53 protein-coding genes and 1 pseudogene (1 of these 54 only partly in view) are annotated in these 57,671 nt (G+C 65.3%); 23 read left to right on the top strand and 31 right to left on the bottom strand.

The window, feature by feature from the left end; all coding sequences use genetic code 11:
• Window positions 1–83: 83 nt before the first annotated feature.
• Both G6N08_RS12005 and G6N08_RS12000 read right to left on the bottom strand, forming a co-directional pair.
• Window positions 84–2,147: an MFS transporter gene (locus G6N08_RS12005; RefSeq protein ID WP_163757569.1), complete on the bottom strand. Its 2,064-nt coding sequence runs from the start codon at window positions 2,145–2,147 to the stop codon at window positions 84–86.
• Window positions 2,144–2,746, bottom strand: a complete 603-nt coding sequence (locus G6N08_RS12000; protein WP_163757567.1) for a PadR family transcriptional regulator — start codon at window positions 2,744–2,746, stop codon at window positions 2,144–2,146. The genes G6N08_RS12005 and G6N08_RS12000 overlap by 4 nt, the downstream gene beginning before the upstream one ends.
• Before the next feature lie 107 nt (window positions 2,747–2,853).
• Here G6N08_RS12000 and G6N08_RS11995 point away from each other — a divergent pair, with 107 nt between their 5' ends.
• The 3 genes from G6N08_RS11995 to G6N08_RS11985 all read left to right on the top strand — a co-directional run bounded on the left by G6N08_RS11995 (window position 2,854) and on the right by G6N08_RS11985 (window position 8,089).
• The gene (locus G6N08_RS11995; protein WP_163757565.1) at window positions 2,854–3,105 is read left to right on the top strand and encodes a hypothetical protein; all 252 of its coding nucleotides are present in this window, start codon (window positions 2,854–2,856) and stop codon (window positions 3,103–3,105) included.
• 196 nt (window positions 3,106–3,301) lie between these two features.
• Complete coding sequence (locus tag G6N08_RS11990) at window positions 3,302–7,003, top strand: multifunctional oxoglutarate decarboxylase/oxoglutarate dehydrogenase thiamine pyrophosphate-binding subunit/dihydrolipoyllysine-residue succinyltransferase subunit (protein ID WP_163757562.1); 3,702 nt, start codon at window positions 3,302–3,304, stop codon at window positions 7,001–7,003.
• A gap of 261 nt (window positions 7,004–7,264) precedes the next feature.
• On the top strand, window positions 7,265–8,089 hold the full coding sequence (locus tag G6N08_RS11985) for an SDR family NAD(P)-dependent oxidoreductase (protein WP_163757560.1): 825 nt from the start codon (window positions 7,265–7,267) through the stop codon (window positions 8,087–8,089).
• 257 nt (window positions 8,090–8,346) lie between these two features.
• On the opposite strand, the gene G6N08_RS11980 is transcribed toward G6N08_RS11985, so the two are convergent.
• The 3 genes from G6N08_RS11980 to G6N08_RS11970 form a co-directional block, all read right to left on the bottom strand.
• Window positions 8,347–9,198, bottom strand: a complete 852-nt coding sequence (locus tag G6N08_RS11980; RefSeq protein WP_163757558.1) for a glycine betaine ABC transporter substrate-binding protein — start codon at window positions 9,196–9,198, stop codon at window positions 8,347–8,349.
• Entirely contained in the window at window positions 9,195–10,289 is a 1,095-nt protein-coding gene (locus G6N08_RS11975; protein ID WP_163760518.1) for an NAD(P)-dependent malic enzyme, read from the bottom strand. Before G6N08_RS11975 ends, G6N08_RS11980 begins: the two co-directional genes overlap by 4 nt.
• Before the next feature lie 165 nt (window positions 10,290–10,454).
• A complete protein-coding gene (locus G6N08_RS11970) occupies window positions 10,455–11,444 on the bottom strand; it encodes a malate dehydrogenase (RefSeq protein ID WP_163757556.1) in 990 nt (329 codons plus the stop codon).
• 259 nt (window positions 11,445–11,703) lie between these two features.
• Here G6N08_RS11970 and corA point away from each other — a divergent pair, with 259 nt between their 5' ends.
• On the top strand, window positions 11,704–12,810 hold the full coding sequence (corA, locus tag G6N08_RS11965; protein ID WP_163757554.1) for a magnesium/cobalt transporter CorA: 1,107 nt from the start codon (window positions 11,704–11,706) through the stop codon (window positions 12,808–12,810).
• A 98-nt stretch (window positions 12,811–12,908) separates the two neighbouring features.
• Here the strand turns inward: corA and G6N08_RS11960 are convergent, their stop codons facing one another.
• From G6N08_RS11960 to G6N08_RS11940, 5 genes are all read right to left on the bottom strand, one after another.
• Complete coding sequence (locus G6N08_RS11960) at window positions 12,909–14,090, bottom strand: ABC transporter ATP-binding protein (protein WP_163757552.1); 1,182 nt, start codon at window positions 14,088–14,090, stop codon at window positions 12,909–12,911.
• Window positions 14,091–14,094: 4 nt separating this feature from the next.
• Complete coding sequence (locus tag G6N08_RS11955) at window positions 14,095–14,931, bottom strand: carbohydrate ABC transporter permease (RefSeq protein ID WP_163757550.1); 837 nt, start codon at window positions 14,929–14,931, stop codon at window positions 14,095–14,097.
• A 119-nt stretch (window positions 14,932–15,050) separates the two neighbouring features.
• A complete protein-coding gene (locus G6N08_RS11950; RefSeq protein ID WP_163757548.1) occupies window positions 15,051–15,974 on the bottom strand; it encodes a carbohydrate ABC transporter permease in 924 nt (307 codons plus the stop codon).
• Window positions 15,971–17,377, bottom strand: coding sequence for an extracellular solute-binding protein (locus G6N08_RS11945; protein ID WP_163757546.1), 1,407 nt, complete (start codon window positions 17,375–17,377; stop codon window positions 15,971–15,973). Before G6N08_RS11945 ends, G6N08_RS11950 begins: the two co-directional genes overlap by 4 nt.
• A 163-nt stretch (window positions 17,378–17,540) precedes the next feature.
• Window positions 17,541–18,068 (bottom strand): general stress protein, encoded by a 528-nt coding sequence (locus tag G6N08_RS11940; protein WP_163757544.1) that lies wholly within the window; start codon window positions 18,066–18,068, stop codon window positions 17,541–17,543.
• Window positions 18,069–18,265: 197 nt separating this feature from the next.
• Between G6N08_RS11940 and G6N08_RS11935 the strand changes: the two genes are divergently transcribed.
• A complete protein-coding gene (locus tag G6N08_RS11935; protein ID WP_163757542.1) occupies window positions 18,266–18,919 on the top strand; it encodes a DUF4190 domain-containing protein in 654 nt (217 codons plus the stop codon).
• 21 nt (window positions 18,920–18,940) lie between these two features.
• On the opposite strand, the gene G6N08_RS11930 is transcribed toward G6N08_RS11935, so the two are convergent.
• Entirely contained in the window at window positions 18,941–19,912 is a 972-nt protein-coding gene (locus G6N08_RS11930) for an HpcH/HpaI aldolase/citrate lyase family protein (RefSeq protein ID WP_163757540.1), read from the bottom strand.
• 24 nt (window positions 19,913–19,936) lie between these two features.
• Here G6N08_RS11930 and G6N08_RS11925 point away from each other — a divergent pair, with 24 nt between their 5' ends.
• From G6N08_RS11925 to G6N08_RS11910, 4 genes are all read left to right on the top strand, one after another.
• Complete coding sequence (locus G6N08_RS11925) at window positions 19,937–21,229, top strand: magnesium transporter MgtE N-terminal domain-containing protein (protein ID WP_163757538.1); 1,293 nt, start codon at window positions 19,937–19,939, stop codon at window positions 21,227–21,229.
• The gene (locus G6N08_RS11920) at window positions 21,226–21,771 is read left to right on the top strand and encodes a DUF1003 domain-containing protein (protein ID WP_163757536.1); all 546 of its coding nucleotides are present in this window, start codon (window positions 21,226–21,228) and stop codon (window positions 21,769–21,771) included. Before G6N08_RS11925 ends, G6N08_RS11920 begins: the two co-directional genes overlap by 4 nt.
• Window positions 21,772–21,945: 174 nt before the next feature.
• A complete protein-coding gene (locus G6N08_RS11915; protein WP_371869019.1) occupies window positions 21,946–23,256 on the top strand; it encodes a lytic transglycosylase domain-containing protein in 1,311 nt (436 codons plus the stop codon).
• A 9-nt stretch (window positions 23,257–23,265) separates the two neighbouring features.
• Window positions 23,266–24,444, top strand: a complete 1,179-nt coding sequence (locus G6N08_RS11910; RefSeq protein ID WP_163760513.1) for an Mrp/NBP35 family ATP-binding protein — start codon at window positions 23,266–23,268, stop codon at window positions 24,442–24,444.
• Window positions 24,445–24,535: 91 nt separating this feature from the next.
• On the opposite strand, the gene tatB is transcribed toward G6N08_RS11910, so the two are convergent.
• The 4 genes from tatB to sigE form a co-directional block, all read right to left on the bottom strand.
• A complete protein-coding gene (gene tatB, locus G6N08_RS11905; protein ID WP_163757534.1) occupies window positions 24,536–24,943 on the bottom strand; it encodes a Sec-independent protein translocase protein TatB in 408 nt (135 codons plus the stop codon).
• Entirely contained in the window at window positions 24,944–26,443 is a 1,500-nt protein-coding gene (gene htrA / locus G6N08_RS11900; RefSeq protein WP_163757532.1) for a serine protease HtrA, read from the bottom strand.
• Window positions 26,444–26,505: 62 nt separating this feature from the next.
• The gene (gene rseA / locus G6N08_RS11895; protein ID WP_163757530.1) at window positions 26,506–26,898 is read right to left on the bottom strand and encodes an anti-sigma E factor RseA; all 393 of its coding nucleotides are present in this window, start codon (window positions 26,896–26,898) and stop codon (window positions 26,506–26,508) included.
• A gap of 141 nt (window positions 26,899–27,039) precedes the next feature.
• Entirely contained in the window at window positions 27,040–27,816 is a 777-nt protein-coding gene (gene sigE / locus G6N08_RS11890) for an RNA polymerase sigma factor SigE (protein WP_163757528.1), read from the bottom strand.
• Between the two features lie 209 nt (window positions 27,817–28,025).
• Here sigE and G6N08_RS11885 point away from each other — a divergent pair, with 209 nt between their 5' ends.
• The 5 genes from G6N08_RS11885 to G6N08_RS11865 all read left to right on the top strand — a co-directional run bounded on the left by G6N08_RS11885 (window position 28,026) and on the right by G6N08_RS11865 (window position 32,656).
• On the top strand, window positions 28,026–28,691 hold the full coding sequence (locus tag G6N08_RS11885) for an O-methyltransferase (RefSeq protein WP_163757527.1): 666 nt from the start codon (window positions 28,026–28,028) through the stop codon (window positions 28,689–28,691).
• Between the two features lie 70 nt (window positions 28,692–28,761).
• On the top strand, window positions 28,762–29,400 hold the full coding sequence (locus tag G6N08_RS11880) for a TetR/AcrR family transcriptional regulator (RefSeq protein WP_163757525.1): 639 nt from the start codon (window positions 28,762–28,764) through the stop codon (window positions 29,398–29,400).
• Window positions 29,390–30,328 carry an ABC transporter ATP-binding protein gene (locus tag G6N08_RS11875; protein WP_163757523.1) on the top strand — a complete coding sequence of 313 codons (939 nt, stop codon included), beginning with the start codon at window positions 29,390–29,392 and terminating at the stop codon, window positions 30,326–30,328. Before G6N08_RS11880 ends, G6N08_RS11875 begins: the two co-directional genes overlap by 11 nt.
• A gap of 2 nt (window positions 30,329–30,330) precedes the next feature.
• On the top strand, window positions 30,331–31,971 hold the full coding sequence (locus G6N08_RS11870) for an ABC transporter permease (protein ID WP_371869057.1): 1,641 nt from the start codon (window positions 30,331–30,333) through the stop codon (window positions 31,969–31,971).
• Window positions 31,972–31,981: 10 nt separating this feature from the next.
• Entirely contained in the window at window positions 31,982–32,656 is a 675-nt protein-coding gene (locus G6N08_RS11865; RefSeq protein ID WP_163757520.1) for a methyltransferase family protein, read from the top strand.
• Between the two features lie 237 nt (window positions 32,657–32,893).
• Here the strand turns inward: G6N08_RS11865 and glgC are convergent, their stop codons facing one another.
• The 8 genes from glgC to log form a co-directional block, all read right to left on the bottom strand.
• On the bottom strand, window positions 32,894–34,108 hold the full coding sequence (gene glgC, locus G6N08_RS11860) for a glucose-1-phosphate adenylyltransferase (protein ID WP_163757518.1): 1,215 nt from the start codon (window positions 34,106–34,108) through the stop codon (window positions 32,894–32,896).
• A gap of 256 nt (window positions 34,109–34,364) precedes the next feature.
• Window positions 34,365–34,532 (bottom strand): DUF3117 domain-containing protein, encoded by a 168-nt coding sequence (locus tag G6N08_RS11855; RefSeq protein WP_003406247.1) that lies wholly within the window; start codon window positions 34,530–34,532, stop codon window positions 34,365–34,367.
• Window positions 34,533–34,681: 149 nt separating this feature from the next.
• The gene (locus tag G6N08_RS11850; protein ID WP_163757516.1) at window positions 34,682–35,257 is read right to left on the bottom strand and encodes a DNA-3-methyladenine glycosylase I; all 576 of its coding nucleotides are present in this window, start codon (window positions 35,255–35,257) and stop codon (window positions 34,682–34,684) included.
• Window positions 35,254–35,607, bottom strand: a complete 354-nt coding sequence (locus G6N08_RS11845; RefSeq protein WP_163757514.1) for a DivIVA domain-containing protein — start codon at window positions 35,605–35,607, stop codon at window positions 35,254–35,256. The genes G6N08_RS11850 and G6N08_RS11845 overlap by 4 nt, the downstream gene beginning before the upstream one ends.
• Window positions 35,608–35,645: 38 nt before the next feature.
• Complete coding sequence (locus G6N08_RS11840; protein ID WP_163757512.1) at window positions 35,646–36,596, bottom strand: glucosyl-3-phosphoglycerate synthase; 951 nt, start codon at window positions 36,594–36,596, stop codon at window positions 35,646–35,648.
• Window positions 36,593–37,417 carry a dihydropteroate synthase gene (gene folP, locus G6N08_RS11835; RefSeq protein ID WP_163760508.1) on the bottom strand — a complete coding sequence of 275 codons (825 nt, stop codon included), beginning with the start codon at window positions 37,415–37,417 and terminating at the stop codon, window positions 36,593–36,595. Before folP ends, G6N08_RS11840 begins: the two co-directional genes overlap by 4 nt.
• 357 nt (window positions 37,418–37,774) lie before the next feature.
• A complete protein-coding gene (fadD6, locus tag G6N08_RS11830) occupies window positions 37,775–39,541 on the bottom strand; it encodes a long-chain-acyl-CoA synthetase FadD6 (RefSeq protein WP_163757510.1) in 1,767 nt (588 codons plus the stop codon).
• Between the two features lie 52 nt (window positions 39,542–39,593).
• Entirely contained in the window at window positions 39,594–40,145 is a 552-nt protein-coding gene (gene log / locus G6N08_RS11825; RefSeq protein ID WP_246216742.1) for a cytokinin riboside 5'-monophosphate phosphoribohydrolase, read from the bottom strand.
• Between the two features lie 116 nt (window positions 40,146–40,261).
• Here log and G6N08_RS11820 point away from each other — a divergent pair, with 116 nt between their 5' ends.
• Entirely contained in the window at window positions 40,262–42,484 is a 2,223-nt protein-coding gene (locus tag G6N08_RS11820; protein ID WP_163760506.1) for an ATP-binding protein, read from the top strand.
• Here G6N08_RS11820 and dapE read toward each other — a convergent pair.
• Complete coding sequence (gene dapE / locus G6N08_RS11815; RefSeq protein WP_163757505.1) at window positions 42,469–43,533, bottom strand: succinyl-diaminopimelate desuccinylase; 1,065 nt, start codon at window positions 43,531–43,533, stop codon at window positions 42,469–42,471. The genes G6N08_RS11820 and dapE overlap by 16 nt on opposite strands.
• Window positions 43,534–43,638: 105 nt before the next feature.
• On the opposite strand from dapE, the gene dapD reads away from it, so the two are divergent.
• Window positions 43,639–44,586, top strand: a complete 948-nt coding sequence (gene dapD / locus G6N08_RS11810) for a 2,3,4,5-tetrahydropyridine-2,6-dicarboxylate N-succinyltransferase (RefSeq protein WP_163757503.1) — start codon at window positions 43,639–43,641, stop codon at window positions 44,584–44,586.
• Window positions 44,587–44,684: 98 nt separating this feature from the next.
• Here dapD and G6N08_RS11805 read toward each other — a convergent pair whose 3' ends face one another.
• The gene (locus G6N08_RS11805; protein ID WP_163757500.1) at window positions 44,685–46,091 is read right to left on the bottom strand and encodes an acyl-CoA synthetase; all 1,407 of its coding nucleotides are present in this window, start codon (window positions 46,089–46,091) and stop codon (window positions 44,685–44,687) included.
• On the opposite strand from G6N08_RS11805, the gene G6N08_RS11800 reads away from it, so the two are divergent.
• Window positions 46,090–46,692: an NUDIX domain-containing protein gene (locus G6N08_RS11800; protein WP_371869017.1), complete on the top strand. Its 603-nt coding sequence runs from the start codon at window positions 46,090–46,092 to the stop codon at window positions 46,690–46,692. The genes G6N08_RS11805 and G6N08_RS11800 overlap by 2 nt on opposite strands.
• Here G6N08_RS11800 and G6N08_RS11795 read toward each other — a convergent pair.
• Together G6N08_RS11795 and G6N08_RS11790 are read right to left on the bottom strand one after the other, a co-directional pair.
• Window positions 46,689–48,137, bottom strand: a complete 1,449-nt coding sequence (locus G6N08_RS11795; RefSeq protein WP_163757497.1) for an aldehyde dehydrogenase family protein — start codon at window positions 48,135–48,137, stop codon at window positions 46,689–46,691. The genes G6N08_RS11800 and G6N08_RS11795 overlap by 4 nt on opposite strands.
• A gap of 126 nt (window positions 48,138–48,263) precedes the next feature.
• Complete coding sequence (locus G6N08_RS11790) at window positions 48,264–49,784, bottom strand: long-chain-fatty-acid--CoA ligase (protein WP_163757495.1); 1,521 nt, start codon at window positions 49,782–49,784, stop codon at window positions 48,264–48,266.
• 434 nt (window positions 49,785–50,218) lie between these two features.
• On the opposite strand from G6N08_RS11790, the gene G6N08_RS11785 reads away from it, so the two are divergent.
• The 4 genes from G6N08_RS11785 to G6N08_RS20250 all read left to right on the top strand — a co-directional run bounded on the left by G6N08_RS11785 (window position 50,219) and on the right by G6N08_RS20250 (window position 53,956).
• Window positions 50,219–51,040, top strand: a complete 822-nt coding sequence (locus G6N08_RS11785) for a type IV toxin-antitoxin system AbiEi family antitoxin (RefSeq protein WP_163757493.1) — start codon at window positions 50,219–50,221, stop codon at window positions 51,038–51,040.
• On the top strand, window positions 51,037–51,924 hold the full coding sequence (locus G6N08_RS11780; protein ID WP_163757491.1) for a nucleotidyl transferase AbiEii/AbiGii toxin family protein: 888 nt from the start codon (window positions 51,037–51,039) through the stop codon (window positions 51,922–51,924). Before G6N08_RS11785 ends, G6N08_RS11780 begins: the two co-directional genes overlap by 4 nt.
• 251 nt (window positions 51,925–52,175) lie before the next feature.
• The gene (locus tag G6N08_RS11775) at window positions 52,176–52,409 is read left to right on the top strand and encodes a hypothetical protein (RefSeq protein ID WP_163757489.1); all 234 of its coding nucleotides are present in this window, start codon (window positions 52,176–52,178) and stop codon (window positions 52,407–52,409) included.
• Window positions 52,406–53,956: a hypothetical protein gene (locus G6N08_RS20250; RefSeq protein WP_174813292.1), complete on the top strand. Its 1,551-nt coding sequence runs from the start codon at window positions 52,406–52,408 to the stop codon at window positions 53,954–53,956. Before G6N08_RS11775 ends, G6N08_RS20250 begins: the two co-directional genes overlap by 4 nt.
• 236 nt (window positions 53,957–54,192) lie before the next feature.
• Here the strand turns inward: G6N08_RS20250 and G6N08_RS20350 are convergent, their stop codons facing one another.
• Complete coding sequence (locus G6N08_RS20350) at window positions 54,193–54,408, bottom strand: hypothetical protein (protein ID WP_218033374.1); 216 nt, start codon at window positions 54,406–54,408, stop codon at window positions 54,193–54,195.
• A gap of 264 nt (window positions 54,409–54,672) precedes the next feature.
• Between G6N08_RS20350 and G6N08_RS11760 the strand changes: the two genes are divergently transcribed.
• Together G6N08_RS11760 and G6N08_RS11755 are read left to right on the top strand one after the other, a co-directional pair.
• The gene (locus G6N08_RS11760) at window positions 54,673–54,858 is read left to right on the top strand and encodes a hypothetical protein (protein ID WP_163756967.1); all 186 of its coding nucleotides are present in this window, start codon (window positions 54,673–54,675) and stop codon (window positions 54,856–54,858) included.
• On the top strand, window positions 54,812–55,423 hold the full coding sequence (locus tag G6N08_RS11755; RefSeq protein ID WP_281352788.1) for a transposase: 612 nt from the start codon (window positions 54,812–54,814) through the stop codon (window positions 55,421–55,423). The genes G6N08_RS11760 and G6N08_RS11755 overlap by 47 nt, the downstream gene beginning before the upstream one ends.
• Before the next feature lie 116 nt (window positions 55,424–55,539).
• On the opposite strand, the pseudogene G6N08_RS11750 reads toward G6N08_RS11755, so the two are convergent.
• The 3 genes and pseudogenes from G6N08_RS11750 to pruA all read right to left on the bottom strand — a co-directional run.
• Window positions 55,540–55,757: pseudogene (locus tag G6N08_RS11750) on the bottom strand (transposase family protein); the annotation flags it as partial.
• Window positions 55,758–56,735, bottom strand: coding sequence for a proline dehydrogenase family protein (locus tag G6N08_RS11745; RefSeq protein WP_163757485.1), 978 nt, complete (start codon window positions 56,733–56,735; stop codon window positions 55,758–55,760).
• On the bottom strand, window positions 56,735–57,671 hold the 3' portion of the coding sequence (pruA, locus tag G6N08_RS11740; protein WP_163757483.1) for an L-glutamate gamma-semialdehyde dehydrogenase. 695 nt of this gene lie beyond the right edge of the window; the window shows 937 of its 1,632 coding nt (coding positions 696–1,632); the start codon falls outside the window, past its right edge; the stop codon is at window positions 56,735–56,737. The genes G6N08_RS11745 and pruA overlap by 1 nt, the downstream gene beginning before the upstream one ends.

Below are 57,671 nucleotides of genomic sequence, written 5' to 3'. Positions count from 1 at the left end.
AATGTCGTTCTTGCTCAATGGTAATCGATCAAGACCGGTGAGGGCGCTCTGGGGCTGGCCGGCAGTCGAACGGCGTGGTTTGGTCAGCGACCATCAGGAAACGAGTGCCGACCGCGGGCGGCTGGGCCGTCAGGACCGGGCCGGTGATGTTTGTTACGCGGCGGCGCCTCTGTGGTGAACGGTTGGTGCCACGCGCCGCTGTTCCAGAGGGATTCGTCACGGTCTTGCGCTGTGCTGGAATGCGCTGCCGCAGAACGCGGGTGATCACCGATCGCCGGCGGTGCTGAGAAGTTCGTAATCGAACGGAAACGCTGCTCGTCGTCGACGTGGAATCCGTTGCGGTTGAGTCTGCTTATGCCATCAGTCTGATGATCGGGCAGGCGGTGCCGTGCTTGGACGGAATCGGCGTGCCGCCGCGTCACCGAATGGTTCAGCCGGGCGCGCAGCGGCTCAGTGTCGTCCTCGCCACAGGACGATTCGGCGTCCGCGTGCGGCGGGCCAGGTTCATGCACAAGCGTGTACTCGACGTAGTCGTCGTCATCACAAAACGCGTCGAACCCGCACACGTCGTTAGCGGGGGTTACGGCGGACCGAGCGGTTCCTCCTGGCGAGCCCAGGCTTTGGCGGCCGTCCGGCGATGGCGGGTCACCGACCATGAAGAGCGCGGTGACCACGCCGAACAAAGCGACAAACGCAGGCAGAAGCGTCGACTGTGCCATCGCCGCCGCGAACGGTGCACGCAGGATCTCAGGCAGCTGAAGGCTGGTGCCGCCAGCAGGCTGCGGTCGCGCACCGGAAGGTGTCGCCGGCATTTCGGCGCCGATCCGCGCGACCATGAACGCGGCCATGCTCGCGCTGCCCAGCACGGCGCCCAGCTGCCGGGTGGTGTTGTACACCCCCGATCCGGTGCCGGCCAGATGGGACGGCAGGTTCCGCGTCGCAGTGGCGGTCAACGGCGACCAGATGAAGGCCATGCCCACGCCCATCGCGGTAAACGGCAGCACCAGCCGCCAGATCGGGGCGGCAGGACCCATCTCGATGGAAAGCCACGTCAATGCGATAGCCAGCAGCGAAAAACCAAAACCGACAACAGGCCGCGGATGCGACCGGTCGATGATCTTGCCGACAGCTGGAGCGAGCAAACCGCTGGCGAGCGCCATCGGGGCGATCAGTAGCGCCGAACGAGTCGGCGAGAGCCCGCAGACCCCTTGCGCGTAGAACATCACCGGCAGCACCATCGCGGTCACCGCGAACCCGATAATCGCCACCGCGAGGTTGGCCAGGCTGAAGTTGCGGTCGCGGAATACATCCAGCGGGATCAGCGGTTCGCCGGTGTTCACCGACTGCCAGTAGACGAACACCGCGATAAAGCCCGCACCCCCGACGAGCACCGCCCAGATCCACGGCGCCCATCCCGCAGACTGGCCCTGCTGCAGCGCAAACACGATGAGGAAAACACCAGCCCCGGATAACCCCACCCCGGGCACGTCGAACCGGTGCGTATGGGTGGGCAACCGCGGGATCAACCACAGTGCCAGCACCACACCCGCCACCCCGATGGGCACATTGACGAAGAAAATCCACTTCCAGCCCAGCGTGTCGACCAGCACCCCACCGGCCAGTGGCCCCGCCAGGGAAGCTACCCCGGCGGTGGCTCCCCACACGCTCAGCGCCACACCGCGGCGCTCTGGCCGGAAGGTCTGTGTGATTGTCGAGAGTGTCTGCGGCGTCAGCAACCCGGCACCGATGCCCTGCACCACCCGGGCGGCGATCAACACGCCGATACTGCCCGACAGGCCGCACCACAGCGACGCACCGGTAAACCCGGCCAAACCGATCAGGTAGAGGTTCTTCGGGCCAAACCGGTCTCCGAGCCGGCCCGCGACCAGTAACGGCACCGCATTGGCCAGCAGGTAGGCACTGGTCACCCAGATCACTGTGTCGTATCCGGTATGCAACGCGGCCATGATGCTGGGGTTGGCCACGGCGACGATGGTGCCGTCCAGCACGATCATGAAAAACCCGACCATCATCGCCGACAGCGCCGCCCACGAGTTGCCATCATTGGCGGCGTGCCTGCGCAGCCCGGGTCTGGCGGCAGCGACCCGTCGCGAACCCCGGCGCGGCTGGATGATCGCCGTCGTCATGTCTGCACCTCGCTTCCGCTATCCGTGACGGTCTCGGGCCGGGCCGTAGCCGGCCAGCTCCAGCGACCTGACCGCAGCGATGTCGCACACTGTCGCAACCACGTGACTTCCGCCTGAGTTATTGCCAGCAAGTACTCCAAGACGATCGGGCTGAGGCCGGGCGCGATACCGGCGTTCCGCTGCGCTGTCATCTCGGCGACGCCGGCTTCCAGTGCCACGACACGACTGTCCAGGGCATGCACTGCCGAGTCGGGGTCGAGGTTGTCGATTTCGGCCAGCGCCACGGTGAACTGCGGGTATTCGTTGACGGGTGTGGCGACCAGTTCGCGCACTCGCTCGGCGAGCGCCTCGACACCGGCGTCGGTGATCTCGTAGACGACGCGTTCGGGCCGGTTGCCGTCTCGACCCCTCGCCGCGCGCCGGATCAGCCTCTGCCCGGTCAGCCGCTCGACAGTGTGATACAACGACCCCGGGCGCACCCTGACGATACGGTCAGCCTGCCGGTCGCTGAGTGTCTGCAACATCTCGTAGCCGTGCATGGGCCGCTCCCGCAACAGTGCGAGCACCGAGATACCCAGCGACGTCAGTTGATGGGCCATCGACGATGAGGATCCCTTTCACTCGGCCGGCTCGGTCTCGGCGCCTTAACGGCATACTTGTCGCCCCCGGGGTCCGCCGCGGATTATTCCTTGTGGAGTAGCACGCTGTGACACAGGGCCGCCCGCCGGCACCGATGAAGCCGGACCGCGCCGGGCCCCGGCGCGGCGCCCTGGTGTTGGGCACGTTGCTGCCGGCCGGTCTCGGCGCCGCCGTCGGCGGCGCCGGCAACCGGATAGCGGGCAAGAGGATCGTCGGCAAGGCCCGCACCGCGTTCGGCAGTCCCCCGGCGTGCCGGCCGGCGCCAGTGCGCGTGGCACCGGCCACGCCACGGACCCCACTGAGCCACCACGCGGTCTGAAACCGAACCGTATCGTCGCGGCTCACCCGATGCGGCTGGCCTGAGGCGGTGCGCCTGTCGGATTGCTCACGACGCGTTAGCCTTTACTGGGGCGGGAATTGGCGGAACCGCCAGGAAGGGCGCCGACCACGGCGTATCGGGTCGCAAGCGGCATGCCGCGCGCTTGCCGGGCAGAGGAATCGAGGCGTTAGCTGCTGTGGGCAGTACAAGTTCACCATTCGGGCAGAACGAGTGGCTGGTCGAGGAGATGTACCGCAAGTTCCGCGAAGACCCCTCCTCGGTCGATCCGAGCTGGCATGAGTTCCTGGTCGACTACAGCCCCGAACCGACGGCCGGTGCCCGCGCCACGGCTGACGGAGAACCGTCGAACTCCCCTGCGGCCACACCGCCCACAGTCCAGCCGGCCCCGGCGGCCGCGCCGCCGGAGCCGCACGCGAGCACCACTGCCGGCACCACAGCGGGGTCTGCTGCGCCGATAGCGCCGGCCAAACCCGCTGCCCCACCACCGGCCGAAAACGACGAGGTGCAAGTGCTGCGCGGCGCCGCCGCGACCGTCGTCCGGAACATGTCGGCGTCACTGGAAGTGCCGACCGCCACCAGTGTGCGGGCCATCCCGGCCAAGCTGATGATCGACAACAGGATCGTCATCAACAACCACCTCAACCGCACCCGCGGCGGCAAGATCTCGTTCACCCACCTGATCGGCTACGCCATGGTGCAGGCGGTCAAGAAGTTCCCGAACATGAACCGCCATTACAGCGAGATCGACGGCAAACCCGTCGCCGTCACACCCGCGCACACCAACCTCGGGCTGGCGATCGACCTGCAGGGCAAAGACGGCAGGCGCTCACTGGTGGTGGCCGGGATCAAGCAGTGTGAAACAATGCGCTTCGCGCAATTCGTCACCGCCTACGAGGACATCGTGCGCCGGGCACGCGACGGGAAGCTCACCGCTGAAGACTTCGCTGGCGTGACGATTTCGCTGACCAACCCGGGCACGATCGGCACCGTTCACTCGGTGCCCCGGCTGATGGCCGGCCAGGGCGCCATCATCGGAGTAGGCGCGATGGAATACCCCGCCGAGTTCCAGGGCGCCAGCGAACAGCGGATCGCCGAACTGGGCATCGGCAAGCTCATCACACTGACCTCGACCTATGACCACCGCATCATCCAGGGCGCGGAATCCGGCGATTTCCTGCGCACCATCCACGAACTGATGCTCTCCGACAGGTTCTGGGATGAGATCTTCCGTGAGCTGGGCATCCCCTATGAGCCGGTCCGCTGGCGACCCGACAACCCCGACTCGATCGCCGACAAAAACCCCCGGGTGATCGAGTTGATCGCGGCCTACCGCAACCGCGGGCATCTGATGGCCGATATCGATCCGCTGCGGCTGGACAACACCCGATTCCGCAGCCACCCTGACCTCGACGTGCTGACGCACGGCCTGACACTGTGGGATCTGGATCGCGAGTTCAAAGTCGACGGTTTCGCGGGTGCAAAGTACAAAAAGCTGCGCGACGTGCTGTCGGTGTTGCGCGACGCTTACTGCCGCCACGTCGGCGTGGAATACACCCACATCCTCGAGCCCGAGCAGCAGAAATGGCTGCAGGAGCGGATCGAAACCAAGCACACCAAACCGACGGTCGCCCAACAGAAATACATCCTCTCGAAGCTGAACGCCGCGGAAGCTTTCGAGACGTTCCTGCAGACCAAATACGTCGGTCAGAAACGATTCTCGCTAGAAGGGGCCGAGAGCGTCATCCCGATGATGGACGCTGTCATCGATCAATGCGCCGAGCACGGCCTCGACGAGGTCGTCATCGGCATGCCGCACCGCGGCCGGCTCAACGTGCTGGCCAATATCGTCGGCAAGCCGTACTCGCAGATCTTCACCGAGTTCGAGGGCAACTTGAACCCCTCGCAAGCGCACGGGTCCGGTGACGTCAAGTACCACCTGGGCGCCAGCGGCGTCTACATCCAGATGTTCGGCGACAACGATATTCAGGTGTCACTGACCGCTAACCCGTCGCATCTGGAGGCTGTCGACCCGGTGCTGGAGGGACTGGTCCGGGCCAAACAGGACCTCCTGGATAAGGGCGACACCGAGGAGGGCTACTCGGTGGTGCCGCTGATGCTGCACGGTGATGCCGCCTTCGCCGGCCAGGGTGTGGTCGCCGAGACGTTGAACCTGGCGCTGCTGCCCGGCTACCGCGTCGGCGGCACCATCCACATCATCGTCAACAACCAGATCGGCTTTACCACCTCGCCCGAGCATTCCAAATCCAGTGAATACTGCACCGATGTCGCGAAAATGATCGGGGCGCCCATTTTCCACGTCAACGGTGATGACCCCGAGGCCTGCGTGTGGGTGGCGCGCCTGGCGGTGGACTTCCGGCAGAAGTTCAAAAAAGACGTCGTCATCGACATGCTGTGCTACCGCCGCCGCGGGCATAACGAGGGTGACGACCCCTCGATGACCAATCCGGCCATGTATGACGCCATCGAGACCAAGCGCGGGGTGCGCAAGAGCTACACCGAAGCGCTGATCGGGCGCGGCGACATCTCGATGAAGGAAGCCGAGGATGCGCTGCGTGACTACCAGGGACAGCTGGAGCGGGTCTTCAACGAGGTCCGCGAACTGGAGAAACGCGCAGCGCAGCCGAGCGAATCGGTGGAGTCCGACCAGATGATCCCCGCAGGGCTGTTCACCGGTATCGACAAGTCGCTGATGGCCCGCATCGGAGACGCGCACCTGGCCCTGCCGGAAGGCTTCACCGTGCACCCGCGGGTCAAGCCCGTATTGGAAAAGCGCCGGGAGATGGCCTACGAAGGCAAAATCGACTGGGCCTTCGCGGAGCTGCTGGCGCTGGGCTCGCTGGTGGCCGAGGGTAAACTGGTGCGGCTGTCTGGGCAAGACACCCGCCGCGGCACCTTCTCCCAACGGCATTCGGTGCTTATCGACCGCCACACCGGTGCGGAGTTCACCCCGCTGCAGCTGCTGGCCACCAACAGTGACGGCACTCCGACCGGCGGTAAGTTTCTGGTCTACGACTCGCCGCTGTCCGAATTCGCGGCTGTCGGCTTCGAATACGGCTACACGGTCGGCAATCCGGACGCATTTGTCATGTGGGAGGCCCAGTTCGGCGATTTCGCCAACGGCGCCCAGCCGATCATCGACGAGTTCATCAGCTCCGGTGAGGCCAAATGGGGGCAACTATCCAACCTGGTGCTTCTCCTGCCGCACGGCCACGAAGGTCAAGGTCCCGATCACACGTCGGCGCGAGTCGAGCGGTTTTTACAACTGTGGGCCGAGGGGTCGATGACGATCGCGATGCCCTCGACACCGTCGAACTACTTCCACCTGTTGCGCCGGCACGCGCTCGACGGTATCCAGCGCCCGCTGATCGTGTTCACGCCGAAATCGATGTTGCGCAACAAGGCTGCGGTAAGTGAGATCAGAGACTTCACGGAGGTCAAGTTCCGTTCGGTGCTGGAGGAACCCGCCTATGAAGACGGGATCGGGGACCGGACCAAAGTTCGCCGCATCCTATTGACTTCCGGCAAGCTGTATTACGAGCTGGCGGCCCGCAAAGCAAAGGACAAGCGCGACGACGTCGCGATCGTACGCATCGAACAACTGGCGCCGCTGCCCAAGCGCCGACTCGGTGAGACACTGGACCGCTACCCGAACGTCAAAGAGTACTTCTGGGTCCAGGAAGAGCCCGCCAACCAGGGTGCCTGGCCGCGGTTTGGATTGGAGCTGCCCGAACTGCTGCCGGATAAACTCACTGGGCTCAAACGTGTTTCCCGCCGTGCCATGTCAGCGCCGTCGTCAGGCTCATCGCGGGTGCACGCTGTCGAGCAGCAGGAGGTCATCGACGAAGCGTTCCGCTGAGCGGCTCGGCCGCCGCCGTGCGTGTTTGTACACGACACCCCGGGGCCGATCGGCATTGTGCGCACACTCGCGGCGAACACCGCTGGTGATCGACCTCTCCCGAGATCGTCGCAGCGTGTCTGATAACAGCGGTGCGCAGCGCCCACGTTACGGCGTTGTTCCGCGGAACCGCTTGTTGCCCGTGTTCACACGGGCCCGTGTGCCCCCGACCGGCAGCACCGATTAGCCTCGACGGGAACCAACGAAACAAGGAGCGTGTCCATGGAGGGGTTCGCTGGCAAGATCGCCGTGGTCACCGGCGCCGGTTCGGGTATCGGTCAAGCGCTGGCCATCGAGCTGGCCCGCTCCGGTGCACAGCTGGCGATCAGCGACGTCGACACCGAAGGACTGGCCCGAACCGAGGAGCGGCTGAAGGCCATCGGCGCACCGGTCAAGGCCGACCGGCTCGATGTGACCGAGCGCGAGTCGTTCCTCGCCTACGCCGACGCGGTAAACGAGCATTTCGGCGCGGTGAACCAGATTTACAACAACGCCGGTATCGCATTCACCGGCGATATCGAGGTCACCCCGTTCAAGGACATCGAACGGGTCATGGATGTCGACTTCTGGGGAGTCGTGAACGGCACCAAGGCGTTTCTGCCACACCTGATCGCCTCCGGCGACGGTCACGTCATCAACATCTCCAGTATCTTCGGATTGTTCTCGGTGCCGGGCCAGGCCGCCTACAACTCGGCCAAATTCGCAGTGCGGGGCTTCACCGAAGCGCTGCGCCAAGAGATGGCGTTGGCCGGCCACCCGGTGAAAGTCACCACAGTGCATCCCGGGGGCATCAAGACCGCGATTGCCCGCAATGCCACCGCCGCCGAAGGGCTCGACAAGGACGAACTCGCGGAGCTTTTCGACAAGCGGATGGCCATTACCAGCCCGCAGCGAGCGGCCCGGATCATCCTGGACGCGGTGCGCAAGAACAAGGCTCGGGTGCTGGTTGGACCGGACGCCAAAGCGCTGGACCTGCTCGTGCGGTTGACCGGCTCGGGATACCAGCGGCTGTTCGCGCCGGTGCTCAGCCGCATGCTGCCCCGCTGACTCAGCTCGCGGGCGCTTCCGGTCCGCATCGTCGCCGAGCTCAGCCCAATTGCCCGGCTCCTCAGCGGGCCCTCCCCCGCATCGTCGCCGAGCCCAGCCCAATTGCCCGGCTCCTCAGCGGGCCCTCCCCCGCATCGTCGCCGAGCCCAGCCCAATTGCCCGGCTCCTCAGCGGGCCCTCCCGGCCCGCATCGTCGCCGAGCCCAGCCCAATTGCCCGGCTCCTCAGCGGGCCCTCCCGGCCCGCATCGTCGCCGAGCTAAGAACGCCCGAGCGGGTGTTCGGCCAGCCACGTTTCGGCCACTGCCCGGGGATCGGCACCCCTGTCCACCTGCCGGCGCATCTCGACCAATGCGGCGGTGTCGAGTACGCCCGCCACCTCGTTGATCGCCAGCAGCTGTCGCTCGGTCAGCTCGTTTCGACGATACAGCGGCACTATGTTCTCGGCCTGCACCAGCGGTGGTTTCCCGTCGACCAGCACCACCAAGTCGTCGGGTATGTCCGGGGACGCGGAGGTGGTCCAACCCGCAGTGATCTGGCCGGCGCGTAACGCAGCGAACATTGTTGCGCTATCCGGGAATTGACGGGCAGTCGGCAGTCGGCACCGACTGACCGCTGAAGGCGTGGAGGCGCCGCTGACCGACCCGATGACCAGCCCCTCGCAATGCCGCACCAGCACTCTCAGCTCGTTACCACCCCAGGCCGTGGCGGTGGCCTTGGTGACCACCAGCTCCGGTTTGTCCTCCGCAGCGGTAGCGTAATCACCAGCCGCAACGCCTTCGGGCAGCGCCGCGACCATCGCCCGATAAACCTGCTTATCAGAGCGCACTGCGGCACCTGGCTGGAAAGTCTGTAACACCTCGCCGGTGAGAGTGGGGACCACGGTCAACGCCCCGGAGTCCAGCGTAGCCAGCGGATCAGGTGTCGTTTCAACGCGCGCCGCGAAACCGTACGAGCGCAGTGCTGCGGCGTACAGATTCGCCAACAGCACCGATTCGGAGTCGAAGCGTGATCCCACCACCAGCTCGTGGCCGGCGCGGTAAACATGACTGCAGCCCGCGACCGCCAGCGCCGCCGCAAGCGTCAGAGCAGTCAGCCGGAAACCGGTCACCCTGCCGAGTCTGAGGCAGCTGCAACCGCGGCGGCCACCGCCTTTCCGACGCGGGGATCCAGCGCACTGGGCACGATCCGGTCCGGCGCTAGTTCGTCGCTCACGACGGAGAAAATCGCTTCGGCCGCCGCCACCATCATCTTCGGGGTGATTCTGCGCGCGCCGGCATCCAGCGCACCGCGAAACACCCCGGGAAATGCCAGCACGTTGTTGATCTGGTTGGGAAAGTCACTACGCCCGGTAGCCACCACGGCGGCGTGTTTGGCGGCGAGAGCGGGATGGATCTCCGGGTCCGGGTTCGACAGCGCGAACACGATCCCATCCGGGGCCATCGTGGCGATTAACTCCTCGGGAACCACACCGGCAGATACTCCGAGGAACACATCAGCTCCCTCGAGTGCCTCCACCATCCCACCAGTGCGCCCCGCGGGATTGGTGCGCTGCGCCAGTTCGGCCTTGACGCTGTTCAAATCGTCGCGCCCGGAATCGAGGATGCCCCGCGAGTCGAGCAGGGTGATGTCTGAAATCCCCACTGAGAGAAGAAGGTTCGCGCATGCAACACCGGCTGCCCCGGCACCTGAGATGACGATGCGCAGCGTCTTCATGTCGCGGCCCAGCAAGCTGGTGGCGCCCAGCAGCGCCGCGAGCACCACGATCGCGGTGCCGTGCTGGTCATCGTGCATGACCGGACAGTCCAGCGCTTCGATCGCGCGGCGCTCGATTTCGAAGCAGCGCGGCGCGGCGATGTCCTCCAGACTGACCGCACCGAACGTCGGGCGCAGCCGTATGAGGGTTTCGACGATCTGGTCGGGATCCTTGGTATCCAGCACGATCGGGATGGAATCCAATTCCCCGAAAGCCTTGAACAGCGCGCTTTTGCCCTCCATCACCGGCAGCGCCGCCGCCGGGCCGATGTCGCCGAGACCCAGCACGGCGCTGCCGTCGCTGACGACGGCCACCAGCCGGTTCGCCCAGGTGTAGCGGGCCGCCAGCGTGTGGTCGGCGGCGATCGCGCGGCTGACCTGCGCCACACCCGGGGTGTAGGCGATCGACAGCGCGCGCTGGGTGTCCAGCGGGGCCTTCAGCTGCATGGAAAGCTTTCCGCCGGTATGCGCCTCGAAGATCTCCTCGTCTCCGAGGATGATCTGCGAACCTGTCACCGCTCGCGGGGCGATATCGCACACGGCCTCGAGGGTACTGCGTCCGGTTGACCAATCCCGCGGTGGGCCGGGTCGGACCGCGCGCCGGGACCGTGCTCAGATCAGGCCGAGCTGGCTCACCGCGTTGCGTTCGTCGGCCAACTCCGCAGCCGACGCGTCGATGCGGCGGCGGGAGAATTCGTCGATCTCCAAGCCGCTAACGATGGTCCAGTCGCCGTCCCGGGTGGTCACCGGGAACGAGGAGACCAGACCCTCGGGCACGCCGTAAGAACCGTCGGAGATGACCGACATCGACACCCAGTCACCCTGTGGTGTGCCCAGCAGCCAGTCCCGGGCGGCGTCGACGGTGGCTGAAGCGGCTGAGGCAGCCGATGAGGAGCCGCGCGCGGCGATCACCGCCGCACCTCGTTTGGCGACGGTGGGGATGAAGTAATTCTCGATCCAGGCCTGATCACCCACCACTTCGGCGGCGTTCTTGCCCGCGATTTCGGCGTGGAAGATATCAGGGTACTGGGTGTTCGAGTGGTTGCCCCAGATCGTCATCTTTGTGATGTCAGTAACTGCGGCGCCGGTCTTTTTGGCCAACTGCGAAATCGCCCGGTTGTGGTCGAGGCGGCTCAGTGCGGAAAACCGCTCCCGGGGGATGTCGGGCGCGTTGCTGATCGCGATCAGCGCGTTGGTGTTGGCCGGGTTGCCGGTGACCAAGATGCGGACATTATCGGCGGCAACCTCGTTGAGGGCCTTCCCCTGGGCTGTGAAGATCGCGCCATTAGCCTCAAGCAGGTCGCTGCGCTCCATCCCCGGGCCACGCGGGCGCGCGCCGACGAGCAGCGCCAGATTTGCGCCGTCGAAGATCTTGGCCGGGTCCGTGCCGATCTCCACACCGGCCAGCAGCGGAAACGCGCAGTCATCAAGCTCCATCACGACACCTTCGAGCGTCTTAAGTGCCGGTTCGATCTCCAGCAGACGTAGCTCGATCGGGCGGTCGGGCCCTAACAGCGAGCCGCTCGCCAGACGGAACAGCAGGCTGTAGCCGATCTGACCGGCAGCGCCGGTGACAGCGACCTTAAGAGGGGTTGTGCTCACGTCAGATGCTCCTTGGAAAAGTGGTTTGGATCGAAATTAGCGCACCACGACCAGCGGCGAATCTCTGGTCCGCAGCCGGCCTACGGTTGAGTCACCGCCCAAGGCTGCACCACCCATACCCGCCGGGCACAACTGACCCGTGCCTGGCGTCTCGCGCGTGTGTTCCGCGTTGAACGGCTCGTCGCGCGGCGCACGTGCGGACACGCGTAGCATTGACCGCGGCTCGAACAGACCTGCCACGCTACGGGAGATTGACCCGATGCCCTCGTTTCGCGCGTTATCCCCAGCGCTCCGGCCGACCGCCCGGACAACCACGTTCACCGAGCCGAACACGCAATCCGGTGTGGCCCCGGTCACCCAGGTGATGGTCGACTGCGGCGTGTATGTGGACGGGATGCGGCTGCCCGGCACCTACACCCACGCCGACGCATTGGCCAAGGCACGAGAAATCCAGCAGGCCGGCCAGATGGCATTCGTCTGGATTGGCCTGCACGAGCCCAACGAGCGCCAGATGCACGATGTGGCTGAAGTTTTCGGTCTGCACCCGCTCGCAGCCGAGGATGCTGTGCAAGCCCATCAACGGCCCAAACTGGAGCGTTATGACGAGACCCTGTTCCTGGTCCTGAAAACGGTCAACTATGTCCCACACGATTCGGTGGTGCTAACCCGGGAGATCGTCGAAACCGGGGAAATCATGATCTTCGTGGGTAAAGACTTCGTCGTCACCGTTCGCCACGGGGAACACGGTGGACTATCCGAGGTGCGCAAGCGGATGGACGCCGACCCGGAGCATATGAGGCTCGGACCTCACGCAGTAATGCACGCCATCGCCGATCATGTGGTAGATCACTACCTTGAGGTGACCAACCTGATGGCCGCGGATATCGACGCCATCGAGGAGGTGGCATTCGCGCCGGGGCACCGTACCGACGTCGAACCGATTTACCAGATCAAACGTGAAGTCGTTGAGCTGCGTCGCTGCGTGAACCCCCTGTCGGTTCCGTTCCAGCGCATCCAGTCAGAACACAAGGATCTGATCTCCAAAGAAGTGCGTCGCTATCTGCGTGACGTTGCCGACCACCATTCTCAGGTCGCCGAGCAGATCGCCAGCTATGACGAAATGCTCAGTTCGCTGGTGCACGCCGCGCTGGCTCGAGTCGAGTTGCAGCAAAACATCGACATGCGCAAGATATCGGCCTGGGCCGGGATCCTGGCGGTACCCACAATGATCGCGGGGATCTACGGCATGAACTTCGACTGGATGCCCATACTGGGCTGGAAGTGGGGCTACCCCGTTGTGATGGCCGTGATGACCGGTCTTTGTCTGATTTTGTACCGCAACTTTCGGCGCAGACACTGGCTGTGACGTTGTCGGCACATCCCAAAGTTTCGATCATTTCGCGTCGGCTCCGGGTGTCTCTGAGCGCAGGAGCGCGGCTCTGCGCCAGTCGCGGTCGGGGTCTGTCACCCCCTATCGGAGGGCGGGGGAATGGTCAGGTTGACCCCCGAATCGGCGTCGAAAACAGCAAGTTTCAAAGTGTCCAAAGCTAATTCGATCGACTGCCCTTTGACCGCCTTCGACTCGGGGGGAACCCTTGCCACGAACTGGTGCTCGTCGCTGCCTGATTCGGCGGCCAGCTCGTCCAGCTGCGCTGCGTGCACATCACAGTCGGCGGTGGTGAAGTGCACGTACTTGTCGGCGCCCAGGGATTCGACCATGTCGACTTTCACCTCAAAAATCAGCGCCCTGATGCGCTGATAGGCGTCGATCAACGCGGCATCGGCAAGATGCTCAGGGCGCACACCGACGATGACGTTGTCTGGTCTAGGGTGCTGGGCGATCACATCGTGGACCGGCTGAGTCAAGGTCACCTCGCCAAACGGCAACATCAGTCCGGTCGACGTCAGAGTGGCGGGAAAGAAATTCATCGCCGGCGAACCGATGAAGCCCGCGACGAACAGGTTGGCGGGCCGCTCGTACAACTCATCGGGGGTACCGATCTGCTGCGCGACACCACCACGCATGACCACCACGCGGTCACCGAGTGTCAGGGCCTCGGTCTGGTCATGGGTCACATAGACGGTTGTCGTGCCCAATCTTCGCTGCAGCCGTGCGATTTCACCGCGCATCTGCACCCGCAGTTTGGCGTCCAGGTTAGACAGCGGCTCATCCATCAAAAACGCCTTGGGATGGCGCACGATCGCGCGACCCATCGCCACCCGTTGTCGCTGGCCGCCCGACAACTGCGACGGCTTGCGATCCAGCAAATCGATCAGGTCAAGAATTCTCGCGGTCTCTTCGACCTTTTGCGCGATCTCTGCTTTTTTCAGCTTGGCAAGGGTCAGCGGGAACGCGATATTTTGTCGAACGGTCATATGAGGATACAGCGCGTACGACTGGAATACCATTGCGATATCGCGGTCTCTGGGAGCCTTCTCATTGACTCGCTCACCACCTATGCGAAGCTCCCCCGATGAGATATCCTCCAAGCCCGCAATCATATTCAACGTTGTGGTCTTACCACAGCCGGACGGCCCGACCAGGATGACAAACTCCCCGTCGGCGATCGTAATGCTTAGGTCCTTCACGGCCGTCGTGCCGTCCGGGTAACTCTTGGTCACGTGATCCAGCACAATCTCGGCCATTGAGCTATCCCTTCACCGCACCAGAGGTCAACCCGGCGACGATCCGTCGTTGGAAGATTAAAACAAAAATGATAATAGGGACGGTGATCACCATTGCGCCGGCAGCGATTGACCCGGTTGGCTCCTCGAATTGCGAACTGCCGGTGAAGTTGACGATCGCCACTGGGGCTGTGATCGAGGCTTTGGTTGCCGTCAGCGACAGCGCAAGCAGTAGATCGTTCCAGGCGAAGATGAACACCAGAATCGCCGCGGTCACGATTCCTGGCGCGGCGAGCGGCACAATCACCTTACGGAAAGCCTGCCCCGGCGTGGCACCATCCATTTTGGCAGCCTTTTCCAAATCCCAAGGAATCTCGCGGAAGAAGGCCGACAGCGTGTAGAGGGCAAGGGGCAAGGCGAAGGTGATGTAGGGGATGACCAGCCCGGCCCAGGTGTTGAACAGGCCGACGGTGCGTTCGATGTTGAACAGCGGTGTGACAAGTGATATTTGAGGGAACATTGCGATCAGAAGGGCGGCGCCGACCAGCAGTCCCTTGCCGCGAAACGACAATCGGGCCACGGCATAAGCTGCCATCGCGCCGATCACCACAGCGATCACGGTGGTGATCACACCAATCCCGATCGAGTTGATCAGCGCCGAGTTGAAGAAGTCGCCACGGAAAATCGCTCGGTAGTTGTCAAAAGTCACCGACGAAGGAATCAATTTGCCGTCTTTGACCGTTGAGGTCGGCTTGAGCGAGAGCGACAGAATCCACAACACCGGAAACAGGGCGTAGAACACCACCAGGACGTCGAGGATGAGCCAACCGGCCGCCCGCTGAACAGCGATTCGCTCAGCCATGGCAACCCCCGCCTGTTGCCGGGATGGTGCAGCAACCCCGCCCGCGCGGTTGCGGGGCGCGCCCTGAGGACCTGCCTCTGCGCCGACCCGCCCAGTAGCCCGGATCGGTGCTGCGGTACTCAAGCTCCATTGCCGCCCCTGCCCGGTGCAGCCGCACCGAAGCCTTTGATAAACACGAACGCGATGACGGCGGCACACAGGAAAATCAACACCGAGATTGCTGAACCAAGGCCCACATTGAAGCCTTTGAACAGATTGTCGTAGCCCAGCATCGAAACCGATTCCGTGTTGTTGGAGCCACCGGTGAGCACATAGATATTGTCGAAGATCCGGAACGCGTCCAAGGTGCGGAAAAGCAGCGCGACCAACACTGCCGGTTTGATCAGCGGCAAAATGACCTTGGTCAGCCGTCGCCACGCCCCGGCGCCGTCGACTTGTGCGGCCTTCAGGAGATCCTCAGGCACCAACGCCAGCCCGGCCAGCAACAGCAACGCCATAAATGGGGTGGTCTTCCATACCTCAGCGAGGATGACGATCGCCAGCGACGGGATCTGCTGCGTCAGCGGCGCGCTGCCGTGCGGCAACAGGTTAGCCAAATATCCGGTGCCCGGCGTCCAGGCGTAATACCAGGAGTATGACGCGGCGACCGTGACGATGCCGTACGGGATGAGCACCGCGGTGCGCACCACACCCTTGCCGACCACAGTCCGATGCATCACCAGCGCCAGCGCCAGCCCCAGCACAAATTCAATCGCGACAGAAACCACCGTAATCGCAAGCGTCACCACAAAAGCTGTCCACCAATACCGATCTGTCAACACGGTCCGGTAGTTGGCCAGACCAACGAAGGCGGTGTTCCCCGGCGTGGCGAAGTTGTACCGCTGCAAGCTCAGCCATATCGCGTAGCCGATCGGATACGCTGCGACCGCCAACATCAAAATCACCGCCGGGCTGATCAGCAGCAACGCCAGTCGCCGTTCGGAGCTGCGGTTCTCCGTCGGCGGAACGCCGGCGACGGTGCCCGGTGCGGGGAACCCGCTCATGGGATGAGACCCCTACCGTCGATAGCTTTTTGCACTTGCTCGGTGAGCTCGCCGGCCGTCCTTTCCGGATCGATTTTGGTGATCGGTGCCAGCGTCGCCGAGATCCGGGTGGACACCGCTTGATACAGCGGCGTCACCGGCCGCACAGCAGCAGTAGTGAGCTGCTGGCGAATAATGGCGTATTGCGGATACTGCTCCTGGAACTGCGGATCCGAGTACAGCGAGGTCCGGACCGGCGACAGGCCACCCTCGATCGAGATGTGTTTCTGGTTGTGGATGTTGCGAAGGCAACGAATCGCCTCGAATGCCTCCGCTTTGTGGCGGGTTGTCTTGGCCACGGCCAGGTTCAACCCGCCGATTGTCACCCGGGCCGGACGACCAGACACCACAGCCGGGTAGGGTGCGAACCCGAGCACCTTCTTGCTGGCGTCATAGGCGACGCGAAACTGGTCGCCGGTAGGTGCGAACATCCCGACACTGTTGATGCTGCTCGCCAAGTCGGGACGCGTATTCAGTGGCAAGAAAGGCACACCGCCCTTCACCGCGTTTTCCAGAATGGAGCGCAAAACGTAGGGGTAGTTGACTTCCAGTGCGGCTTTGCCCTGTTCCAGCGCCAGTCGCGCGGTGCTCTCGTCGGTCTGTGTGATCGATGGGTCGGCTCCGGGGGCGGTCGCTACCGATTTGAGGATCTGCAGCGCCGTAACAGTTGCGGCTCGATGCGCAGGCGTATCGGTCAATGTGACGGTCCGGCCGTCGCCAGAAAGCACCTCACCACCCGCGCTCACCAGCAAGGTGTTGAACCACACCACCAGCCCTTCGTACTGCTTGGCCTGCACGGCAATCCAACTCGGGCCGCCCGCGGCATGCAACCGGGTGGCCTCGGCGACCATGTCGGTCCAGGTCGCCGGTGGCTTATCCATCAAATCTGCTCGGTACCAGAGCAATTGAGTGTTCGAGGTGAGGGGCGCAGCGTAGAGCTTGTGCTTCCAGGTCGCCGTCGCAAGCGGGCCCGGTAGCGTGTCGGTGGTGGCGTCAGCCTCGGCTCGACCGGCCGGATCATCGGATAAGGGAAGAACCCAGCCGGCGTCGGCGAACTCGGCGGTCCACATCACGTCCAGACCCATCACGTCCAAAGTTCGATCGTTGCCGGTAAGTCGGCGCGCCAGCTGCAGGCGCTGGTCGTCGGCCGATTTCGGCAAGCTGACCTGCTGGATGCGGAACCGCCCCCCCAGTTGGTCGGTGCAATTTCTGGCGATGGCGGCAAATGTCGCGCTGTCGGCGGCCGGCGTATAAAAGCTGATCACCCGCCCGCCACCAGCCGCGCAGGCCACCGCCCACGATGCGGTGATTGCCGTCGTCGCGACCGCAGCCAGCCACCGTGCGCGCCCGCGACGACTCGCCACCACACCCGCCTTATCTGTGTCTGTGTTGAGTAATGTCCCGCGCCAGAACCGTAGAGCCACGTGCGCGTGATTCGCAACACTGTGAATGGCCGTGACTTCAGGGGGCCAGCTGCCCAGCAGCACACGCCGCAGCCCGCTGAGCGGTCCACACCCCATGGGCGGTTCAGATCGCCAAGCGTGCCAACAGATCCCGGGCTTTCTCCGCATTTTGCGGATCACAGAGCACGTCGTAGCGGCCCGCCACCAACTGCATAGTCGAGCTGAAGTCCCTTGTACCGCGGGCCATCGCGTAGGGCACAGCAGAGGTGATTAACCCGAAGAACACCCCGGCGATCAGACCGGTTGCGAGTGCAGCCCACGGATTGGGACTAAAGAAACCCAGGACCAACCCGATGAACAGGCCCAGCCAGGCGCCGCTCAGCACACCCCCGCCGAGAACTTTCGGCCAGGTCAGCCGGCCGGTGACCCGTTCGACCTGCATGAGGTCGACGCCGACGATAGTCACCTGGTGCACCGGAAACTGCTGTTCAGACAAATAGTCGACGGCGCGCTGCGCCTCGGCATACGTCGGATACGACCCGACCGGCCAGCCCTTCGGCGGGGTCGGCAACTGAGGTGCACCGCGCCGACCCGCACCTGGGGCGCTCGGGGTCGCGCCGGGAACCTGTCCGGGCTGAAAGGGGCTGGTCATAGATCTCATTCTCCTCTGCCGGGCTCAACGATTCATCTGCCGGTTGACTGCCGCTAAGCAAGCTTGCCCGATTGTCTCGGCGAGGTGGGCTACTTCGGCCGGCCCGTGCGGCCCTCGTCGTCACGAGGCGCGCGACCTGCCCGGTTTCTGCTCGGCCCGCTGTGCGGCCCGCATCCTCCCCAGGCTAGGTTGAACGCATGACAGTTCCCGGCGGCGACTCGGGCGATAAGGCGCGCGACAACGTTAACCAGCCCCCAGCTGAGCAGACCCCGGCACAAGCCGGGCCGGAAGCCCCGCCCGCTGAGCCTCCCCCCGCTCCGGGCGTTGAGCCACCCCCGGGGTTTGCGCCTCCGTCGGCTGCCTCGACACCCGACTTTGCGCACCCCACCTATCCGGCAGCGGGCTACCCGCCCGCGTACCCGCCGCCCGCCGGGTACCCACCGCCGGGATACCCGGAACAGCCCGGATACGGCTCCATGTTCCCGCCCGGACCGCCGGAGTACGGCCAGCCCCGGCCGCCGGAGTACGGGCCGGGGTATCCACCCGGCTACGGCGAACCCTATCCGGGCGGCTATCCGGCACCGCCCTATCCGGGTGGCTACGGTCAGCCCCAGCCGTCCGGGACCAATACGCTGGCGATCGCCGCACTGGTCAGCTCGTGCATTGGCCTGCTCACCTGTATCGGCTCGATTGTCGGAATTGTGCTGGGCGCGGTCGCACTCAACCAGATCAAGCAGGTCCGCCAGGAGGGTTACGGGTTAGCCGTCGCGGGCATCGTGGTCGGAGTTGCGACGCTGCTGGTCTGGCTCATCATCGCAATGTATGCACGGCACCACCTCGGGGCCCCCTAGCGGCGACGGCATCACCGGCACCTATCCGCTCGGCGGCACGAACGGTCCCGATTGGCGCTGCAGGCCTGCCGCGCGGCCCCGGGCGGCTATCACCTGGGCCATTTTGCGGCTGGCCTCGTCGATCATCTCATCACCGAACATGACCGCCCCCCGCGCGCCGCCCGCCACGGAGGTATGCCATGCATAGGCTTCCAGGATCAACTCCGCGCGGTCATAATCGGCCTGGCTGGGCGTGAATATCTCGTTGCCCGCGGCGATCTGATCGGGATGCAGCACCCATTTCCCGTCATAGCCGAGCGCCGCCGACCTCCCCGCTACCCGCCGGAACGCTTCGATATCACGGACCTTGAGGTATGGCCCGTCAATCGCCGCCACACCGTGTGCGCGCGCGGCCACCAGAATCGTCATCAGCACATAGTGGTAGGCGTCACCGACGTCGTATCCGGGGGGTTGCTCACCGACAACCAGCGTGCGCGTGTTGAGACTTGCCATCAGATCGGCAGGGCCCAGCACCAGCGCCTGCACCCGGGGTGCGGCCGCGATAGCGTTCACGTTCGTCAGGCCCGCGGCGTTCTCGATCTGCGCTTCGATCCCGATCCCACCGACCGGGAGCCCGTGGATGGTCTCCAGCTGGGTCAACAGCAAGTCGAGTGCCTGCACATGGGAGACGTCGGAGACTTTCGGCAACACGACGACGTCGAGTTGCCCGCCGGGGGTGGCGGCGACGGTGGACACCACTTCGATGACATCGGCGTGGGTCCATGGCGTCGCCCAGCCGTTAACCCGAACGCCGCGCAGCTGTCCGGCCCAACCCGACTCGGCCAGCGCTTGCGCTACCCGGGTGCGGGCGGGCCCCTTAGCCTCTGGTGCGACGGCATCCTCGAGGTCGAGAAAAACCTCATCGGCGGGCAGGCTTTTAGCCTTGTCGATCATCTTCTGGCTACTGCCGGGAACCGAGAGGCAGGTTCTGCGGGGCCGATACGTGTTATCCACCCTTTCACTCCTACTCTGGCATCCATGGGAGCGGTCGACAGGGTGTACGTGGCGCGGCTCGCGCGAATGCTGGTCCTGGGTCCGCTCGGTGAGTCATTTGGACGCGTCCGTGATGTTGTCATCAGCATCAGCATCGTCCGCCAGCAACCGCGGGTTTTGGGGCTGGTGATCGACTTGGCAACCCGCCGCAGTATTTTCGTGCCGATTCTGCGGGTCGCCGCGATCGAGCCCCACGCGGTGACATTGAACACCGCCAGCCTCTCGCTGCGCCGCTATGAGCAGCGGCCCGGTGAGGTGCTGGTTCTCGGCCAGGTGCTCGACACCCCGGTGCGGATCAGTGACCCCGGACTGCCGCAATTGGCCGGCGCTGACGTCGTCATCACCGACGTGGGCATCGAGCAGGCCCGGACGCGTGACTGGGTGGTGACCAAGGTTGCGGTCCGTAGCCGTCGACGATTGCGGCGACGGGGCTCCGTCTACGTCGTCGACTGGCAGCACGTGCAGGGGCTGACGCCGTCGGCACTGGCGATGCCGGGCCAAGGTGTGACCCAGCTGCTCCAGCAGTTCGAGGGCCGCCGCCCCGTCGAAGTGGCCGAAGCAATCCGCGAACTTCCGCCCAAGCGCCGTTACGAGGTTCTCACGGCACTCGACAACGAACGACTGGCCGATATCGTGCAGGAGCTGCCCGATGAGGATCAGACCGCGGTGCTGGTGCAATTGGGCAGCGAACGCGCCGCCGATGTGTTGGGGGCGATGGATCCCGACGACGCCGCCGACCTGCTGCGCGTCCTGAGTCCGACCGAGGCCGAGGCATTGCTGTGCCGCATGGACCCCGGAGAATCCGACCCGGTGCGCCGGCTGTTGAAACACTCTCCCAACACCGCCGGAGGGTTGATGACCTCAGAGCCGGTCGCGTTGACTCCGGACACGTCGGTCGCCGAGGCTCTCGCCCGAGCTCGTGACCCCGACCTCACCCCCGCGCTGGCATCCCTGGTGTTCGTCGTGCGCCCACCGACTGCCACCCCCACCGGCCGCTACCTGGGTTGTGTGCACCTGCAGCGGTTGCTGCGTGAGCCACCGGCCACACTCGTGGGCGGAATTGTCGACACCGACCTGCCCAGCCTGTTGCCAGAGACCCCGCTGGCCGCAGTAACCCGCTACTTCGCGGCTTACAACCTCGTCTGCGGGGCGGTGGTCGACAACGAGAGCCATTTGCTGGGAGCGGTGACCGTCGACGATGTGCTCGATCACTTGCTCCCGCATGACTGGCGCACCCAGGACGACGAGCACCTTTACCCCGCCGGGAGCCCGTCGTGACCAAATCCTTGTCGCGGCAACGCCTCTACACTCCCCGCACGTCGCGACTGCAGGCGCCCCGGGTGGACCCCGAGGCCGTCGGGCAAATCACCGAGTCCATAGCGAGATTCTTCGGGACGGGGCGCTACCTGCTGTTGCAGACCGTCGTGGTAGTGGCCTGGATCGCGCTGAATGTCTGCGCGACCACCCTGCGCTGGGATCCTTACCCCTTCATCCTGCTTAACCTGGCTTTCTCCACCCAGGCCGCCTATGCCGCTCCGTTGATATTGCTGGCACAGAACCGGCAGGAGAACCGGGACCGCGTTGCGCTCGAAGAAGACCGCCGGCGCGCCGCACAGACCAAAGCCGACACCGAATACCTGGCACGCGAACTGGCCGCGCTGCGACTGGCCATCGGCGATGTGGCAAAGACCCGGGAATACCTGCGCCGGGAACTGGAAGACCTGCGGACCCTGCTGACGAATCTGCAGCCGGAAAAACCGCATACCGCGGCGATACGTTCCGCTGATGGTGCCGACCATCGCGCCAAAAAACGGGGATGAGACCCGGTTTGGTGGCCAGACCCGCCTCGGAGTGGCTCAGGTCCCGCGCCCGATCAGCACGGAGTCAACGATTGCTGCCACCAACCGTCAAGTGTTATGTATGGTGACCTAGTCCATGAGGCCCAACATGATTCCACCAGCGCCTGATAGGGCTCACCTACCGAGGACGATCGAGTGCGCATAAGGCCAGGCTGGGGTGCACACCCGGCATTCCCAGCGGTGCGGCGAGGAGTACGCCGCGTGCTGCGGAACATATCAGCCTTCGGTGCGGGCATGTGGATTCCGTTGCAGCAGCGTCTGACCCGTGTGACACAAACGCCTTTATTCGGGATGGCCGTGATCACTCCGCTGGTTCTCGCCGGCGCTGTCGGCGCGGCGGCCCCCCGATTTCCCGCGGAGGCCGCCGCAGTGCACGGCACCCCGATCACTCCGATGGCCGCGGTCGCGTCTTCCCCGGTCGACCGCTCGGGCCCGGCGATAATCGCGGTCCGCCGTCCATTGCGGACCCTCCACGTCGCAGCAGCTACCACATCGGCTCCTCCGCCGCCGGTCGTGGTGAATTCGCCTGGCGCCCTGGGTATTCCGATGGTAGCGCTCAGCGCCTACCGCAATGCTGAGCGGATAATGGCCGCGTCGGAACCAGGCTGCGGAATCAGCTGGAACCTGCTGGCCGGGATCGGACGCATCGAATCGATGCACGCAAACGGTGGCGCCACCGACGTCCACGGCACCGCGATCTGGCCGATTTACGGTCCCGCACTCGACGGCACGCTGCCGGGTAACGCCATCGTCGTCCAAAGCAACGTCGGCGGCCGGGTGGTCTACGCCCGCGCAATGGGGCCGATGCAATTCCTACCCGGAACGTGGGCGCGGTACGCGTCCGACGGCGACGGCGATGGGAGAGCCGACCCGCAGAACCTCTTCGACTCCACGCTGGCCGCCGCCCGCTACCTGTGCAGCGGAGGGCTCAACCTGCGTGATCCGTCGCAGGTGATGGCCGCGATTTTGCGCTACAACAACTCCATGCCCTATGCCCAGAACGTCCTGGGCTGGGCCGCCGCCTATGCCACTGGCGTGGTTCCGGTCGACCTGCCCCCGCTGATCGGGCCTCCGCCGCCGCTGGGCGACATACACCTGGAGAACCCCGAGGGGATCGGCCCGGGGCTGCCGCTGAACATCCATGGACTGCCGTCTAACGACCCCATGGTCCGGTCGCCGCTGATCGACCTGGGGCCGACTCCACTCACCGGCCAGTCACCGCTGTGGCCGTGGCTGCCACGGCCCACCCAGACGCCGTCGTCATGCACATTGATCTGCATCGAGTCGCAGAATCCGCCGCCGGCGGCCTGGCAACCGCCGTGGGCCGGCCCGCCGCCGTCGGCGGCAATGCCACCTCCGCCGTTCGCACCACCCGCGCCGCTGCCCCCCGAACCGCCTTTCGCCCCGCCGGCGGCCAACGGCCCGGTGCCCGGTGCCGGCAACTGACCAGCGGGCATTCGGGGACGCCTACACTCGGCGGTGATGTCCAGAACCCCCGATTCCGCCGAGGGCTTGAGCTCCGCTGTTCGTGCCGCGCTCGCCAAGGTGATCGACCCTGAGCTGCGCCGCCCGATCACCGAACTCGGGATGGTCAAAAGTGTCGACGTCGACGCCAGCGGCAACGTGAACGTCGAGATCTACTTGACCATCGCCGGCTGCCCGAAAAAGTCCGAGATCACCGAACGCGTCGCCAACGCGGTCGCAGACGTTCCCGGTACCGGTGCGGTGCAGGTCGGCCTGGACGTGATGAGTGACGAGCAGCGCACCGAGCTGCGGAAGAAATTGCGGGGCGATGCCCGCGAGCCCGTCATTCCGTTCGCACAGCCCGGCTCGTTGACGCGGGTATACGCGGTTGCCTCCGGTAAAGGCGGTGTCGGCAAATCCACCGTCACAGTGAACCTCGCTGCGGCAATGGCGGCACGCGGCCTGTCGGTCGGCGTGCTCGACGCTGATATCCACGGCCACTCCATCCCCCGCATGATGGGTACCACCGACCGGCCCACCCAGGTGGAGTCGATGATCCTGCCGCCGATAGCCCATGACGTGAAAGTCATCTCGATTGCGCAATTCACGCAGGGCAACACGCCGGTGATCTGGCGCGGCCCGATGCTGCACCGGGCATTGCAGCAGTTCCTGGCCGATGTGTACTGGGGCGATCTGGATGTGCTGCTGCTCGATCTGCCGCCGGGCACCGGCGACGTCGCCATCTCGGTGGCCCAGCTGATTCCCAACGCGGAAATCCTCGTGGTGACCACACCACAACTTGCCGCAGCCGAAGTAGCTGAGCGCGCCGGCAGCATCACGCTACAGACCCGCCAACGCGTTGTGGGCGTCGTAGAAAACATGTCGTGGCTGGCGTTGCCGGACGGCTCGAAGCTGCCGGTGTTCGGCGAGGGTGGCGGCCGACAGGTCGCAGAACGCCTGTCGCGCGCTATTGGCGCCGAGGTACCGCTACTGGGACAGGTCCCGCTCGACCCTGCGCTGGTCGCGGCGGGTGATGCCGGCACACCGATCGTGCTGAGCGCCCCTGACTCCCCGGTGAGCAAGGAACTGGTCGGCATTGCTGATGGCTTGTCCTCGCGTCGCCGCGGCTTGGCTGGCATGCCCCTGGGGCTGGATCCCACTCGGCGTTGACTGCCGGACTCCTGCCGCGGCCAGATCGCGCCGGCCGGGTACGGGCTTGGTTTAACGTTGCCGCACACCTGCGGCCCGTATCGCCGCCGCGCTACGTCGCGTCGGTATCAAACGGGGCGGGGCCTTCGACCCACTGGTGAGGTGTCGGCGCTGACGGATGCTCTGCCGGCGAGGGTGCAGATTTCGGTGAGACGCCATCGGGCCGGTCGAAGGTAGCAGGGAACAAGAAGTCGTCACCGTCGAGTAAATGCTTGGTCAGCGCCGCGCGCGGCGTCAGTCCGCGCAGTTTGTGCAACTCACTCAACGGTTCGCGCAATTCGTCGAACTCGGGTCCGATGTCCTCACGCAGCTGGTTGGTCACAGCACTGAGATAGTCACGCGCCTGCCGTACCGCGTTCGCCGTCCAGCGGATCGCCCCGGGAAGCCGTTCGGGGCCGAGGATCACCAGCCCGAGCACCACCAGCACGAGCATTTCGCCCCAGCCCACATTCGCGAACATTTAGCCGCCGTCCGGACCGGGTTTGACCGTCAGGGTGACGTGTCGGCCATCGCGGATCACCTCCACCGGCGCGTCCTGCCCGATGGTCAACTGTCGCACAGCGACGACAAACTCGTCGGCGTCAGCGACGGTGCGGTTGCCGACCTTGACGATCACGTCGTTTTCCAGGATCCCGCCCTTCTCTGCAGGACTTCCTACCTTGACGTTGGCCACCTGAGCACCCGAGGCTATGGCATTGCTGACCGAGCGGGTAGTCACTCCCAGCGTCGGATGCACGATCTTGCCGTCCCTGATCAAGGTTTGCGCGACCAGTTTGGCTTCATTGACCGGGATCGCGAACCCCAGCCCGCTGGCGCTATCGGACAGCGATTTCCCGGCGGTGTTGATGCCGATCACCTGAGAAGCCATATCGATCAACGGGCCGCCGGAGTTGCCGTGGTTGATCGAGGCGTCGGTTTGGACGGCGTCGATAACGGTATCGGTGTCCGAGCCCTCACCCGATAGCGGGACGGGGCGATGCAGCGCGCTGATGATGCCGTGCGTCACGGTGCTGCGCAACCCCAGCGGCGCGCCGGCAGCAAGCACCTCATCACCGACGCGAACCTTGTCAGAGTCACCGAGGCGGGCCACCGTCAGATTGTTCACGTTGTCGACCTTGAGCACAGCCAGGTCGGTTTTCGGGTCGCGGCCAACCAGGTTCGCGGGCACTTCCTTGCCGTTATTGAACACCACCGTCGTCTTCCACTGGCTGGGGTTGTTGGCCGCCTCCGAGATGACGTGGTTATTGGTGACGATGTAGCCGCGGCCATCGACAACGACACCCGAGCCTTGCATCCCTTCCTGATCGCTGACAGATTCGACTGTTACGACCGAATCGGCTACTGCGGCTGCCACTTTGGCGAATCGGCCAGCGGGCGCTTGGGCGTTGCCGTTGGTTGGCAGGGTGACCTTCGATGTCGTGAATGCTTCAGCGACCTCTGCTGTCTTCCGGCCCACCCAGCCGCCGACCACGCCGATCAACAGCGCGACGACGGCCAGGACGGCCAGCGCCCGATAGGAAACTTTCCCACCGAAAAGCACGTCGCGCACGCCGAGCTTGTCACTTCCCCCGATGACGGCATGCGGCTGGGGTGGTGCCAGCGCCGGGCCGCCCAGAGCCGCAGCGGACGCGGGATCCCGCCACGGGTCGTCGGGCTCTTCCGGCCCGCTGTCCCTGTCTTCATCCAACGCACCGGCGTCGACGGGGTGACGCTGGAGTGACTCGGCACCCGGATACGGGCGGCCGAAGGCCTCCTCGAGCACAGGGTCGGCCGGCCGATGATGCGGAGTGAACGTGCTTTCGTTGCGGTACTTCGGCGGGCGCACCGCTTCGGCCACGAAAGACCCGTGGACCCCGTGCGGGCGCCCGAAAACCTGGCGCGAAACGGGGTCGACCGGGGGGCGGGAAATGGGGCGCGGCCCTAAGCGGTCACCGCGATAGTTGTCCTGGTCGGCGCTCACCTTGTCCTCTTTCGACCCGTCACCAAACCGCGCGCTAAGCCAATCTGCACGTGCTGTCCAGCCTAGCGGCGCTTACCCGGGTCATGCCCGTCATCGTCGGTGAGCTGCTCCGATGACAGCGGCGCCGCGCCGGGCGGCGAGTGCGGGATCTGTGACAATACCCCGAGCAGTGTGCTGGGAATCCGTATGGGATGCGAATCGCGCAGCGCCGCCCGCGCCCGGTTCTGGCCATCCACTTCGGCAGCGCACTCAGGACACAGCGACAGATGATGCGCCGCACGCAGGTGCGCGCTCATGCGCAGCTCCCCATCCACGAACGCCGCGATGGCCTCGGTGGACAGATGCTCAGTGGAGCTGAACTGGCGGGGAGCGCCGACCGGAGCGTCATTTTGAGAGGCAAACGGTGATGGGAGCCAGGAAAACGCGCGACGGAACACATGTCCCCGGTCGCCCATGACAGCTCCTTTCCACCCCACCTCCACGTGCGTACCTCGAATGTAGCGCGCGGCCTGATGCATGAGCACCCATCACACAGCCGGCCAGACCCGCACAGTGGTGCTGAAGCCGATCCACCACCGCGACCCCGCCTTGTCCGGTTATGCGGGGTTGACCGTCGCTCCCGGCACATCGGGACGCGCATCGTGCGCCGGATGAGCGGCCAGATAGTCGCGCAGCGCCTGGCGGCCCCGGTGGATGCGGCTGCGTACCGTCCCCAGCTTCACGCCCAGCGTCGCACCGATTTCCTCGTAGGACAGGCCTTCGATATCGCACAACACCACTGCGGCGCGGAACTCCGGCGGCAGCGAATCCAGGGCCGCCTGCAGGTCGGGCCCAAGGCGCGAATCGTGGTAGATCTGCTCGGGGTTGGGATCGCTGGCGGGCACCCGATCGTAATCGTCTGGCAACGCTTCCATGCGAATGCGTGCACGTCGACGCACCATGTCCAAAAACAGGTTCGTGGTGATGCGGTGCAGCCAGCCTTCGAATGTTCCGGGCTGGTAGTTCTGAACCGATCGAAACACCCGGATAAAGGTCTCTTGGGTTAAATCTTCGGCGTCGTGCTGATTGCCCGAGAGCCGGTAGGCCAACCGGTATACCCGGTCGGCGTGCTGGCGCACCAACTCATCCCAGGACGGCATCGTGGCCTTGTCACCGGTCGCGTCGAACACGGCGGTGCCGAATAGTTCCTCGGATGACTCCACCCAGTCCGTGTCGCGGCGCCGCTGAGGATGCGACATACTGGTCGGGCTCATGAGTGTGGTGATGATCGGATCCTCCGAATCGGGCCTGCCGTAACTGATCGACAGTTGGTCACCGCGCGTAACGCGCAGCTCCCACGGGGTATTCCCGTCCCAGCTGTCGGCGCGTTCCATGCAACTACGGTCGCCTACCGGCGTGTGGTCGGTATGTGACCCGACTGAGCTTTCACTGAGAAGCCCGGCCGCACAGTCACGTACTGCAGATATGCGGTGCCGTGTGACATTCATCAACGTGCCTGCCCGGGTGTGTCGCGAGGTCGGGCACCCCGCGGAATCGGGCGTGCCTGCCTGACGGCGACGCCGGTTGGACTTACGCTGCGGGCATGCCCAGTACCGACCACCCCCCCGGTCAGGCGGCTCTGAGTCGGGCCGAATCTCTCACCGCACACGCCGAAGGATCGATATCAGAGGATGCGATTCTCGTGGCCGCGCGCGACCGCGCCATGGACATTGGCGCCGGGGCGGTAACCCCGGCGGTCGGCGCGCTGCTGAGCCTGCTGGTCAAGCTCAGCGGTGGTAAGGCTGTCGTCGAGGTGGGTACCGGCGCCGGGGTGAGCGGCCTGTGGTTGTTGTCGGGCATGAGTGAGGACGGGGTTTTGACCACGATCGACGTCGAACCCGAATACCAGCGGATCGCCAAAGAGGCGTTCGCCGAGGCCGGGATCGGGCCGTCACGAACGCGCCTGATCAGCGGCCGGGCCCAGGAGGTGCTGACCCGGCTCGCCGATGCGTCGTATGACCTGGTGTTCATTGACGCCGATCCGCTCGACCAGCCCAGCTACGTCGCCGAAGCGGTGCGGTTGTTGCGCCCCGGCGGGGTGGTCATCGTGCACGGCGCGGCCCTGGGCGGGCGTGCAGGCGATCCCGCAGCGCACGACGCTGAGGTGACAGCGGTCCGGGAAGCGGCCCGGCTGATCGCCGAGGACGAGCGGCTCACCCCGGCCTTGGTCCCGCTCGGCGACGGGCTGCTGGCCGCGGTCCGCGATTAACGCGTCGTTCCGGATTTCGGGCCCGGTGTCGCATTGACAGCGTCCTGAACAACTGTTTAATGTGCTGAACATGCGTTCAGCCGATCTGACCGCCGCCGCCCGAATCCGCGATGCGGCGATCCGGCAGTTCGGCGAGCATGGCTTCGGTGTCAGCCTGCGCGCCATCGCTGACGCCGCCGAGGTAAGTGCCGCGTTGGTGATCCATCACTTCGGCTCCAAAGACGGCCTGCGCCGGGCCTGCGATGACTACGTCGCTGACGAGATCCGCACCGCAAAGTCGGAGTCAATGCGCTCCAACGACCCGGCCACCTGGTTCGCCCAGTTGGCTGAGATCGAGTCGTATGCGCCCATCATGGCATACCTGGTGCGCAGTGTGCAGTCTGGCAGCGAATTAGGAAAAGTGCTGTGGCGCAGGATGATTGAAAACGCCGAGGAGTATCTGGACGAGGGTGTGCGGGCCGGCGCCATCAAACCCAGCCGCGACCCGAAGGCCAGGGCCAGGTTTTTGGCAATCACCGGTGGCGGCGGTTTTTTGCTGTACCTGCAATTGCACGAAAACCCCACCGATCTGCGGGCGGTGCTGCGCGACTACCGCAACGACATGCTGCTGCCCTCCCTGGAGGTCTACACCGAGGGCCTGATGGCCGATCCCACGATGTACGACGCGTTGCTGGCCGCGGCCCGGCAAGGAGCCTCCGATGCCCGCTGACACTAGCCATATCGCTATCGACATTCACTCCCTCACAAAACATTTCGGCTCGGTGCGAGCGCTGGATGGCTTGGACCTGACAGTGCGCGAAGGCGAGGTGCACGGCTTTCTGGGCCCCAACGGCGCCGGTAAGACGACGACGATCCGGATACTGCTGGGCGCGGTCAGGGCCGATAGCGGGACAGCTCGACTGCTCGGCGGCGACCCGTGGACCGACGCTGTCGGGCTGCACCGTCGTATCGCCTATGTGCCAGGCGATGTCACACTATGGCCCTCGCTCACCGGCGGCGAAATCATCGATTTACTGGCCCGGATGCGCGGCGGTATCGACCGGAAGCGCCGCGCCGAGCTGATCGAGCGCTTCGACCTCGACCCGCGCAAGAAGGCCCGCACCTACTCCAAGGGTAACCGCCAGAAAGTCTCCCTCGTCTCGGCGTTCTCGTCACGGGCCGAGCTGCTGCTGCTCGACGAGCCGAGCACCGGACTGGATCCGTTGATGGAGCACGTCTTTCAGCAGTGTGTGGGAGAAGCACGCGACCGCGGCGTGACTGTCTTGTTGTCGAGCCATCTCCTGGCTGAGACTGAGGCGCTCTGCGATCGGCTGACTATCATCCGGGCCGGCAAGACCGTCGATAGCGGTTCTCTGGACTCTATGCGCCACCTCAGCCGTACCTCGATTAAAGCCGAAATGATTGGTGACCCAGGAGATCTCACGCGGATCAAGGGCGTGGAGAATGTCAGCGTCGTAGGCAACATCCTGCACGCGCAGGTCGGCAGTGAAAGCCTGGGTGAACTCATTCGGGTACTCGGCGAAGCGGGTGTGCGCAACCTGGTCAGCCACCCGCCGACCTTGGAGGAACTGTTTTTGCGCCACTACAGCGTCGACGGTGAGCGGGCGCGCAGCGGACAGGAAGTGCGGACGCCATGAGCATGCTCGCCGTGGACCGGTCGCATCGCCCGGCACACCGGGTGCCCGGACACGGTTCGAACGTCTCCGGCACGCTGGGCATGCTGCGGCTCTTTCTGCGCCGCGACCGGATCGTCCTGCCGTTGTGGGTCTTGCTGCTGTCCGTGCCACTGGCGACCATCTACGTCGGCAGCGTCGAGAAGGTCTACCCCACCGAGGCCGCGCGCGCAGCATTCGCGGCCTCGATCATGACCAGCCCCGCGCAGCGGGCTTTGTACGGCCCGGTCTACAACGACAGCCTCGGCGCAGTCGCCATCTGGAAAGCCGGGATGTTCCACGTGCTCATCGCAATAGCGGTCATCCTCACCGTGATCCGCCATACCCGCGCCGAGGAGGAGGCGGGACGCGCCGAACTAATCGACTCAACCGCTGTCGGCCGTTACGCCAACCTGACGGCCGCGCTGCTGTTGTCCTTCGGGGCGTCGATCGCCACCGGCGTGGTTGGTGTTGCGGGGCTGTTAAGCACCGACGTTGCGCGCAGCGGGTCGCTAGCGTTCGGCGCGGCGCTGGCCGCGTCCGGGCTGGTGTTCACCGCCGTGGCCGCGGTGGCCGCGCAGTTGTCGCCGAGCGCCCGGTTCGCCCGCGCGGCCGCGTTCACCGTGCTGGCGGCCGCGTTCGCGTTGCGCGCCGTGGGCGATGCCGGTTCTGGCAGGTTGTCATGGTCTTCCCCACTGGGCTGGTCGCTGCAGGTCAGGCCCTACGCGGGCGAGCGCTGGTGGGTACTGGTGCTGCATCTGGCGACGACGGTGGTGCTCACTGTGCTGGCCTACGGATTGCTCGCGCGCCGCGACGTGGGCGCCGGGTTGATCGCCGAACGTCTCGGTCCCGCAACTGCCGCAGTGGCGCTGCGAGGGGTGTTCGGGCTGGCGTGGCGGCTCGACCGCGCCGCAGTGTTGTTGTGGACCGCCGGACTATGTCTGTATGGCCTGCTGATCGGCAGCGTGGTGCACGGCATCGGGGACGAACTGGGCGACGGCACGGCCGCACGCAGTATCCTCGCGCGGCTGGGCGGCACGGGTGTGCTGGAGCAGGCCTTTATCGCGGTGGCGTTCAACATGCTGGCCGTAGCGGCCGCCGCGTTCACTATCTCGCTGACGCTGCGACTGCACCAGGAGGAGACTGGCCAGCGAGCGGAGACACTACTTGCCGGAGCGATCAGCCGGACCCGCTGGTTGGCAAGTCATTTGGTGATCGCACTGACCGGATCGGCGGTGGCGATGCTGGGTGCCGGGCTGGCGGCCGGGCTCACGTACGGCTTGGCCGCCGGTGATGTCGGCGGCAAGCTGGCCACCGTCCTCGGCAGTGCCGCCGTGCAGTTGCCCGCCGCCTGGCTGCTCGCCGCGGTGACCGTTACGCTGTTCGGTCTGGCCCCGCGGTTCACCCCGCTGGCGTGGGGGGTGCTGGTCGGGTTCATCGCGGTGTACCTGCTCGGCTCGCTGTCGGGTGCTCCGCAGTGGGTGCTCGACCTCGAACCGTTCACGCATATCCCGCAAGTCGGCGGCGGCGACTTCAGGGCCGTTCCACTGCTCTGGCTCCTGGCGGTCGATGCGGCACTGATCGGGCTGGCAGCGGTGTTCTTCCGGCGCCGCGACGTGCGAAGCTGAGGATGCCGTCATGAAAACACTCGGTAAAGGCGCAGTGTCATCCGCTTTGGGCCTAGCGGCCTTCGGATTGACGCTGTTTTTGCCGGCCGGCACCTTGCACTACTGGCAGGCGTGGGCTTTCCTGGCCGTCTTCGCGCTCTCGACATGGATTCCGAGCATCTACGTGCTTCGGACGAACCCGGCCGCACTTGAGCGTCGCATGCGTGCGGGACCTTTTGCCGAGACCAGGACGCTGCAGAAGATCATCATCTCCGTCGTCTTCGTCTCGTTCACCGCAATGATGGCGGTCAGCGCCCTGGATCATCGCTTGGGGTGGTCGCGGGTTCCGGCCTCGGTCTGCGTCGTCGGTGATGTCTTGGTGATGCTCGGACTTGGGCTGGCGATGCTCGTGGTCATCCAAAACAGTTACGCGGCCGCCAACGTCACCGTCGAGGCGGAACAGAAGCTGGTCTCCACCGGGCTGTACGGCATCGTCCGCCACCCGATGTACGTCGGCAACGTGATCCTGATGCTGGGTGTGCCGCTCGCCCTCGGCTCCTACTGGGGACTCGTCTTCCTCATCCCCGGATTGGTAGTGCTCGTCCTGCGCATCCGCGATGAAGAACAGGTCCTGCAACGCGAACTGGCCGGGTATCGCGAATATCAGCACAAGGTGCGCTACCGCTTGGTGCCCTATATCTGGTAGGCCAATCGACCGCAACACCCCCCGAGGTATTGGGCGTACACGAAGGAAACGTGTTGTCACACAATGTGTTCGGTACTGTCGATGAGGCGGTTACCCGGTCGTTCCGAGTATCCGGCCGGGTGGGCGGCCGCGTATACATTCCCCGCAGGGTCGTGTCACGTCACCCTGGACTGGGGAACCGGATTTCGACAGGCCTCTCCTGCTGCCAAAGATCCCGGCGTGGAAGCCGATCCCGGGTTAGATCCAAACACCCTTGCCCACCGCCACGACGCCGCCGGCGCTGACAGCGAACCGTTCCCGGTCCTTCTCCAGATCCACACCGACCATCTCGCCGGGTCCGACCACCACGTTTTTATCCAGGATGGCGTGTCGCACCACCGCGCCCCGGCCGACTCGGGTGCCCGGCATGATCACGCTGTCCTCCACGATCGCGCCGTCGTCGACCACGACATTCGACGATAACACCGAGTTGCGCACCGAGGCCGCCGAGATAATGCTGCCTGCTCCGACCACCGACTCCTGAGCCGAGCCGCCTTTCACGAACTTGGCCGGTGCCAGGTTCTCCGACGCCCCGCGGATGGGCCAGCGTTTGTTGTACAGGTTGAACACCGGATGGACCGACACCAGATCCATGTGAGCGTCGTAGAACGCGTCCAGTGTCCCGACGTCGCGCCAGTAACCGCGGTCGCGGTCGGTGGCGCCCGGCACCTCGTTATCGGAAAAATCGTAGACCGCGGCCATCCCGTCGGCGACCAACCGCGGAATGATGTCACCACCCATGTCGTGGTCGGAGCGGTCATCATCGGCGTCGGCCCGGATCGCATCGATGAGTACTTTGGTAGTGAAGACGTAGTTACCCATTGAAACGAAGGTGGTCGCGGGATTATCCGGTGCGCCGGGCGGGTCGGCCGGCTTTTCGACGAAGCTGCGGATGCGACCGGAGTCGTCGGCGTCCAGGCACCCGAATGCGGACGCTTCGGTCCGCGGCACCCGGATACCGGCCACCGTCGCCCCCGCCCCGCTTTCGATGTGAAACCGCACCATTTGCTCCGGGTCCATTCGGTATACGTGGTCGGCCCCGAAAACCACGACATAGTCCGGGTCTTCGTCGTAGATCAGGTTGAGCGATTGGTAGATCGCGTCGGCTGAGCCGGTGTACCAACGAGGGCCGAGACGCTGCTGGGCGGGTACCGGGGTGATGTACTCGCCGGCCAGACCGGACAACCGCCAGTTCTGGGAGATATGGCGGTCCAGCGAGTGCGATTTGTATTGGGTCAGAACACAGATTCTCAAATACCGGGCATTGACGAGGTTCGAGAGCACGAAGTCGATCAACCGGTAGGCGCCCCCAAAAGGGACCGCAGGTTTGGCCCGGTCTGCGGTGAGCGGATACAGTCGCTTGCCCTCCCCCCCGGCTAGGACGATCCCCAGCACATGTGGCGATTCCCGCATAGCTCAAACCTATCGGCAGCCGTGCACCGCTGCCAGGGCAATCGCACGATTGCTCGCCGTTCTGACACGGCTGGCGGTCAAGGTTTTTGGCTTGGCCACGCCTCTCCAGGCACCGGGCGCAGGGCAGAACCGCCACAGCGCGCATGCCGAGACCACCTCAGGTAACCGGCGCACGTGTCGACGGGCTGGGCGCGCAAAAGGCCAACTGCTGAACCGACACGAACCGCGGCGCCGCGGCCGATTTCGGTCGGCTCTGTTAGCTGGTGACGCCCTTAAGCTCGTCGCCCAGTGCGGCGGCTTCGTCGGGTGTCAGCTCGACGACGAGCCGACCGCCACCTTCGAGTGGTACCCGCATCACGATGCCGCGCCCCTCCTTGGTCGCTTCCAGAGGACCGTCGCCGGTCCGGGGCTTCATCGCCGCCATCGAATGCTCCCTCCAGGTTCGAGCCAGCCCGTCATCACGGGCCCGGTGGGTGCCGGGCATGCCCCGCCGTTTCCACACCCGGCGTTGAACTGCCAATTCACTCCTCTATTGTTCCCTATACACTTCGGCGCGCGCACCAGACCCGGTTGTTAGCGGGTCTCAGGGGACTGCCGGGGCACCCAGCAGCTGCGGACGTGGTCGTCGACCATCCCGGTCGCCTGCATCAGCGCGTAGGCGGTGGTGGGCCCAACGAACCGAAAACCGCGCCGCTTCAATTCGCCTGCCATAGCTTTCGATTCCACAGTGGCCGATGGGATTTCGGATACACTGGCGGGCCGTTCCCGCGGCGGCGGGGCGAACGACCACAGCAGCCGGGAAAGATCGAGATCGGCCGCGGCGCGTGCGTTGGCGATCGTCGCCTCGATCTTGGCCCGGTTGCGAACGATTCCGTCGTCGGCCATCAGCCGGGCGATATCGGCGTCGGTGTAATGAGCGACCGTCTCGATGTCGAACCCGGAAAAAGCGCGCCGGAAATTGTCCCGTTTGCGCAAGATAGTCAGCCACGATAGACCACTCTGGAACGCTTCCAGACTCATCCGCTCGAACAGGGCTATCCGGTCGTGCACGGGCCGGCCCCACTCGTGGTCGTGATAGTCGCGGTAGAGCCCAGAGCTGGTCATCGCCCAGTCGCAGCGGACTAACCCGTCATCGCATCGTGCGGTCACGTGCGATCCTGGCTATCCTCGCTGCCCTGGCCACCGGCGGGCTGGGTGTCGGTAGCAGCAGCCGATGTGGCGTGCGCCGCCGCCAACTTGCCACGAAGCAGGTCGAGTTCCCGGCCGAGGCGGTCCAGCACCCAATCCACCTCACTCGTTTTGTACCCGCGCAGCACCTGGGTGAACTTGATCGCGTCGACATCAGCACCGGTGATTTCCGATGCCGGCAGCACCGTTGCTGTCGTTGCCCGCGGCAGGGGCGGTAGCTGTTCGCCGCGGCCGAACACGAAGGCGGCGACACCGAACAAGACGACTGCCACCAGAATCAGCACCACCAGGTAGAGCAATATCAACGCCACGTCACCGATATTGCCTCATCACCGCGGTGCGGTGTACCTCAGTGCGGGCGCAGCGCCTTCATCGGGGGCCGGTCCACCAGTGAGACCGGCCAGGTGCGGGGGGTGTAACCGTCGTCGTCGAGGAAGAACTGGGTGAGCCCTACCCCGGAGTCGGGAATGCCGCAGCGTGACAGCAGCGTCGCGATGACCTGGCGGCTCATCGCACCCAGCTCGGAAAGCGGCCGGTTGCGGTGAGCCCGCACACCCAAGTTGACCTGAGCGATGGCGTCCAGTCCCAGCCGGTCGTAGGTGTCGATCAGCAGGCCGATCTCCACGCCGTAGCCCGGCGCGAACGGCAGTGACATCAGCAACTCCCGGGTTGCCGCGTATTCACCGCCCAGCGGCTGCAGCACACAGCCAAGTTCGGGCCGCAGCGCCGCCAGCAGCGGGCGCGCCACCAGCTCGGTCACGCGCCCTCCGCCGGTTGCACCATCGCCACCACTGACGTTCAACGGCCGTCGGTAGAAGCTTTTGACCAGGTGAATCCCATCGCCGGTAAGCAGCGGGCCCACCAGCCACGGCACGAACATGGGGTGCGGGTCGATGAGGTCGGAGTCGACGAATACCACGATGTCGCCGCTGGTGACCGCCAGCGATCGCCACAACGCCTCGCCTTTCCCGGGTCGTGGCGCCACTTCGGGGAGGGCCTGTTCGCGGCTGACCACACGGGCTCCCGCGGCCATCGCCCGGATCTCCGTATCGTCGGTGGAGCCCGAATCCAGCACGATCAGCTCATCGACCAGCCCGCCCACCAGCGGTGAGATGCTCTCGATCACCGCTTCGATGGTGTCTTCCTCATTCAGGGCCGGCAGCACCACCGAGATCGTTCGCTCGGCCTTCGTCGCCTCCAACTCGCTGACAGTCCAGCTTGGACGACCCCAGCTGCGGTCGGCGAGCCACGCGTCACCCGGCAGCGCCTGATCGCCGGCGAGTAACTCCGATGTCGTCACGCCAGACCCCTCACCGCACGCGCGGGCGGGCGCCTGCCACAGATGGAGGCCACCATCTCCAATACCCGCCTAGTGGGCCTGACCTCGTGTACCCGGAACATGCGGGCTCCGGCCGCGGCTGCGATTGCGGTGGCTGCCAATGTGCCCTCCAGCCTTTCGGTCAAATCCACGCCCAAAGTCTCCCCGACGAAGTCCTTGTTGCTCAAAGCCATCAGCACGGGCCACCCGGTCTTAACAAGATCATCGGCGTGACGCAACAAGGCCAGACCATGAAAGGTGTTCTTGCCGAAATCGTGGGTCGGGTCGATCAGCACACGGTCAGGCGCCACGCCGGCCGCAACCGCGCGCTCAGCGGCGGCGGTCAGTTCGCGGATCACCTCGTCCACCACCCCGCGGGTAGTCGTCCCGTAACTCACCCGGAACGGGCGGGTGCGCGGCGGCGCACCGCCGGTGTGCGAGCACACCAGACCGGCTCCGAACTCGGCGGCCACCTCGGGCATTTGTGGGTCGACGCCGCCCCACGTGTCGTTGATCAGGTCGGCGCCGGCCGCGCAGGCCTGCCGGGCCACCGCTGCGCGCCAGGTGTCGACGCTGATCAGTTGGTCGGGGTAGGTGTCACGCAGCCACGCGATAAACGGCACCACCCGCGCGACCTCGGTCTCGGTGTCGACGCTTCGGCCCGGACCGGCTTTGACGCCGCCGACGTCGATGACGTCGGCGCCGTCGGCGATCGCTTGGTGCACGGCCGATTTGGCCGCCTCGTCGCTGTAGGTCGCGCCCCGGTCATAAAACGAATCCGGGGTGCGGTTGACGATCGCCATGATCAGCGCGCGGTCACCTGCGACCGGACGGCCGCATAGTGTCGATTGCCCGGATGCGATCGGAGCTGTCTGCCGCACGCGTCTATGGTGCCTGGTGGGCTACAGCGTGCGCGAATGAGGTCATCGGGGCGAGCATGTCGAAGTAGCACGGTTACGCTCCGGCGCGCTCCCCCAGGGCTTTCAGCCCTGCGGTCGCTTACCGGCTCGCGCTGTGGGGCCGGCGCGCTCCCCCAGGGCTTTCAGCCCTGCGGTCGCTTACCGGCTCGCGCTGTGGGGCCGGCGCGCTCCCCCAGGGCTTTCAGCCCTGCGGTCGCTTACCGGCTCGCGCTGTGGGGCCGGCGCGCTCCCCCAGGGCTTTCAGCCCTGCGGTCGCTTACCGGCCGCGACTTCGTCCGGGTATTCGGGATAGAACGGCACATAGCCGTCGTCACGGCCGGCCAACACGTAAAGCGGATCCTCGACGCCGGGGCCGTAGCCCTGCTCACGCAAATCCACTTTGCGGCTCTTGAATGTCGAAGTATGGTCCATCGAGTCCACCACCCGCACGAACAACGGCACCGCGTACACCGGGAGCCGGTCATAGAGCGTGCGGGCCAGCGCGCGGCCGTCGAACCGAGCACCGTCGTGCAGCTTGACCGCAGCCATCCCGGCACGGCCGCCGGTGCGCGGTACCTCGACGCCATACACCGCGCATTCTTCGACGGCCTCGTTGGCGGCCAGCGCCGCCTCGACCTGTGTAGTGGCGACATTTTCACCTTTCCAACGGAACGTGTCACCGAGCCGATCCACAAACGCGGCGTGACCCATGCCTTGGGGGCGCATCACATCACCGGTGTTGAACCAGCAGTCGCCATCACGGAAAGCGTTGCGCACCAACTTCTTTTCGCTTGCCACGGGATCGGTGTAGCCATCGAACGGCTGCAACCGGTTGACTGGGCTGAGCAGCAACCCGGGCTGCCCGCGCGGTACCCGGCGCACCCGGCCGGACTCGTCACGCAGCGGAGCGCCGGTGTCGGGGTCATATTCGACATACGCCAACGGCATCGGTGAGATCCCCGTCGTTTTGGAGATGTTGAAGATGTTGATGAAGGCGGTGTTGCCCTCGCTGGCGGCGTAGAACTCGCACACTCGCGCGATGCCGAACCGGGTGGTGAACTCGTCCCAAATCTCCGGGCGCAGCCCGTTGCCGGCGATCAGCCGCACCCTATGGGCACGATCGGTCGGCTTGGGTGGCTGGTTCAACAGATACCGGCAAATCTCCCCGATATAGATAAACGCCGTCGCGTCGGCGGCGATCACCTCATCCCAGAACCGCGACGCCGAAAATGAGCGACCCAGCGCCAGTGTGGCACCGGAATTGATCACCGATGCCACTGCGACCGTCAGCGCGTTGTTGTGGTACAGCGGAAGGCAACAATACAGCGTGTCGGAGCTCTTCAGGCGCAATCCCAGCCCGCCGAACACAGCCAGTGCGCGCAGCCACCGCTGATGCGTCATCACGCTGGCCTTAGGGAATCCGGTGGTGCCCGAGGTGAAGATGTAAAACGCGGTGTCTTTGGCCAGCACCGCTGACGCCGACGCCGGGTTGGCGGTGGGCGCGGTGGCCGCCAGCCGGTGCAGCTCTTCAATGGTCAGCGGCTCGGGCGCCCCGCAGTCGGCGACGGCGCCCACCAGATCGGATTCGGCGACCAAGACCTTGGCGTCCAGCAGACCCAGGCTGTGTGCCAGAACCTCGCCGCGCTGGTGGTAGTTGACCATGCCGGCGATCGCCCCGCATTTGGCCGCAGCCAGCATCATCAGCACCGCATCAGGCGAGTTGCGCAGCATGATCCCCACGACATCGCCGCGACCGACACCGCGGGCGGCCAGCACCGCGGCATACCGGTTGGCCGTGGTGTTCGCCTCCCGGTAGGTCAGCTGTTGGTCAGCGAACCGCAGGAAGACGCGGTCCGCGAAGCGGTTCGCCCGCTGCTGAAACACCGTGCCGATCGACGCTTTGGAATGCGGCTGCACCAGCAACCCCGTCAGCACGCCCCGCACGATCACCGGCAGGTCAGCCACTACGCCCGGCACCCGGGTCGCGATATCGGTCAGCCTGACCGCTGTGCGTCCACCCTCGGACACGGATCCCTCGATTCGCTCAACCGCAGTCGGCGGCCAGCCTAACCGAGTGCGCTCAGCCGGGTGAGCACGCCGCCAGCGCCGCGCTGACCTCGTCGACCACCACCAGCCGGTCCAGCGATGCCTGCGCAACGTAGCCGGCGTCGACCAGCCCGCACAGCCAGGCACGCAGCCCGTCATAATGCCCGGTCGGGTCCAGCAGCACCACGGGTTTGTCGTGCACGCCGAGATACCCCGCCGTCCAGACCTCAAACAGCTCTTCGAGGGTGCCGAGACCACCCGGTAGCGCGATGAACGCGTCGGCGCGGTCTTCCATCACCTGTTTGCGCTCGCGCATGGTGTCGGTGACGATCAGCTCGTCGGCATCGTGGTCGGCAACCTCGCGATGGACCAGCATTTTGGGGATCACACCGACGGTCCGGCCCCCGCGTGCCCGCGCCGCGGTGGCCAGGGCACCCATGGCCGAGACGTTGCCGCCGCCCCACACCAGCGTCCAGCCCCGCGCGGCGATCGCCTCGCCGAGCCGGGCGGCGAGCGCCAGCAACTCGGGTTGGGTGGGTGCGGACGCACAAAACACGCAGACGGCCCACGGCGAATTCGGCGCCACACATCGAAACGTAAACCACCCTGCCGCCGCCCGCATTTCGCCCTAGTGGCGGCGCCACACGTGCGGGCCATAGAATCCGGCGGGTGCCCTGGCCAGCCGCACCGCAGGACACCGCCATGCACCGGGTGTACGCCGCCCTGGACCGCCGGCGCGGTGTGGTGCTGGCAGGGCCTGACGGGGTCGGCAAAACGCTGCTGGCCCGGGCGGTCGCCGAGAAGTTCGCCGCGGCGCACCCCTTGACGACGATCCGCTGGGTGACGGGCACCCCCTCGCAGCAAATGGTTCCATTCGGCGCCTTTCACGGTGTCGTCGAGATGTCCGGGGAGCGGCCCGCCGCGCTGCTGCGGGCCGCCCGTGACACCCTCATCCGGGAGCACGCCGATCTGCTGTTGGTGGTTGACGACGCTCACGAGCTGGATAACCTGTCGGCCACGTTGGTATACCAGCTGGCGCGCACCGTACAGGTGCGGCTGCTGGTGACGGCCCGTGCGGGCCCGGAGGTGCCGGACCCCGTCGCTGCGCTGTGGTCAGACAACCTGCTCACCCTGGTCGATGTCGAACCCCTCGACCAGGCGAGCAGCGCGGCGAAGGTCGAAGCAGCCGTCGGCGCACCGCTGGGGGCGGTGGCCGAGGAGGTGTTCCGGCGCAGCCAGGGCAACCCGCTGTATCTGCGACACCTCGTCGAAGGCGGCGGACTGCTGGCCGCCGACGGCGGCTGGCGCTGCCGTGACGAGGACCCCCCGTCGCTGTCCGGGTTGATCGATGAATACCTGCGCGGCCTGCCGGCGCCGGTGCGCACGGTGCTGGGGTATCTGGCCGTCGCGGAACCCCTGGCCCGGGCGGATCTGGCGGCGCTGGCCGGCGAGCAGGCCGTCGCGCAGGCCGAAACCCTCGGAGCGATCACCGCCCGCGGCGATCACCTCTACGCGGCGCATCCGCTCTACACCGAGCGCACCGGCGCCGCCCTCGACGCAACCAGCGCCCGGGCCTTGCGCACGGCGATCGTCGGGCAGCTGGCTCAACGCCCGTACGACCCGCTGCGATTGGCGGCGCTGGCCGTCGACAGCGAGATGCCCGGCCCGGTCGCGGATGTCGTGGCCGCGGCCCAGCAGGCGCTGCGGCAAGGCGGCCTGGCACTGGCCGAGCGGCTGGCGCGGGCCGCGCTGGACCGCTCGGGCGGGCTGGCGGCGCGGCTGCCGTTGGCGCACGCGCTGGCCTGGCAGGGCCGCGGCCGGGAAGCCGGGGCGCTGCTGGCGGCGGTGGATCCCGACCAGTTATCGGAGACTGAGCTGATGGCCTGGGCGCTGCCGCGGGCGGCCAACCAGTTTTGGATGCTCAGCGAGCCGGAGCGGGCCATGGCGTTCCTGCACACCACCCGTAACCGGCTGACCGCACCGGCGGCCCGGGCCACACTTGACGCCCTGGCGGCGACGTTCGCCATGAACGCCGGCACCCCGCTGCGCGCGCTGCAGCTGGCCACTGAGGTGCTGGCCTCACCGCACGCCGATGAGACAGCTGTGGGATGGGCGGCGTCGGCCGCGGCGCTGTGCTCGGCCCGCATCGGCCGGCTCGACGACGTGGAGGCGCTCGCCGCCCGAGCGCTGGGGGGCGAGCATCCGGGCTTGTTGCGGTTCACCGGCGGTTTCGCCCGGGTCACCGCGCTGCTACTGGCGGGGCGGCTCGACGAAGCACGCACCGTGGCGCAGCGTTACACCGATTTCGCCGAGTTGCAGCAACCGGGCCGGGCGATCGGCGAGGTGTTGGTGGGCTATGTGGCTCTCGCGCAGGGCGAGTTCGACAGCGCCGTCGCGCTGCTCGCCCGGGCCGCCGACACGCTGGCGCCGACCGGCTACTCGTGGGGACCGCTGTCGATGATGCTGCTCGCCCAGGCCCTCGGCCAACACGGTGAACAGTTCGAGGCGGCAAAGGTTTTCAGTCGAGCAGAGTCGCGGCACGGCCTGAAATCGGCGCTGTTCGCTCCCGAGCTGGCGCTGGCCAAGGCGTGGTCGAAGGCGGCGCGCGGTGACCGGACGGCTGCGATCGAGGCGGCCCGTGAGGCGGTGCAGGCCGCTGAGCGCGGCGGACAGTCGGCGATCGCGCTGCGTGCACTGCATGACGCGACACGACTCGGCGACACCCGTGCCGTCTACCGGGCTGAACGCCTGTCTTTCGAGGTGGACTGCGTGCTGGGTCGGCTCACCGTTGCTCATGCCCGCGCACTGGCGGCCGGGGATACGGCGGCGCTGGCCGAGGTGGCCGCCGACCTGGCCGAGACGGGGCTGCGTGCGGCGGCCGCTGACGCCGCCGCGCAAGCCCAGCGCGCTCAGCCCGTCAGATAGCGGCGCAACAGGTCCACCGCGGCCGTGATCTGGTCGAGCGGCACCCGCTCGTCGCGGCGATGCGCGAGATTGGGGTCGCCCGGACCATAGTTGACCGCCGGGATACCCAGGGCGGCGAAGCGCGACACGTCGGTCCAGCCGTATTTGGCCCGCAACCGCCCGGCGGCGGCCTCGACCAAGGCCTTGGCGGCCGGCGCGGACAGGCCGGGCAGTGCGCCCGCGGCGGCGTCGGTCTGCTCGATCCGCACGTCGAGCCCGTCGAACACGTCGTGCACATGTGCCAGCGCTTCTGCAACGGAGCGGTCCGGGGCGAACCGGTAGTTGACCGTGACCGAGGCCGCATCCGGAATCACGTTGCCTGCGACCCCGCCGTCGATGTGCACCGCCGACAGCCCTTCGCGGTAGGTGCAGCCGTCGATCTCGACAATGCGGGCCTGATAGCCCGCCAGCCGGTCCAGCACCGCGCCCAGTTTGTGAATAGCGTTATCGCCCAGCCAGGAGCGTGCCGAATGCGAGCGAGTTCCGGTCGTGTGGATGTCGACGCGCAGCGTGCCCTGACACCCGGCCTCGATATAACCGCCCGTCGGCTCGCCCAAAATGGCCACGTCAGCCGACAGCCAGTCCGGCAGCTCACGCTGAATACGGCCCAAACCGTTTGCCGTCGAATCGATTTCCTCGCAGTCGTAGAACACCAGTGTCAGATCGTGCAGGGGTGCGGCGATCGTGGCAGCCAGATGAAGAAAGACCGCGCAACCGGATTTCATGTCGACGCTGCCGCAGCCGTACAGCATCTGAGCGTCCCGGCGGCTGGGCAGGTTGCCCGCGACCGGGACGGTGTCCAGGTGTCCTGCCAGCAGCACCCGGGTCGGCCGATGCAACCGGGTGCGCGCCAGCACCGCGTTGCCGTTGCGGATGATCTCAAAACCCGGCGCCTGGGCGCGCAACGCGGCTTCCACCTCATCGGCGATGCGCGCCTCCCGCCGGGATTCGCTGGGGATATCGACCAGCGCCGCAGTCAGCTCAATCGGATCGCCGCATAGGTCCAGCACGATCTCAGGGTAGTGGGTCACCCGGTGGCCCGGGCAGCCACAAAAGCCCCTGTTCACCCCCGCCTGCCGGGGGCCTTTGCGTGTGCCCGGCGGGGGGAAAGTAGCGTGACCGTCGTGACTGGAGCTTCTGGTATCGGGCTGGCGACGCTCGCCGCCGACGGCTCGGTGCTCGATAGCTGGTTTCCCGCACCGCAACTGATTGAATCGGGAGCCAGCGGCACGACGCGCCTGGCCGAGGTACCCGACGAGCTGGCCGCGCTGACCGGCCGCGACGAGGACCGCGGGACCGAGACCGTGGCGATCCGCACGGTAATCGGCTCGCTGGACGAGGTCGCCGCCGACGCCTACGACGCCTACCTGCGGCTGCACCTGTTGTCGCACCGCCTGGTCGCGCCGCACGGACTGAACGCCGGCGGCTTGTTCGGGGTCTTGACCAATGTGGTGTGGACTAACCACGGACCGTGCGCGGTGGACGGTTTCGAGGCGGTGCGGGCGCGGCTGCGCCGGCGCGGACCGGTGACGGTGTACGGCATCGACAAGTTTCCCCGGATGGTCGACTACGTGATCCCGACCGGAGTGCGTATCGCCGACGCCGACCGCGTGCGGCTCGGCGCCCACCTGGCACCGGGAACCACGGTGATGCACGAGGGATTCGTCAACTACAACGCCGGCACCCTGGGCGCTTCGATGGTGGAGGGCCGCATCTCGGCGGGCGTGGTCGTCGGCGACGGCTCCGACATCGGTGGCGGCGCGTCGATCATGGGCACGCTGTCCGGCGGCGGGACCGAGGTCATCTCGATCGGCAAACGCTGCCTGCTGGGCGCCAACTCGGGGCTGGGTATCTCACTGGGCGACGACTGCGTCGTCGAAGCCGGACTGTACCTCACCGCAGGAACGAAGGTCAGGATGCCCGACGGCAGCTCGGTCAAGGCGCGAGAACTCTCCGGCAGCAGCGGCCTGCTGTTCCGCCGCAACTCCATGACCGGCGCCGTCGAGGTGGTAGCGCGCGACGGTCGGGGCATCGACCTCAACCCTGATCTGCACGCCAACTAGTCCTGGGCCCCGGGTAAGCGCCGCGAACGTGCGTGTCTGTACGCGACACGCCGCCAAACCGCGTCCAACTATGCACGCTCGCGGTGGAATGTGGTGACTCAGCCTTGGGCGAGCAACTCGGTTTTGAGCACCTTGCCCATCGCGTTACGGGGCAGCGAATCCACAATGCGTACCTCGCGTGGCCGCTTATGCACCGAAAGCTGTTGGGCGACATAGTCTATCAACGAATCCGGCTCGGCGTCCCCGACGACGAACGCGACGATCCGCTGGCCGAGATCCTCGTCGGGCAACCCGACGACAGCCGCCTCCGCCACATCCGGATGCCCGAGCAACGCGGTTTCGATTTCGCCCGCGCCGACCCGGTATCCCCCGGACTTGATCAAATCGACCGACTCGCGCCCCACGATGCGGTGCATCCCGCCGCGATCGACGACCGCGACATCCCCGGTGCGATACCAGCCGTCGGCGTCAAACACCTCCGCGGTGGCGTCCGGACGGTTGAGGTAACCGTCGAACAACGTCGGACCCCGAACCTGAAGCTGCCCGATCGTTTTCCCGTCCTGCGGCACAGGATCTCCGGCATCGTCGATGAGCCGAGTCTGCACACCCGCCAGCGGTAGACCCACCCAGCCCGGCCGACGCTCGCCGTCGGCTCTGGTCGACAACGTGATCAGCGATTCGGTACTGCCATACCGTTCGACGGGTGAGTGCCCGGTGAGCCGCGCCAGTTCCCCGAACACCGGTACCGGCAACGGCGCACTTCCGGATACCAGCAGCCGCGCGGGCCTGAGCGCCTCGGCCGCCGCAGGGTCGGCTACTACCCGCGACCACACGGTGGGGACACCGAAATACAACGTGCCGCCCGCTTCCGAACAGGCCCGAGCATACGCAGCCGGTGTCGGCTTTCCGGTGTGCACGAACCGATTTCCAATCCGTAGTGACCCGAGCAGGCCCAGCACCAGCCCATGGACGTGAAACAGCGGCAATCCATGCACCAGCGTGTCGCCGGCGGTCCACTGCCAGGCCAGCGCCAACGCGTCCAGGTCGGCGGCGATCGCTCGCCGGCTCAGCTGCACACCTTTGGGCGGTCCGGTCGTGCCCGAGGTGTAGATCACCAGCGCGACCGCATCCGGCGGCGGCTCGGGATGGCTGTGCCCGGAGTGAGCACGCAATCGCACCGGGATATGTGCCAAACCCTCGTCTTCGTCGGGGCGGTCGCCCAGCCAGACCTGTGCGCCCGAGTCGGCGAGGATGTGACGCCGCTCCGCCCGCCCCACATCGGCCGGCACCGGCACCACGGGCACGCCGGCGAGCAGGCAGCCGGTGACCGACAGCACGGTCGACACCGTCGGGGCGGCCAGCACGGCAACCCGGTGAGCACCGGCGATGCGCTCGGCCACTGCGCTGGCCGCACCGACGAGGTTGTCGCGGCTCAGCGTGACATCGCCGATTCGCACAGCATCGCCGATATCGGCAGCCGAGGGATCCAGCGAAGCCAGCAGCATGCCAGCGAGGCTACCGCCTGCCGGTTACCGCGATACTGGCTGCGTGGAGCACATTGTGCGCGTTGCGTCCCGTGAGGTGTACCGAAACCGCTGGATGAGGGTCCGCGAGGATCAGATCCGTCGTCCCGACGGCAGCCACGGACGCTACGGCGTGATCGACAAACCCGACTACGCGTTGGTGATCGCCCGCGACGAGGAGCGATTCTGCCTCGTCGAGCAGTACCGCTATCCGCTGGGGCTGCGGCGGTGGGAGTTCCCCCAGGGCACCGCGCCGGATCTGGCTGAGGTCGAACCCGTCACGCTGGCCGAGCGGGAACTGCGCGAAGAGACCGGGCTGCGCGCCGAGTCAATGGTCCTCCTCGGCCTGCTCGACGTTGCGGCCGGAATGAGCAGCCAGCGCGGCCGGGTGTTCCTGGCGACCGGAATCACCGAGGGCCGGCACGAACGCGAACACGAAGAACAGGACATGCACAGCTCGTGGTTCTCGCGCACCGACGTGGAGCAGATGATTGTCGACGGGGCCATTACCGATGCGCAGTCGATCGCGGCATGGGCGCTGTTTTTGCTGTCACCGCAGTCTCGCGCCCAATCGCCCGATTAGGCGGGGATACCGATAGCTTTGGGCTCCATGTACTGGTGCAGGCCGGCAATGCCGCCGCCCTCACGACCCAACCCGCTCTGCTTGAATCCGCCGAACGGCGCCTCACCGAGACCGCAGCCGTTGACAGCGATCTGGCCGGTGCGGATGCGGCGCGCGACGGCGACAGCTCGGCTCACGTCGGTGCCCCACACCGCGCCGGAGAGCCCGTACCGCGAGTTGTTGGCAATGGCGACCGCCTCCTCGTCATCGCGGTAGCGCAACACGCTCAGCACAGGTCCGAAGACTTCCTCCTGAGCGATGCGCGCATCGGGGTCGACCTCGGTGAGAATCGTGGGCTCGAAGTAAAAACCGACATCCAAGCCGGGGGGACGAGCACCACCTGTCACAAGCCTGGCTCCGTCGTCAACCGCCCCGGCGACATATGCCTGGACGCGATCCAGCTGCGTGGCACTGATCAGCGGCCCCATCTGCGCCGACGGATCAGTGGGGTCGCCGACGCGCAGCGCCCGCGCGAAGTCGACCAGCCGATCCACAATCTCGTCGTGGAGCCGGTCGGGAAGCAGCAGCCGGCTGTGCAGGATGCAAGCCTGGCCGGCATGCATTGAGCAGCAATCGAATAACATCCGCTGCAGCATGTCGTCGGTGATCTCCGCATCGTCAAGCACGATGCTGGCCGACTTCCCACCGCATTCGAGCAAGATCCGCTTCATCGTGCTGCCCGCCGCAGACATGACCTGACAGCCCACGGCCGAGCTGCCGGTGAAACTCACCATATCGATGCGGGGATCGGTGGTGAGTAGTTTGGCCGCCTCGACACCCGACGGTGTGACGACGTTGACGACACCCGGCGGGATGTCGGTGTACTCATCGATCATTCGCGCCAGCGCGAGCCCGGCCAGCGGTGTCAGCGGAGAGGGCTTGAGTACGACGGTGTTGCCCGCAGCGAGAGCATTGCTCACCTTCATGACGTTCAGACAGTGCGGGAAATTCCACGGTGTAAGAATCGACACCACCCCAAGGGGTTCATGGCACAGCAGCGCGGTCCCGCCGAGAGGCTCATCGCCCAGCTTGGTGGCGAGCTCCGCGGAACGATCGGCCATGACCGCGGCGCTGTCGACCTGCATCGCCCGCTCGTTCGCGACGCAGCCCCATTCGATTTGGGAAAGTGCGAAGAATTCGCCGCCATGATCTCGCAGAGCCTCGCCGAGCTGGTGGAGGCAGCGCGCCCGCTCCTCAGGCCCGGCCTGCGCCCACGGTCCCGAGTCGAACGCCCGCCGCGCCGCCGCGATCGCGGCTTGGACCTGGGAGCAGTCCGCATCGGGCGCGGTGGCGATCACCGCCTCGGTGGCCGGGCAGATGTCAGCGTAGCGGCCGGCCTGCGGCTCGACCCACCGCCCATCGATGTAGAGCGGGTAGGTGTCAACGAGCGTGTTCGCATCGGCCATCTGGATCCTCCTCGCGCAGGGCGCCAGCTCGGCATTTGGTGTACACCGCCGGGCGGCACCCGTCAACGACTATTCCTTTATTCCATTAAGCCGCACCATCATTGATAGAGGTGGGTCCGCAGCGGCTTATGGGCGCAGCTCTTTTTTGAGGACCTTACCGGTGGGGCCGGTGGGCAGCTCATCGATGATGCGGACCTCGCGCGGGTATTTATAGGCGGCCAATCGCTCTTTACAGTGGGCGATGACCTCGTCGGGGGTCAGCCTGACACCCTCTTTGGCAACGACGAAGGCGAGCACCTCTTGACCGAGTTTCTCGTCCGGCTTGCCGATCACCGCTGCCGCGGCGATCCCGGAGTGTTCGAAGAGGACTTCTTCGATCTCGCGGGGGTAAACGTTGTAGCCGCCGCGGATGACGAGATCTTTCTTGCGGTCGACGATAAAGAAGTAGCCGTCCTCGTCGCGGTAGCCGAGATCGCCGGTGTGAAACCAGCCGTTGCGGAACGCCTCGGCGGTGGCCTCAGGCTTTTTGTAGTACCCCTTCATCAGGTTGTGTCCGCGGATCACGATTTCCCCGACGTTGCCGGGTCCTGGCGGTAACGGGGTGCCGTTCTCGTCGACCACGCGGACCTCAACCCCCCAAATCGGCTTGCCGATCGAGAGCACTTTGCGCTGTTCGGCGCTGATGTTGAACGTCGCGGTGGACGCCGTTTCGGACAATCCGTATCCCTCGAGGATCACCACGCCGGGGAATTTCTCTTCGAACGCCCGGATTACCTCACCGGGGATCGCGGCACCGCCGGATACCCCGACCCGCAGCGCCGAGAGGTCACGACCTTCGGTGTCGGCCGCAAGAAGCGCGAAATACATTGTCGGGACGCCGGAGAAGATGGTGCAGCGGTGCAGGACGAGTTCGTCGATGACGGTTTTCGGGTCGAATCGGGGCACCAGAACCAGCGTTCCCCCGAACCGCACCGTCACGTTGAGCACACTGGACAGGCCGAAGACATGAAACATCGGCAGCACCGCCAAGCCGATGTCATCATCGCGGAAGCCGAACAGCTCGCCGCTGACCGTGCAGTTCATGAACAGCTGAAAGTGCGTCAACTCGGCGCCCTTGGGTTTGCCGGTGGTGCCCGACGTGTAGATGATCACCGCGGTGTCTTCGGCGTTGGTCGGCTCGATGTCGCCCGTGTCGTCCGCGAAGTACAACTCATCGAAAGACTTTGTGTGAGAAAATCTTTTGTCACTTCCAGGCAGATTCACCACATAAGTGCTCAACTCCGCGATTCCGGCGGCACCCCGGACCGCCTCGTCGGCGGAGGTCTCAAAAGTGATCAGCATCCGCGAGTCGGAATCCTTGAGGTGATAGCTGATTTCCGGCGCGCGCAGCAGCGGGTTCAGCGGCACGACTACCGCACCGGCTTTGAGAATGCCGAAGTAGGCGAACAAGAACTGCGGCAGGTTGGGCAGCTGGAGCGCGACCTTGTCCCCCGGGCGGATGCCGAGGCTGCGCAGACTGGCAGCGATCCGGCCGGAGATCTCGTCGACCTGGGCGTAGCTGAAGGACCGGTCGCCGATATGGCATAACGGCTTGTCCGGATGGGCATTGCGGGATTCGCGAAGAATGACGGCAAGGTTGAAACTCATGCCTGGCTCCTGTGATCGGTTAGCGGGATAGTGGCGTGCCGCCGTGTCAGCAGCTGCTTTGAGGTGACCGGAGCGACCGGGGGTGGAGCCGGCGACCACAACGCCGGCGGCGAGCCGAGCGGCGTCCCCCGGCCGCAGGAGCTCCACCGATGCGCGGGCGGGCCGGTGTCCCGCACACCGATGCGGCGACAGATCCCCAGTGCTGGAGGGGGCTCGAACCCCTGAATTCGGCGTCCGTCAACGTCTCTAACAGCGGCTTCGATCTCCTTCGATCCATTTCAGTGCAGTTCGTCACCTGCGGTTTTCGATTCGCCGTGTTGACGGCGTCAACGCGCCGGACCGCCCCATGGACGGCGTGTTCTATCCGCGCCGATTCGCGTAGCACTGTCATTCAAGACCGTAGTTTATTACTATTGACCAAAGAAAGGTGGTGAATGACAGTGGCGCGAGTCATTCCCCGTTCGGTCGCCGACGTAGTCGAGCAGCTCGAACTCGACGGCGACCTGGTCGTGACGTCAGATCGGCTGGCTACTGTCATGCACCAAGTCGGCGTTGATGGCGATGAGGTGGCGACCCGGCGTCTCGCGTACGAACTCCAGCGCGGCGGCTGGCTGGGACAGCTGCGGACCCGGCACGCCTGGGAGTTCCTCCCTGCAGCGCGCGGCGGCGCCTACGGCTCCGGGGACCGATTCATCGAGTTCCGCGCGCAGCGCGCCGTGGACCCCGATTGGCGCGGCGTGCTGGCCATGGAAACGGCGGCATCCCTCCTTGGGCTGGCCCAGCGGTTGCCGGAACAGGAGGTCGTTGCCCTGCCTGTCGAGCAAGCCTTTCCTAAGGCACTCGCCGGTGATTGGCGCTACGTCCGCATCGAGTTGCCCGAGGTCGGGCTGACGACGGTCAACGGATTGCCGTCATGGAACCTCGAAGGACTGATCGTCGGCATTGCGGTACGCCCGTCGGCCTATAAGGACGTGGCTGGCCTGGGTCAGTGGCTGCCAGATGCTGTCACGCGCGTGGACGTCGACACCATCATTGGCTTGCTGCAGACCAGGCCGCGTGCAGCGGCGCAGCGTGCCGCGTACCTTCTCGGGTCGGCAGGCAACACCGACGCCCGAGCCGCGATCGTCGCGGCCCACCCAGCGACAGAGACGGTCTGGCTGGGACCGCGTGTCGCCAGCGCAGGTGTCTTCGACGCAGAGACCAAGGTCAATGACACTCTGCTGCACCGATACCTCACCGTGGGCACCGGATCGTGACCCGGATCACCGAGGGGCACCTCGCGCGCCACTATCAAGGCGTCAGGGGTGGACGCGATGCCGCTCTTCTCGACATCGCCCAGGATCACGCGTTGCATTTGCTTCACAACGCCGGGCTCTTCGCGCGCGGCCTGGTTTTCAAGGGCGGTACCGCGCTGCGAAAGTTTAGAGCGGGCAACGCGGGCCGTTTCTCGACCGACCTCGACTTCGCCGCGCCCGATGAGGAGGTTGCGCTCGCCGCTCTGCAGGCTCTCGACGGCGTCGAGGTCGAAGGTTTTACTTTCGCGATTGAAAATCTCGGTGACGACGGTCGACGTGGCGACCTGTTGGTAGACACGCCATTCGGCCGACCGCAGCTGGGCGCCAAGATAGAGTTGGCGCGACACGCGCTAAGTCTGGCACCCGAGTTGCTCGACCCGGTGCGGCTGCCGATCCACGACAGGTACGACTTCATTCTGTCGCCGACTCCGGTAGTCCGCGTCGAGGAAGCCGTCGCCGAGAAGCTCGCACGCTACCGCCCGGTGTCGCTGGCACGAGACCTCTACGATCTGCAATGGTTCGCAACCTCGGGTGCGCTCGATGAGTCCCTCATCCGCCGACTCTGGGTGCTCAAGGTCTACCGCGACGTCGTAGTCGACGGCCGCGGAACCAAGCCAGTCGACCCGCAGGAGATCCTCAGGCAGCGGGACGATCGTGAGTTCCGTCAAGAAGACATCGGCTACCTGACCAAGCCCGTGCGTATGAAGGACTGGATCACCACCATCCGCAGCCGCTATGCATTCCTTACTCACCTTGACGCCGACGAGCAGCGCTGGGCCCAATGCAACGAGCGAGACCTTCACGAGGTGGAAACGGCCCTCGCGTCTTTTCCGGCGCGCACCTGAGTCGCGAATCACGAAGCAGGAGAGAGCCTTCCGAGAGATGACCGGCAGCGGACTAGTCCGCGCCGAAGCGAAGTGTCGAGCCCCGTCGCTCGGCACCCCTGGGTTATGAGCTCCTGGCCAGGGGGCTGAGTTTGGGTGGTTCTCGCCGGACTGTTGTTCTCAACCTCATCGTCCACCAACTACCCGCAGTCCGCCTGGGGCTGTGTCTAGCTTGCTTTACTAGAATTTGTCTACTTGATTAGACTAAAATGGTGGTCAAAGAGGAACCAGCCAGAACCATCACCATGCGGCTTCGCAAATCGAGATTCAGCCCGACCGATGCGGCTGGCAGCCACACCAAATGGCTCCACCTGCTCGGGCCCTCGGTTTCAATTCCGTACGGGCACCGCACGATATCGCCGGGCGTCGTACGCCAAATTAACAACGCGATCGCACAGGCCGAACGACTGGCCAAAGAAGAGAAAGAGGCGAAAGAGGGGAAATGACGAGCGAATACAAGATTGAGATCGTACGCGACGGCCGCTGGTGGATGGTTCGTGTTCCCGAGCTGAATGGCTTAACCCAGGCACGACGGCTATCCGAAGCCAAATTGATGGGCCGCGAGTGGATCGCGGTAACCACCGGAACACCTCTGGACGACGTCTCCGTGCAGGTCTCCAGCATCACCGTGCCTGGGTGCGGGGACGTTCACGAAGCTGCACAGGACATCATCGATATGCGCGAGCGCGCCGCCATCGCAACCAGGAAGGCCCAGGATCTAACCGAAGCATTGGCGAACGAGCTTGTCAGCGCAGGGATTCCGGTGCGTGACGCCGGCGAACTGCTCGAAGTCTCACCACAGCGAATCAGCCAACTATCCGACACGGTGGCGCCCGCCGTCGCGAGTGGGAAGCTGTTCGATGAATTCACTCGGTTTGACGACAAACCAGCGCGCCATCTTGAGTCGACATTCGCGTTCCTGGACCGCCGCGCCGGCGCACTCTGGGATCGGGTACGAGATCACCTTGAGATCTGCTACGCAGCCTTTCCCGAGGAGCACAAGCCAGGCCTGGTCAGTCGCCTGAGGAAGGCCGACGTGCGGCAACACCTTCCCGCATGGTGGGAGCTGTACGTATTCACTCTCTTCGATTGCCTCGGATACGACATTAAGGTCCACCCAGAACTGTCCGGCAGTAACAACAAACCGGATTTCCTTGTCACCAAAGGTTCGTCAAGCATGTACGTCGAAGCGGCGGTGATGTTCAACGGCGAACTCGACTCGGATGCCTGGAACTGGGTGTGTGACTGCGTTAACGACGCCAAAAACCCCGACTTTATGGTCGACCTCGAGATACGTTCGCCGGGCAAGCAGCGTCCCCGGGCACGGGACATCATCGCTCCACTCGAGAAGTGGCTCGCAAGCCTGGATGCTGACCGCGTCATAGCTGAACAGGCCGCGGGGCACCCATTACCGCATACTCAGCTAACTGCCGGTGACTGGATCCTTGACTATACCGCTGTGCCCGTGCGACCTGATCGTCGCGGCACTCCTCGGCGTTTGATCGCGATTTACCCAACAAAACCAGCTCAATTCGGTAAGGACGTTGAGCAACTAAGGAAGACTCTGAACAAAAAGGGCGGAAAATATAACACACCCGATAGGCCGCTTGTCGTTGCGATCACAACCTGGAACTCTATCCATAAAGACGATTTGAGGGAGGCGCTTTTCGGGTCAATAAAGCTCGCGGTACCTCGGGATAACCTAGACGAGGCTCATTTTGTACACACACCCGACGGGTATTGGCGCCCCGGGGCAGATCCCCGCGGGAGCCGGATATCGGCTGTACTGTTCGGCGATGCAATGCGGGCCTGGTCGGTCGCATCCAAACTGCCCGAACTGTGGATCAACCCGTGGGCAGTGAACTCTATGCCTTCGTTGCCACCTTTCGCAACAGTAGTGGTCGGCGACGACGGCAAGCTGGCTCGCACTGATGCGTCCGCGACGGCGGCCAGTCTATTTGGCTTGCCGCCGGACTGGCCTAACTCTGATTGATCCGGGCGCTTCTCGCCCCCACGCAAAGAACTGGCCGGAGTCAGCATTGCGCTACCTGGCAGCCGAAGCGCCGGTGACCCGAGACGATCCACGTTGAATCTGCGTCTCCGTTCGCGGTGGCTTCGAGGGCTGCCGCTACCACCTCGAACTCCCCCAGAGCCGTGGTCAGATCTTCGACAATCTCTCTGGCGATGATTTCGGGCGCTGGAAGGTGGTCAGCGTCGTCGAGCGACTCGTCACACAGCAAGGTGATGTGGAGGTTGACCTTGCCGCGCGATGAGTTCGAAGTAGGTGAGCGATTTCCATCTCTCCGATTCGACACGCTCGTCACGAGGCTTTCCGCTGAGGTAGAAGTCGACAAACTCGTCGAGGTGAGGGCGGCGCGGAGGGTTCTCCTTGAGCGTGAAGTGCTGGTTGGTGCGCAGGTCGTAGACCCAGAATTTCGTAGTCAACGGCCGCTCGGAGGCCAGCTTCTTGTCGAAAATAGCACATTGGCCTTCACACCCTGCGCATAGAAAATGCCGGTCGGCAAGCACAGAAGCGTGTGTACGTCGAAGTCGGCCAACAGCTTTTGCGGCTCTTCTCCATGATGCTGGGAGCTGGGGATCCGGGCGAGACCCGCTTGAGGCCTTGAAATGAGCTGATCGTGGGCCTGGGACTCGGCATGATCCGTGATAACAAACCAAAGTTCACACGGATTGTTGAGGAGTCCCAGGTTGGAAGCAGAGGTTACCGGATCGGTTGTTGCTGCGTTGTTCGGATTGGATGGGTTGCGGGTGCTGGCCGCCGCGGATGCCGGAGGTGAGCTGGAGCTGCTGGTTGAGACCGTCGTTGGGCTGGCGCCTTGCCCTGACTGTGGGGCGCTGGCGGTTGCCAAAGATCCGTCCGGTGTGGGTACGTGATCTGCCTATCGGCGGCAGACCGGTGGTGCTGTGTTGGCATAAACGGGTCTGGTGTTGCCCACATGCGTTGTGTCCGAAAAAGACTTGGACTGAGCAGCATCCTGCGATCCAGCCGCGCGCGTGGTTGACCGAGCGGGCCCGGGGGTGGGCGTTCAAGCAGGTCGGTGCCCACGACGGCGCCGTCTCGCGGGTCGCGTCGGCGCTCGGTGTGGGCTGGGCGACCATCATGCGGATCGTCACCGCTTGCGATAAGCCGCTCATCGACGACCCGGCACGGCTGGACGCGCCGAGGGCGATCGGGATGGATGAGACCGCGTTCTTGCGCGCGACTGGACAGCATCCGACGAAGTATGCGACCGGCATCGCTGATCTGACACCGGGTCAGCCAGCGCGGCTGCTCGAGGTGGTCCACGGCCGCTCCGGTGTCATGCTGACCAGCTGGCTGGGCGAGCGCGACGACCAGTGGAAGGCGCAGATCGCCACCGCATCGCTGGACCCATTCCGCGGCTATGCCAGCGCCCTAAAACAGCAGTTGCCGCAAGCGGTTCGGGTAATTTGCGTCTGAGTTCGCCGCAGACATCGGGGTGGGAAATTACCCAATGCTGGCAGTCTTCTCGGGTGATCCGAGAGGAGCTGCTTATGCCCGAGTTCAGCAACGGTCGGCGTGTGGTGACGCTTCTAGGAGATCTCGTTGATACCGATCCGGCGCAGGTTCGCGAACCGGCCGATGCTCTTCTCGGTGTCGGCCCACACCCGGGCCACAATCGCCTCCATGGTGCGCCAGGCGATGCGCATCACCTCACACACCGCAGTTTCGAACACGCCACCGTCAGCCAGGCCACCGTGTCATCGAACGCGTAGGTGTGCCCGCCGTGATGGCGTACGCACCCCGGTACGGCCTACGGGTTCCGCTGTTGACGTTCGGTCAACGCCCGCAAGAAGAACATCAGGTTCGCCGGCCGCTCCGCCAACCGCCGCACGAAGTACCCGTACCACTGAGTGCCGAACGGCATATACACCCGTACGCGGTTACCGGTGTCGACCAGACGGCACTGTTCGGCGTCGCGGATGCCATACAGCATCTGGTACTCGAAATCGCCCGGTCCACGCCCCGATTCGCGGGCTAAGGCAGGCACCGAACTAATTACCACGGGATCGTGCGACGCCACCATCGGATACCCCGACCCCGCCATCAGCACCCGAAGGCACCGCAGATACGAGTCGGTGATCTCGGCGCGGTCCCGGTAGGCAACCGAGGCCGGCTCGTCGTAAGCGCCCTTGACCAGCCGGATCCGCGCACCGGCTGCGGCGAATTCTTGGCAATCGCTGAACGTGCGCCGCAAGTAGGCCTGCAAAACCAACCCCAGCCATGGAAAGTCGACCCGCAGGTCGCGCACAATCGACAGCGTCGACTCTGTGGTGGCAGAGCTCTCGGCATCCACCGTCACCCATACACCTGCACGCTGCGCGGCGGCGCAAATCGCGTAGGCGTTCTCGCGGGCGATCTTCTCGCCGTCACGGTGAAGAGCTTGCCCCAACGCGGAGAGCTTCAGCGATACTTCCAGCGGCCGAACTCCGTCGAATACCGGCTCACCGCACCAGCCCAGCACATCGAGCAGATCCACGTAGGCCTGCACGGACGCGTCGGCGCCGTCGCGATCGGTGATATCCTCCCCCAGGTAGTCGATACTGACGTAGCGGCCGGACTTCCGCAGCGCTGCAACGTTTTCCAATACTGCGTCAAGCGTCTCTCCGGCGACGAAACGGCGCACAACCGTCCGAGTGACCGGCAGGCGTTCCACTATTCGCCGTAACCGGTCAGCCCGGCCGGCAGCCAAAATAACCGGACGGATACTGCGGGCGAACAGTCCTGGCATCACTCGGCCGCCATATGCGGGTAGCGGTGATCGGTGGCCGGGACGAAAGTCTCCTTGATCGAGCGGGCGGACGTCCAGCGCAACAGGTTCAGTGCTGAACCCGCCTTGTCATTGGTTCCTGACCCGCGCGACCCGCCGAACGGCTGCCGCCCCACCACCGCCGCCGTCGGCTTGTCGTTGATATAAAAATTGCCCGCCGCGAACCGTAGCCGTTCGAGCGCGGTACGCACAGCAGCTCGGTCGTCGGCGATGACCGCGCCGGTGAGCGCGTAGCGAGACCCGGTGTCGATGACCTCGAGGATCTGCTCGTAGTGTTCGTCGGGGTAGACGTGCACCGACAGGATCGGCCCGAAATACTCGGTCGTGAAAGCCTCGTCGCCCGGGTCATCACCAAGCAGCACCGTGGGATGCACGAAATAGCCTTCGCTGTCGTCGTATCCGCCGCCGACTGCGATCGTGACACCGGGTGCGCCCTTTGCTCGTTCAATAGCGTTGACATTCTTGGTGAAAGCGCGTCTGTCGATCAACGCTCCGCCGAAGTTGGAGAAGTCGGTGATGTCGCCGTAACGCAGCTCAGCAGTGGCGGCCAGGAAATCGTCGCCCATCCGCTGCCACACCGAGCGCGCGATAAAGGCTCGCGACGCCGCAGAGCATTTCTGGCCTTGGTAGTCAAACGCGCCGCGGATCAACGCGGTACGCAAAACGTCCGGTTGCGCCGACGCGTGCGCCACCACGAAGTCCTTGCCGCCGGTTTCTCCGACCAGCCGCGGATAGCTGATGTAGCGGCCGATATTGGCTCCCACCTGCTGCCAGAGGTGCTTGAAAGTGGCTGTCGAGCCGGTGAAGTGGATACCGGCCAGCCGCGGATCGGTCAGCGCGATATCGGAAACCGCGTAGCCGTCACCGGTCACGAGGTTGACCACCCCGGGCGGCAGT

This window comes from Mycobacterium botniense, from assembly GCF_010723305.1.
GTDB classification, from domain to species: domain Bacteria; phylum Actinomycetota; class Actinomycetes; order Mycobacteriales; family Mycobacteriaceae; genus Mycobacterium; species Mycobacterium botniense.
The sequence above is the reverse complement of the archived record's forward strand: the minus strand, read 5'-3'. Positions and strand labels throughout refer to the sequence as shown.

Excerpts from the sequence above, each read along its gene's own strand:
- G6N08_RS11960 (WP_163757552.1), bottom strand. The coding sequence starts at position 14,090 with ATGGCCGAGATTGTGCTGGATCACGTGACCAAGAGTTACCCGGACGGC.
- G6N08_RS11880 (WP_163757525.1), top strand. The coding sequence starts at position 28,762 with ATGCGTTCAGCCGATCTGACCGCCGCCGCCCGAATCCGCGATGCGGCG.
- G6N08_RS11925 (WP_163757538.1), top strand. The coding sequence starts at position 19,937 with ATGGGAGCGGTCGACAGGGTGTACGTGGCGCGGCTCGCGCGAATGCTG.
- G6N08_RS11955 (WP_163757550.1), bottom strand. The coding sequence starts at position 14,931 with ATGGCTGAGCGAATCGCTGTTCAGCGGGCGGCCGGTTGGCTCATCCTC.
- G6N08_RS11790 (WP_163757495.1), bottom strand. The coding sequence starts at position 49,784 with ATGAGTTTCAACCTTGCCGTCATTCTTCGCGAATCCCGCAATGCCCAT.
- G6N08_RS11935 (WP_163757542.1), top strand. The coding sequence starts at position 18,266 with ATGACAGTTCCCGGCGGCGACTCGGGCGATAAGGCGCGCGACAACGTT.
- tatB (WP_163757534.1), bottom strand. The coding sequence starts at position 24,943 with ATGTTCGCGAATGTGGGCTGGGGCGAAATGCTCGTGCTGGTGGTGCTC.
- G6N08_RS11785 (WP_163757493.1), top strand. The coding sequence starts at position 50,219 with ATGACAGTGGCGCGAGTCATTCCCCGTTCGGTCGCCGACGTAGTCGAG.
- G6N08_RS11975 (WP_163760518.1), bottom strand. The coding sequence starts at position 10,289 with ATGCAGCTGAAGGCCCCGCTGGACACCCAGCGCGCGCTGTCGATCGCC.
- G6N08_RS12000 (WP_163757567.1), bottom strand. The coding sequence starts at position 2,746 with ATGGCCCATCAACTGACGTCGCTGGGTATCTCGGTGCTCGCACTGTTG.
- G6N08_RS11800 (WP_371869017.1), top strand. The coding sequence starts at position 46,090 with ATGCCAGCGAGGCTACCGCCTGCCGGTTACCGCGATACTGGCTGCGTG.
- G6N08_RS20250 (WP_174813292.1), top strand. The coding sequence starts at position 52,406 with ATGACGAGCGAATACAAGATTGAGATCGTACGCGACGGCCGCTGGTGG.
- G6N08_RS11865 (WP_163757520.1), top strand. The coding sequence starts at position 31,982 with ATGAAAACACTCGGTAAAGGCGCAGTGTCATCCGCTTTGGGCCTAGCG.
- rseA (WP_163757530.1), bottom strand. The coding sequence starts at position 26,898 with ATGGGCGACCGGGGACATGTGTTCCGTCGCGCGTTTTCCTGGCTCCCA.
- G6N08_RS11855 (WP_003406247.1), bottom strand. The coding sequence starts at position 34,532 with ATGGCGGCGATGAAGCCCCGGACCGGCGACGGTCCTCTGGAAGCGACC.
- G6N08_RS11820 (WP_163760506.1), top strand. The coding sequence starts at position 40,262 with ATGCACCGGGTGTACGCCGCCCTGGACCGCCGGCGCGGTGTGGTGCTG.
- G6N08_RS11885 (WP_163757527.1), top strand. The coding sequence starts at position 28,026 with ATGCCCAGTACCGACCACCCCCCCGGTCAGGCGGCTCTGAGTCGGGCC.
- glgC (WP_163757518.1), bottom strand. The coding sequence starts at position 34,108 with ATGCGGGAATCGCCACATGTGCTGGGGATCGTCCTAGCCGGGGGGGAG.
- G6N08_RS11950 (WP_163757548.1), bottom strand. The coding sequence starts at position 15,974 with ATGAGCGGGTTCCCCGCACCGGGCACCGTCGCCGGCGTTCCGCCGACG.
- G6N08_RS11870 (WP_371869057.1), top strand. The coding sequence starts at position 30,331 with ATGCTCGCCGTGGACCGGTCGCATCGCCCGGCACACCGGGTGCCCGGA.
- folP (WP_163760508.1), bottom strand. The coding sequence starts at position 37,417 with ATGGCGATCGTCAACCGCACCCCGGATTCGTTTTATGACCGGGGCGCG.
- sigE (WP_163757528.1), bottom strand. The coding sequence starts at position 27,816 with ATGGAACGCGCCGACAGCTGGGACGGGAATACCCCGTGGGAGCTGCGC.
- G6N08_RS11940 (WP_163757544.1), bottom strand. The coding sequence starts at position 18,068 with ATGACCAGCCCCTTTCAGCCCGGACAGGTTCCCGGCGCGACCCCGAGC.
- G6N08_RS11745 (WP_163757485.1), bottom strand. The coding sequence starts at position 56,735 with ATGCCAGGACTGTTCGCCCGCAGTATCCGTCCGGTTATTTTGGCTGCC.
- G6N08_RS12005 (WP_163757569.1), bottom strand. The coding sequence starts at position 2,147 with ATGACGACGGCGATCATCCAGCCGCGCCGGGGTTCGCGACGGGTCGCT.
- G6N08_RS11875 (WP_163757523.1), top strand. The coding sequence starts at position 29,390 with ATGCCCGCTGACACTAGCCATATCGCTATCGACATTCACTCCCTCACA.
- G6N08_RS11985 (WP_163757560.1), top strand. The coding sequence starts at position 7,265 with ATGGAGGGGTTCGCTGGCAAGATCGCCGTGGTCACCGGCGCCGGTTCG.
- G6N08_RS11805 (WP_163757500.1), bottom strand. The coding sequence starts at position 46,091 with ATGCTGCTGGCTTCGCTGGATCCCTCGGCTGCCGATATCGGCGATGCT.
- G6N08_RS11795 (WP_163757497.1), bottom strand. The coding sequence starts at position 48,137 with ATGGCCGATGCGAACACGCTCGTTGACACCTACCCGCTCTACATCGAT.
- corA (WP_163757554.1), top strand. The coding sequence starts at position 11,704 with ATGCCCTCGTTTCGCGCGTTATCCCCAGCGCTCCGGCCGACCGCCCGG.